We start from the raw sequence: 57671 nt of genomic DNA, 5'->3' as shown, positions 1-57671 counted from the left end.
GCATTCGCTACCGCACTTACAGTCTCTGGGATGCGCAGCAACAGTTTAATGTGCGCGTGGCTGAGCGCTATGACTTACGCGATGCGCTCGCTGAAAGTGTGGCGCGGCATCTGCTGCACCCGCTCTATTTTGCCGTACCTGGATTAGGCGTGCTGATCTGGCTAGCGGTAGGCGCTGGCCTTGCGCCCTTGTCGCGCTTTGCTAACGAGGTCAAACAGCGTCAGCCCGACAAGCTAGATCCGCTTGAGTTAAGCAACACCCCGCGCGAAGTGCTTCCGCTGCAAAATGCACTGAACTCTCTGTTTAAACGCCTGCACGACTCACTCGAATACGAACGCCGTTTTACCGCGGATGCCGCTCATGAACTGCGCACCCCGTTAGCCGCGATTAAAACACAAGCGCAAGTGGCCTGCGCCGCCACTGACGTCGAGCAGCGCCAGCAGTCCCTTAGCAAAGTTATTCTGGGTGCAGACCGAGCGGCGCACCTAATTGATCAGCTGCTCGTCCTCGCCCAGCTTGATCCAGAGCACAGCCTCATCGAACCACAACAGATCCAACTCGCCGCACTCGTCAGTGAAAGCATTGCCCAACATGCCCCAGCAGCCATCCGCAAAGCAGTAGAACTCGGCTTCACCGCTGAGGACGATGGGCTGATCTATGGCGATAGCACGTTATTAGCCATTCTGGTGCGCAACCTTATAGACAACGCCGTGCGCTACACGCCTAGCAAAGGACAGGTGAACATACAGCTTCAGCAACACGGCACTGCGATTGTGTTGCAGATTGCCGATACTGGTCCTGGAATCGCAGTTGCAGAGCTACAACGCATTACCTCACGCTTTTATCGTGTGCTTGGTAGTGGTGAGGACGGTAGCGGCTTGGGCTTATCCATAGTCAAACGCATCGCCAAACTCCATGATGCACAGCTCAGCTTTGACACGCCCGCCAACGGCACAGGGCTGGTGGTCAGAGTTAGTTTTAAAGCGGCTGCTTAACTGCTGCTGGAAAAATATTTCCTTTCTTAAGCATTTTTTAAGGTGGAGCCGGGATACTCACTACTAACCGAATCCACGGTCTCATTAAGAGGAAATACATCATGGCTATCAAATCGAATCTATTCAAGTTCGCTGCTGCTACAGGTCTAGCTTTAAGCCTTGGCAGTGTCTCGGTATTAACCATGGCCGCTGAAGACGAGCATAATCACAGTCAGGCGGTCACCGAGCTGCAGCTTAATAACGGTAGCAAGTGGGGAATTGATGCACCGCTGAGCCAAGCGATGGGCAAAATCAGCCACGCCGTGAGCGCAGAGGTTAAGTCGATTCACGCCGACAAACTGACCCAAGAGAAGTACGTTGCCTTAGCCGGTGTAATCAACAATCAAGTTGCTTACATGATTGAAAACTGTGAGCTTGAACCCGCCGCCGATGCACAATTGCATATTATTATTCACGACCTAATGGACGGTTCAGCGGCCATGGAAAACCAAGTCCAAGCACGCGACGGCGCGGTCAAAGTTATCAACGCACTGGACAACTATGCCAACTACTTTGACGACCCTAAGTTCCAGTCAGTAGCACACTAAACCCTCACATCGAGTAGGAGGCGGGTTCACACCCGCCGTCCCCTGACACCGCATGTACGACTTCGCACACAGCGGCTCATGGCGTACCTTTGTTTGCCGACTATGCTTATTCCTGCGCCAGAACAATGAATGCGTGCTTGGCTCTAACAGCCAAGAGTGGTCTTTAATCAGCACCAAGAGCGAATATAATACCCAATAATGTCTGGACGTTAACGAAAATACACACAAATCCTTTGCCCAGCTATCTCATGCACCTGTATGGGTAACTGATAAATATCACTGAGCACCTCACCGCGAATAATCTGCTCGGGTGTGCCTTGATAAGCCACATGCCCCTCACGCATGGCAATAATCTGGTCTGAATAACAAGAAGCAAAATTGATATCGTGCAGCACCACGACCACGGTTTTGCCTTTTTCATCGGCAGTACGGCGCAATAACTGCATCATGCCCACGGCGTGGTGCATATCAATGTTGTTGAGCGGCTCATCAAGCAGCACGTAATCAGTGTCTTGGCACATCACCATGGCCACGTAAGCCCGCTGCCGTTGCCCGCCTGATAGCTCGTCTAAATGACGCTGCTGGTACTCCTCCAGCGCCAGATAATGGATAGCCTCATCAATGTGCTGCTGATCGGTATCGGTAAGCCGCCCACCCGAATGAGGAAAACGACCGAAAGCCACTAGGTCGCGCACGGTTAAGCGCAGTGCAGACTCATTATGCTGGCGTAAAATTGCCAGACGTTTTGCCAGCTCCGCCCCTGGGGTGCGGGTAATATCCAAGCCATCCACCTGCACACGGCCTGCAGTCATGGGTGTCAGGCGGCTGATCATGGATAACAAGGTGGACTTGCCAGCACCATTGGGGCCAATAATAGAAGTCAGCCCACCTTTACTGATGTTGATACTGACCTCATTGACCACCAGCCTGTCGTGATAAGCCTTACTCACGCCTTGTGTTTCAATCATTGTTTAACTCCACGCAACAACAGCGCAATAAATAACACACCACCGCAAAGTTCGATCACCATGACCAAGGGCAAGCGGGTACTCAGCAGATGTTCAAACAACACTTGCCCACCTAGCAAACACACAATGGCTGCTAAAACACTGGCCGGCAAATTCCAAAGATGCTGATGACTGCCGGTAATCCAATACGCCAAATTCGCCACCAACAAACCGAAAAACAACATGGGCCCCACTAAAGCGGTGCTAATGGACAGCAGCACGCCGACCAACAGCATTAATAGCGTGACGACTTTGCGATAAGGGACACCGAGATTAATCGCTACATCACGACCTAAACTGAGCACATCCAACTGACGACGCAAATGAAACAACAACCCACTGCAGAACACCGCTGCGGCTAAGCCCACCCATAACAACTGCAGATTGACACGATTAAAATTAGCCACGCTGCTGCCCTGCTGAATGGAAAACTCACTGGGATCAAAGACACGCGCCGACAAATCCGCCAGCTCGCGAAACAGCAAGCCACCGACCATGCCCAGCAAGATCAGCATGTGCAGGCCGCGCACTGAGCCGTTAAACAACCAACGAAACAGCAGTAACGCGATGCTCACCATCACTGTGACCTCAAGGATAAACCGCAACTCCAGCGGCCAGCCCTTGCCGAATTCAGTTCCCCAAAGCAGCAAAGCAAGCGTATGCACCAGCACATAGAGCACATCAAAACCCATCAGCGAAGGCGTTAAAATACGGTTGTGGGTAATGGTTTGAAACACCACAGTGGCTAACCCCATGCTCAGCGCCACCAGCAACATAGCCAGCAAGCGGGTGCCGCGGTACTGCACAATAAACGCCCAATCGCTGTGCACATTGAGGGTCATAAAACCCAGCACACTGCCGAGTGCCAGCACAGCGGTAAGACTTAACAACCATCGACCGCGCTTCGTTAAGCCCATTGCCGGCGCCCCCGCACTAATATCACGATAAACACCAGACTACCGGCGATGGCTAATAGCGTTGCCGACGGGATTTCGTAGGGATGAATCAACACCCGACCCAACAAGTCGGCGGCCAACATCAGCGCTGAACCAGCCAGCGCCACCACAGGAATAGCGCGGCGCACATTATCGCCCGTCAATAGACGCACTAAATTCGGTACGATCAGACCTATAAAAGGCAAAGCACCGGCAATAACCACCACACTGGCAATAATCATCGACACCAACAGCACCCCGAGCGCGAGCAGTGCCGGATAATTCACCCCAACATTGGTGGCAAAATCCTTACCCATGCCAAGCACGGTAAAACGATCCGCTAATAACATCGCCAGTACAGTGATGCCAGCCGCCACCCACAGCAATTCATAACGACCACGCAAAATCGCCGAAAAGTCACCACTATTCCAAGAGCGTAATGCCTGTGACAATTCAAACTGATGCGCCAACAAACCACTGGCTGCCGCAATCACCCCGGCTAACACCAGCCCCAACAAAGGCACAATCAACGCCGAACGTAATGGAATGCGCTTTAACACTGACAAAAACAGCACGGTTCCCATGACGGCAAATAGGCTCACCACACTGAATTTCAGCCACAGCGCCATACTTGGCGCAACAATCGCACAGAGCAGTACGCCGAGCGCTGCGGCATCGACCGTACCCACCATCGACGGTTCAACCAAGCGATTACGCGCCATCATTTGCAACAACAAACCCGCCACAGCTAAAGAAGCGCCCGCTAAAATCAGCGCCAAGGTGCGCGGCCAACGGCTGACAAATAACAGCTGCGTAATACGATCATCTGGTTGGGTAAACAAATGCAACAGATTCATGCGGCTGGCACCCACATTCAAACTGACCAGCGCCAACACAAAAACCAACACCACCAAGCCCAGCAACCACAACAAAATACGCGGTTGAGCCTTTGTAGAAGAAGTTACAGCCATATAATTCGCTTACTAGGAAAGAGCCGCCATACGCAGCTAAAGAAACTCTTGCACATACAGGGTTTGCTGGTTGCCAATTCTGTATGTGCTAGGCAGTTCAAAGAGTTACTTAGAAAAAACATCCACTAAGCGATCAACATTACCCTGCATCACGCCTATGCCACTGTTATCCAGCAAATACCAACTGACCGGCTCCAGATACACAATCTGTCCTTTTGCACCTGCAGTGGTGGCATTGACCAGCTCGTTATCCATCATGCGTTGAGCCGCTACGCCTTCACGACCAATAGCCGCATCACGGTCCATCACAAACAACCAGTCCGGATTGGCTTCCAGTAAAAACTCATAGGACACCGCCTGCCCATGGCGACCCACTTTTAAGTCTGCCACCGCTGGCTCTACCCCAAACACATCGTGAATCATGCCAAAACGTGTCCCTATGCCAAAGGCGCTCATTTTTCCACCGGTGGTTAACAAGGTGAGTCCTTTACCCTGCTTAGCACTTAGGTTTTGCAGCTGCTTAACCGAGGCCTGCAACTTAGCAATTTGCTCAGCGGCCTGTTGTTCACGGTCAAATATCTGCCCGATAATTTCTGTGTTGCGCACCACGCTACCGAGCAAGTCGGTAGGATCAGGAGTTAAATCCAGAGTCGGCCCATACTTAGCCACTTCATCGTATTTCCCGCTAGCGCGACGACCTAAAATAATCAAATCCGGCTTTAAGTTTTTCAGCGCTTCATAATCAGGCTCGAACAACGTACCCACTCGCACAAAACGCGCACCAGCATACTGATCCAGCATCGGTGGCACGATGCCAGAGGTCGGAATCCCCTGCGCTTCTATACCCAGCACAGCCATGGTATCCAGTGTGGACCAATCCAGTACCGCCACAGTTTTAGGCAGTTTCTGTACCTGGGTTTGTCCTTTGGCATGCTCAACGGTTAAAACCTCTTGCGCCTGCACAGGAGCAGTTAAGCAGAGCAGTAAACTCAGTAGTGAAAAAGTGCGCAAAGCAGTAAAGTATCTAGCGCGCATAGCGGGCTCCTTAAGATTCTCTGTTGATAATTGGCAGTGTTATTTCTATAAGACGCCGTACACTATATGCGATTGATTCTTATTTGCAAGCATTTATATTGCATAGCCCGTCAGACGCACAGCTGTCGCTGGCATGGCCTACTCCTACCACAAACCGCCGCCTCTACTGCGGGAACGCAATTTTTGCGCGATGTAACTAGCCGGCAGCGCTTGAGCTGGGTTTAGAGTCCGTATCGCGCATAAGATGCGCGAAGCGGACTTGAAATCACGCAAGAGCAACAGGATAAAACCGGTTGTGCCGGGTTCGGCCTACATTCGCGCAAGAGTTGCGCTCCCACAAAAACCCCCACACCAACAGTGCGAACTAAAACACTCTTGTGGGAGCGCATCTTATGCGCGATTAGGTTTGGTGTGGCGGGATGGTTTGTTTCGCGCAAGAGTTGCGCTCCCACAAAAACCCCCACACCAACAGTACGAACTAAAACACTCTTGTGGGAGCGCATCTTATGCGCGATTAAGGCTTGGTGTGGCTGGATGGTTTGTTTCGCGCAAGAGTTGCACCCCTACAAGGGCTGTGCCAAGCAACCGGCTGCGTGCAAACCGCTTTACAGTAGGACTGATAGCCAGGTGCTTGCTGAAGTCAGGAGGGGTTAGAAACCAGCTACACCCTTAAATGCGAAGAGCCATTTTGCCAGCATAAAAAGGAATCAATGCTTTTAAGGCTTCAAGGTTGTCGCCCTGAATCAGCAGATTTTCATTATCTGCCTCGCCATAGGACAACTCAGGCACTTCCTCAAGCAAACGATAGATTGACTTCTGCGCGGCAGTTACCGCTTGGTCTTTATTGAGCCAATGAAGAATAGGCATGGTTTTCCTTAAAAACATCTGCGTCTCGTGACACTACCGCCCGCAGTTCTAATAAATATCGCAGTAAAAACAACACACCATACGCTAGCATATTTTTAACTCCTGAAAATGCTAGGGCATGCTGTGCTTGGATTGTTGTTGTTTTAAACGTAACACCGTTAATGGTTGGCCATTGTACAGCCAATAGTCAGGACCACGCGCGGCTTTACGTGCTATGCCTATTTGCGCGAATGCGGTAATAGCTGCACGTGACAGACTCAGGGTTTGGCCAGCAAAACGCACTTGTTTGTGATTGAGCACGGTACAGGTTAGTCGGCCATCCGCCTTAAAAGTCAACACCGTACCGACCGCTATATCCAGCTCTGTAAAAGTAAAAGGTTTTAACGGCGCTATCTCACTAAGTTCTTCAAGTAGCTCAGTGAATGCAGATGACTGTTCCACAGGAATGTCATCATTTTCTACCGCTTGTTTTTTGCTGTTAGAAAAGTTACTAATCGTTTTGTCTGCAAATTCAATCACATGCGTACCTAGAAAAACCTGAACCACAAACTGTTGTAACTGATGTACAGCCTGTACCAGCGCCATATGCTCTGGGCTGTCTTGCGCTGTTGTTAAAAAATCATTGCGGTACTGATTAAAGTGCATGCCAATATTGGCCAAGGCTTCAGAAACAATAAAATATAAATCTTCGCCCGCACAGTAGTTGGCATCTAGCTCAAAGCATTCGATTAATGCTGCGCCTAAAGCGTTAACCCTATGCCACTGAGGCATAGCGGTGTAATCAGGGTTTTGATTGCTAAAAATCAGACTTATTTTATGGGCTTCTTTGTTTCTGTCCTCAAGAGTCGATTCTTGCCACCATATTTGCGCTAACACTTGAAAGTAAGGCTGAAAAATCGCCAAAACATCGTTTGGATTGCCTAAATAGTTTGGCTGAAACGCCATACTAAAACCGTTTAAATAGTCTTTCCATGACAACGCTCTTTGCAAAACCTCTTTCGCGGTCGCTAGGTAAGCCAACATCTCACGAATCCGCTGAATATCAGCCTCATCATCGGTCTCACCATATTCTTCACGATTACGATTCACCTCGGCATGGGTGGCAATCATTCCACCACCTTCGTAAGGCTCAAAATAAATTTTGTCGATGCAGATGCCTGTCCAGCTACGGTGCTGATACAAAACATTATCAGCAAAGTAACTAAACCACTTGTCATTTTGCTCGTTTGGAATAAAACCCATACGCAATAAAGCAAACTGTTGTGAATCAAATACTAGATTCAGCGGTACCGTGCTGTAACGTCCTCGCAGTGGCTGGTTTTCCCAATCGGCTTGCGTGGCGGGCATCCAACTGTATTCATCAAGGCTTGGCAAAACCGAGGAAGCCTTAGCCTTAAACCAGTTTTGTACATCGCGCAGTATCTGCAGATCACGTTGACGGCCTGAGGAATTGGTCGATTGGCTAATTAATCTTTTAGCTTCGGCAAAATCAACCCAGCGCGTACTTTGTGTTACCCAGCTGTAAGGGTGCTGCTGATTCAGGTGTTTCATAATAAAAATAGCCGTGCTGCTCAAGCTGCTTTTATAGGTATTAGGCAGTGCAGTAATAATCTCTGCGAGGTAGCCAGTTTCTTCATACACCTCTCGCAGTGCCGTCAGTTCGGGCTGTTCACTTTTATCCGATTTACCTTTGGCAAAGGTCCAGTGATATCCATCAAAATGATTGGCTGGCTCACGCAGCAAAACGCGACCACAGCGCGTTAGCAATACCCCACCGTAGGCGTGTGCCTGAGGAATTAACTCTGTTTGTGTTGTTGTCATAAAAGTCCTCACCTATTCATCAGCATTCAGGGTATGCACCCTTTTTCACCGCCCATACATTACAAATAACTATAGCACTCGCTCACTGGATTTAGCGAAACTCAAAGCACTCTTGGTGAAAGCGTAAAGATATAGGTTTTTGCTTAAGCCCATTTCGCAGTGCTGTTGCTAAACCTTGAGGTCCGCAAAACCAGACATCCACTTTAGCCTCTTGGAGTTGCAGCTGCTGCACACTCAAGCGCTGCCCTTGCCCGCTGTCGTATAGATGCAACATTACATTAGCTAGTTGTTGCGTGAGTTGCTGCAATCGCTCTAGCATGGGGTCATCTTTAGCCGCTGCCGTGCAGTAATACAAAGTGACGGCTGGAAAGGCTTGTTCGCTATGGATTAAACGGTTTTCCAGCGCTGCCAAAAATGGAGTAATGCCAATACCACCTGCGACCCAAATTTGTTGAGCGGTTTTTCTGCCGTGATTGGGATTAAAGCGGCCATAAGGTCCTTCTAAAGTTACGGCCTGACCACTGTGCAGTCGCTGCGCTAGTTGACTGGTGTAATCGCCAAGCGCTTTAATTTGAAAGCTTAGTTCACCGCTGCCATTATCAGCACTGGATACAGTAAACGGATGTGCGCCTTCCAGACGGTCAAAGGTCACCAAAGCAAATTGTCCGGCGCGATGCCCAGGCCAGCGTTTACCCATATCACAAATCACTTCGGTAATATTGGCTGGCATCTGCTTAACGGCCTGCACCACTCCTTTGTAACTGCGGCTTTTACCAATTTTACCCGTTAGCGATTGCAGGCTGGCGATAACACCGCCCGCCATCAACAGCGCCATTAACCAGCCTGTGGGTTCCTGCCACCATTTTAACGGCGCCAGCAATAAGGCATGGGAGACCAACGCCAGATAAATCAGCGGCATCGCTCGGTGCAGATAACGCCAAAACACATAAGGCACCCAGCGGCTTAGCGTAAGCACCACTAGAAATAACAGCAGATACAGCCCCGGCTCGCCCAAGTCCTCCGCACCATCCTGCAGACTGTCCAGCCAACCCGAGAACTTGGCTTCATGCAAGCTTTTATCCTTACCCAACAGAGCCTCAAGCGCATCATCGGCCATTTCAATCAGCCAATGCGCCAGTGCTGCTATAACCGCAAAAATACCAGTCCACTTATGTAACTGATACATTTTATCCAAACCGCCTAATGGTGCTTCCAACCAACGCGGGCGAGCGGCCAACAGCATAGTGATGGACATAAAATTAATGGCAAGGTAGCCGCTGGTTGTTAGCAGCTGCTCATAACTAAGGCTTAGACTTAACACGCTAAGCTGAAGCGTCACAAGCATTAAAAGCATGATATGGGTACGTAAACTAGACATAAAACAAACTCCTGTTGGGCTTGTTTACAGTCTGCCGATTGAACCTGACTGCATCCTTAACCGCCCGCCAAGGAGCTAGCTGTCTGTGCGCGTCACAACAATATTAAGCTCAGCCTCAAAGCCATCACGCTGCCCAGAAGCGGGGGAGCGCAGACTCAGCTCAATGCCTGCACCGCTGGCAATCGCATCCACAATCGCCAGACCAATGCCAGAGCCTAAGCTTTTAGTGTCTGAACGCACAAACCGACGCCGCACTAAGGCAAGCTTCTCTGGCGGGACAACCTCACCCGCATTCACCACCCGTAACACCCCCTTATCGGTCAAGCTGATTGTGATAGGCTGCTGACGGGCGCCATGCTTCAAGGCATTGTCAATTAAATTGCGGATCAAAATGGCAAACGCATCAGAATCGAGTAACGACATAACAGGGGTGTCTGGTACGTCTAACTTCAAGTGGCCTGAGGCTTTATGCTGATAATCACTGACGATCATTCGCAGTATAGGTACTAGATCCGTGTCGTTTTCTGCTAGCGCGCTACCACCCTCAGCTTTGGCCAGCTCCAAGAGTTTCTCTGACAGTCTGGCCAACGTACGCAGTGAACCCTCAATTTCTTCGGCTTGCACCCTAACCTGCTCATCCTGGGTTTTCGCCTGCAAGCGCTGCAGTTTTGCCAAGGCGCTCGCCAGTGGTGTGCGTAGCTCATGGGCACTATTGGCGGTAAAACTGCGCTCCGCCTCAAGCGTGCGGCGCAAACGCTCCAATAAGTGGTTAACCGCGTTAACCACAGGCTCAAATTCTTGTGGCAGCCGCGCAACATATACCGAAGACAAATCCCCACCGCCTCGCGCCTCAATCGACTGCTGCAGCATCACAACCCTGCGTAACGAACGCCTTATCAGCCACCAAACACCCAGTAAACTAACCGGTATCAAAAGCAATAATGGGATTAATAATGCCAGGCTCGTCTCTAGCACAGCTGCACGCCTGTGCGCCAATGGCTCGGCCACTTCAATATAAATCGTGCCGCTGACTGCAGATGCGCCATAAAAGCGATGTGTTGCCGTGTCCGAAAAACCCTCACGAGGCAGAGGGCTAAACAGCTCAGGCTCAACGTCGTGAGATTGCAATAAAATCTCACCGGATGGCTTGCGTACTAAGTACGTCAGGTACTCGTCATGCGCTTTCAGCATGGGAGCCCGCTGCGGGCCCGTGTCATTTTCTCGATTCAATATCTCAGTCACCGCCAGCGGCAAAATACGCTGCGCGGTTTCTTCTAGCGCGCTGTCGAACACGTCATTCATTTTATAGCGGGCAACCAATCCCGCGGCTGCAACGCCTAGTAGCCACAGCACAATAATGCCGATCGTCAGGGAGAGGCCAAGTGTTCTCTGCAGGCTGACTTTAGTGCTCATATGCCCCCAACCGGTAACCCATGCCTCTAACGGTCACAATCACATCGCGCCCCAACTTTTTACGCAGACGACTGATATATACCTCGATGGTATTGCTCTCAATTTCTGCACCAAATTGATACAGCCGATCCTCCAACTGAGCCCGCGACAGCAACATGCTAGGACGCTGTAAAAATCCTTCCAACAAAGCCCACTCGCGCGCAGTAAGCTCGATCTGTTGACCGTTACGACTGACGCGGTGATCACCAAGATCCACTTCTAGCTCACCAATCTGCAACACTGGATTGGGATTACCGCGATAACGACGCGCCACCGCCGAGACGCGCGCCGACAACTCCGATAAATCAAAAGGCTTAACCAGATAGTCGTCAGCACCGGCATTCAGCCCTGCAATCCGATCAGATACTTGATCCATAGCCGTCAGAATGATCACAGGCGTTACATCACCTGCTGCACGCAATTTTTTCAAAAAAACCAAACCCTGACCATCCGGCAACATTAGGTCGAGTAGAATTAGATTATAAGTAGTGGATTTTACGCTGGCTTCGGCAAAAGCAAGACTCTGCACCCAATCCACTGCGTGGCCATCATCACTGATTTGATCGCGCACGGCCTCGCCCAAACCCACTGTATCTTCAACTATGAGTACACGCATATGGCTCCCCCTTACTCTACTCATCTGCACAAGAGGCTACCGCCCATACCTGACAACCGCCTGAACGATATGAACCTTGTTTCTCAGCCGATTATTTATCCGCACATTCAGGATAATGTCAGGCGCGCGTCATACAGTGACTGACACTAACCCAATAGGAGACTCACCATGAATATCAAATCTACTGTTATTAGCCTGTCATTACTACTGATAAGCGGCAGCGCCTTGGCTGGCGATGATTGCAAAGACCCAGTTGACCAGTGGCAACCGCAGGACGTTCTGCGCCAGCAGCTAGAAGAACAAGGTTGGACAGTGCAGAGCATCAAAGTGGATGACGGTTGCTACAAGGTTAAAGGACGGGATGCCGATGATCATCGCGTCAAAGCCGAGTTCACCCCAGCCTCTCTAAACTTGATGGAAATTGAAATCAAAATAAACAGAGCAAACGCCAGTGTTAATGACGACTACCGTCACAAAATACAGCGCTACAACAAACCAGCAAACCCAGAGCAAATCCCGCTTAAAGATAACTCAAGAGCCAAACCTAGAGTAAGCATTGAATAACGACGGGGGATTCCCACTGCTAGACGGCCATTGACACTTTTGAGCTTCCGGATACTCTTCAAGATCAGCAAAGAGGCGGGAGGTCACTCTACTAGCGAAGTCAGAAAATCTGCTCTAAGGAGCCAATGGCCTTCCCAGCAAACTGCCCATATGTTAACGAATAACCACTAGCCGCTTATCGACCACCCAGTTAATTTCACCGCGTAACGCTTCTAAATATATGGGTAGCATTTGCGACAGTTCCAGCAGTGACTTACCCACCAAGCTCACCATGAATACTGCCACTGTAACGACAACCAGCACCACACCTACAATGGCCAAAGGCTTGGGTACCTTAAAACTTTCTACTTTTTTTACTAATGGGTAACAGATGATAGCTATAAACGATGACAGCAAAAACGGAACTAAAATATTAGCCGCCACCTTTAGCCCCGCCAACACAACAAATAATGCTGCAACTATCAACAGCGTTTTTAAAATATTATTTTTATTAGTCGATTTTTTTCATAAAAATATACGGGGGCTGCTATGCAGCTAAAAACTACAGAGATAGTATCAGCTTAAGCATGCCTGCTCACTTCGTTTATAGTCGCAAGTGCCACCGGGAAACCCCAATCGCGCAAGGGTGCGCTACCGGTCAACCACGCCACCCTCCCGTGGGAGCGCATCTTATGCGCGATTAAACGCTTCTTAGCAATTCAGCCACCTCGACAACTCATAATCTTAGTTGGTCTGGCTGCTGCGTAAAAATCGACAACACTTGCATAAAACTCGCGTCAGGCTTAGACGTGATACTCAGCTGCTGCCCTGTAACGGGATGCGTTAAGCTCAACTCGGTTGCCGCTAACATCAGGCGACTGCTGCCAAAACGCTGGGCAAAGTATTGATTGTGCTTGGTACGGCCGTAATTGGTATCGCCAATAATCGGATGGCTAATATGCTGCATGTGCCGGCGCAGTTGGTGCTTACGACCCGTCTGCGGATACAGCTCCAACAGGCTATAACGGCTGTGTGGATAGCCTTCCACCTGCACTGGAATTTCTACGCAAGCGAGGCGTTTGAAATGAGTCACGGCTTCACGCACGGGCAACGCCTCATCCTTGAGCCGACGGTCAACCGCGCGTTCGCGTAGTGGATGCTCGATGATGCCCTGCTCTGCCGGCCAGCCTCGTACCAACGCTCTATAGGTGCGCTGCACCTGCCCCATCATCATCGCCTGCCCTACGGCGCCGGCTGTGTCAGGATCGCGGGCAAACAGCAACACGCCGGACGTAGGACGATCGAGTCGATGACAGGGAAACACATGGCGACCACCGTTAAGCTGCCGTGCGTATTGCAAGGCAAACTCGGTGGCGTGACGGTCGATGGGGCTGCGATGCACCAGCAAGCCGGCCGGCTTGTGCACCGCCAACAACCAGTCATCGCGATAGAGCTCAACCAGCGGGTTATCCGTGCGCGTCATAGCGGGGTGACTCGCCGGACAGCTCTAATTGATACCCGCACAACACACGGCTGCCCCTTACTGTTTACCGTCATGAGTAGCCCTCTGCAAAACGCCCAACACAGGTCGTAAAGCGGCACAGGTTAAGGAGTGCTACTCAAGATAGCAACACTGAAAACGCTAAAGCTGCAGTCATCAGCCCGTAACTATTACTCAGGTTTACGCGCCAACAGAGTCGCAAACTGTAATTGCGCACCACTGTGCATCGTCCCGACGTCTTCGTTGTATTTAATCAATTCCCAACCAGCGTAAGTCTCTGGCAACTGCCCTGCTTGGCACGTGTAAGCAAAGCGCACCGGTGATGGACTGCCTGTAGTGCTCATGGCGCAGACAATCAGGTTATAGCCGCCGGGCAAGGTGTGCGCCTGCATATCAGCGATTACCGCCTCAACACGCTCCGGGTCAAGAAACATCAGCGTGACGGTGCAGGCAATAAAGCCGTAATTGTCTGTCAGCGCGGCAGTATTAAGGTCATACACCTGCGCTTTAAGGTTGGTTAACCCTTCTTGGTTGACAATCTGCTGCAGCATATCAATGGCGTTAGGATTGTTATCTACAGCGGTGACGTCAAAGCCTTGCTGGCTCAAATACAGGGCGTTACGTCCATTAGAGCAGCCCATATCTAAGGCTGTACAGGGCTGAATAATTTTGCAGGCATCCACCACTTCACTGTGCGCAGGGTTCAAGCCGTAACGGCTATTGAGGTCAAGAATCATGGCAATCACTTAGGTTAAAAAATAAAGCTCTACTTATAGCCCGTTTGGTGGCGCAATTACATGATGACAAACAAGGCTTTTTAAAGCAGGGGTTTATTTTTTTGTTCTAACCGCACGTTCAGCCACATCGTTTGTGGCTAGTACAACAATGCCCTTTTCTGTCAAGCGAGCCTCGAAAGATGCACCATCAAGCAGTGGGTAATAGTTGCTTTTAATCGATTTAGGTGCCAGCAAAGCTACCGTTTTACGGTTTTGATAAGCCCATAACCACAGGTCAATATCAAACCAGCTTTGCTCAAGCTTAGCTTGCGCATAACGCGCGATGGGCTGCCGTGTATTATCGCTAAAAATAGTTTTGACTCTATCGAGCCGATAACCCGGCTGCAGACCTATAGCCTCAGCCAAGCCTTGCCAACCCAGCTCTCGCACATCCAAGCGCCATAAATCACCTTCAACAACATAGCTTTCCGTGCGTGCCTGGCGGGTTACGCTGAGTTCAAAGCGCTTGTCTACGCTTTTGCTAATGCTGATACGCACGAGCGTTTCTGAAGGTAAATTTTGCTGATAGGTGCTAAGATCATAAGCAACAGCAGCGCCCAATGCTGCAACAAGTACGATGACTATGCCAAGACTGCCTCTAAACCAAGCCAGAAACCAGTTGCCTCGTAATAAAATACGTACACCTAGCGTCAATACCAGTACTGCAATTACAGTGACAAACACTGCGAGCCCAATAAATTGCATCAATGTAATCCCTCAATAGAAAGTTTTTAGTAACTGATACTGATATTGCAGCCGAGTAAGCTGCCCACAAAGCTCATTAGTTAAAGGCTGATAATCTTAACAAATATTATGTGCAATTAAGCACCCTACTACCAACTATTCTACTGTACACCCCAGCACAACCTAGGCTTATTTATGTCGTTTATTCCCGAGTTATCACTCAGCTTCAATATGTTTCTATTGTTAATTGCTGTTGCGTTTACTGCAGGCTTTATTGACGCTATCGCTGGCGGTGGTGGCTTATTGACGATACCTGCCTTACTTACGGCTGGGTTGCCGCCACACTTGGTGCTAGGGACTAACAAGCTATGCGCCACCTTTGGATCAGCCACGGCAAGCTATGCGTTTTACCGCCGCAAACTTTTTTACCCGCGAATGTGGCGCTCTGCACTATTTGCCACGGCGATAGGTGCTGCTGCTGGAGCTTTTTTAGCACAAAATTTGCCGGCACACTGGCTGAATCAAATGCTGCCTGTGGTGGTATTTTTGTGTGGCATTTATATGCTGTTTTATAAGACTCCGTTGCAACAAGACCCAGAAAACAGCCGTATCGGACGCAAACGTCAATGGCCGCAGGGATTAAGCCTGGGCTTTTATGACGGTATTGCTGGGCCTGGCACTGGAGCCTTTTGGACGGTCAGCACCTTGCTGCTATATCCATTGGATTTGCTACGCACCACTGGGGTGGCGCGGACTATGAATTTTATCAGCAACGCTATGGCATTAACGGTGTTTATTATTGCCGAGCAGGTCGCTTGGCTGCTGGGTATTACGATGGGCATTGCCTTGATGACCGGTGCTGCCATCGGCGCGCGGGTCGCTATCGGCGGTGGACATAAACTGATACGACCCATCTTTATTATTATGGTGCTAGCTTTAACTGTGCGACTAGTTTGGCAACACTGGTTCACTGCCGCCTAAACGCTGATACAAGTGCAGCTCTATCAGATAACGTGCAATTGAGCCCGACATCGGCAGTTGCGGCAGCTGATGGATGTTAAACCACTGCGCATCTTCGATTTCATCTAACTCTGGAACGATTTCGCCACTTAAATACTCAGCGTGAAAGCCAAACATCATGGAATGAGGGAACGGCCAGTTTTGGCTGGTGATGTATTTTAGCTGGTGTATTTTAAGACTGGTTTCCTCCATGACTTCCCTGTGTACACATTCCTCTATCGTTTCGCCCGGCTCGGCAAAGCCCGCCAAGGTGCTATACATACCCGGTACAAAGCGAGGCGCACGCGCCAGCAAAATCTCATCGCCGCGACTGACTAACACAATCATGCACGGCGCAAGACGCGGATAGCTCTGCACACCACAGGGTTTGCAGTAACGCATACGATGTGCCAGCGAGCTTTGCATAGACCGACCACAACTGCCGCAATAACGATGCTCGCGTGCCCAGGTTCCAACTTGGCTGGCAAACCCTAACAGTTTAACCAGTGCTGTTTCGCCCTGCAGCATAAAATGGCGGACAGTAATCCAATCAAACTTACTGTCTGGTAGTTCTTCGTTATCAAGCTCTAGCAAGTACACCGGCTTATCATGCCAATAACCGATGGCTTGCTCGTCCAAAATGCGGTCTGCGAAAATGTGCTTAAGCTCTGTACGAGAAAAAATCACCGCTTGCGTGGTTCGGTCATGCACGAAGCCCTGCTTGTAATGGGCTACTGCCAAACCATCAGGTAAGTCTAGTGGCGGCATTGCGGAGCGCCAGTGTTGATAGTGGCTCATTGCTGAACTTGTACACCTAGTGCTTGGATACTTTCTTGTGCCAAATCTAAAACATCGCGTTCTTCTTTTCTATTCAGCAAAGACCCGCCCTCCAAATAGTATTCCAAGCTGGTTAGTGCATCGGCTAGGCTTTCGAGCGCTTGCTCGATCGGCATATCCATAGCATTGATCATATGGTTTTGAATGTAATCAATGCAGGCATTCACTAAGTGAGCAGCGCGCTCTTCATCAATAAACTGCAACCCACCGCGCACATTCGTCAAAACAACAGGTATGTTTTCTAAATGTGCGCTATCACCTGAGGACTCAAAATATGCCGTTATGGCGCGCTTAGTTAGGCTTAAACCGGCTTTGGCCTCTTCAGTTACAACGATGCGTGCCTCCATAAGCTGATGTCTGGCAAACACTTCCGCTTCAGACTCCTCAGCAACTTGCACGTTTTGACCATGCTCTAAACCTAGCACCAGCCCTTCAATATAAATTACCGTATCAGCCAGCTTATACAGTTCTTCGACCTGCACATCCTCTGGGGCTTGCCAGTGGATTACTTTGTCCAGATGATTTTTAAGCGCATTACTGGCGGTCGATAGACCAACCATGGCAAGGATTTTTTCCAACTTAGCTACGGTCACATGCAAAACACTGAACTGCTCAAACGATGCTGTGCCGCGCTCGATTAAATCAACCGCATCTTTTACGCTGCTTAACTCTTCTTGAATCGCCACTGACAAAGAGCGCAATACGTTCGTGCCCGGCCCAGATAAACGCTGGTACTCATCAGCCAACATATGATCCGTAAAGGGTAAGCTGGGCAGGCTTGCGGCAGTGCGCACCTGCGTGGATAGGGGACCTTTTGAGTCGGCTAAGGCAATCAGGTACAACAAATCTTTAAGCAGACCTCTTGGGGAGGTATGCCCACCATTGGCAAGATGTAATTTGATTTCACGGTCAATACGGGAGAACAGCTGCTTGCGGCTTTGCTTTAGCAGCAACTTGCCATCATGCATAGACTCAAACGCTGCTGCGGCCACCCAGAAGAAGTTATTTTGTTCACAATGCTTAATGCCGTCTAAACGATGCAGGGCGCGCTTCATTAGCTCATAACTGGCTGCGACTCTTTCTTCCTTAAGAACCGACAGCAAACCTACTTGATACATCTGGCGCAAACGTCGTGCTAATTGCTGCCAGTCCTCGACTACCACTTGGGCGCTAGGTTCAGGATGTTGAAAATTAAGCTTGGCGGAAAAAAAGAAGCTTTCTGGTAGCTTAGGTTGTCCGCTGGCACAACGTAATTTATTAATAGCGGGAAGCATAAGCTCTGGCATCTCAATCCAGTTAGCTTCCAGTTGTTCCAAGTACCGGCGCAGCACATGCAATGCGTTATTAATCGCAGTGAGCTGCTCATTACGGTCTTGATCAGCACCGGCGGGAATATCCATGGCTAAGGTTTGCATCTCTTGAGCCAACAGTTCAGCACCCGTCAGTTCAATTACCGATAAAATACCTTTGATTTGCTGTAAATTGGTTACCGCTTGCTGCAAAAGAACGCCGCTATCACGCTCTTCCAAAAACTGTTCAAGACACTGTTGAGTATCCGCCATCGTGGCAAACAACTCAGTGCGAACCATACTCAGTGATGTTGCTCCAGTTACCATGCCTAGCATCCTGTCTTTGTACAACGCCAAAATATCTGTAGCCAATCCGCTACATTTACACCGCTCTAGTTAACCTAGAGTTCATATAACTGCCAATACTAGCAAGTCTGTAAGTCATTGAGCGGACTCAGTTCTCAGACTATGCGTTGCTTAACACTCTAAATTTACAACCTTAAATGCAAGCTCACCTGCCTACAAGCTTCACGATTAGTCAGCAAATTTAGGCGCTGTTTTACTCATTTGCGCTGCTATCGCAATACGCAAATCTTCCGACTGCAGCATCGCCGCATTCCAAGTGGCGATATAATTCAAACCGTCTTCAACACTGTGATCACGGGCATAACGCAGCATTTCTTTGGTACCTTGCACGGCTAAAGGAGATTTGCTGGCAATCTGTGCTGCCAGAGCAAAAACCTCACCCAACATGCTGCTGTGATCGGCATAACAGCGATTCACTAAGCCAATTTTCTCTGCTTCTTGAGCATCGAAGATACGCCCAGTATAGGCCAGCTCACGCAGCACGCCATCGCCGATAATGTGCGGCAAACGCTGTAACGTTCCCACATCAGCCGCCATACCCACATCCACTTCTTTAATCGAAAACTGCGCATCTGCGCTGGCATAACGCATATCACAGGCGCTAATCAGATCAATGGCACCGCCTAAGCAATAGCCCTGTATGGCGGCTATAACAGGCTTACTGCATTTATCTACTGCGTTTAAAGCCGTCTGCAGCTCTTTAATCTGTTGGCGCAAAATCAACGCATTACGCCCCACATCCTTACCCAGTTTGCTCGCCACACTCGCCAAATAGTTCAAATCAATTCCTGCGGAAAAATGTTGGCCCGCACCTGACAACACAACCACACGCACTTGTGGGGTGCTGTCTACCCAAGCAAAAATCTCACCGACCTCCTGCCAAAACTCGGCAGCCATGGCGTTAAGCTTTTCTGGACGATTAATTTGTACATGAGCAACACCGTCCTTCAGCTCCACTAAAAAAGCTTTGTAGTTTTCCATTCGTTCGTTAGCCCCTTTTGTCGCAGCCAAGCTTTAATATGTTACAATATTTTACCAAAGCAGCATGTCTTAAATATATATTAAATACGTCGTATGCAACCTATCTGCTGCGTGAGTTGCGCGCATAACAAGCCGCCTAAAACCTAGCCGCAGCATGCCTTTGTTATATTTTGTAGGGCTTATTCGCGATCAATGCTATTCAAAACCCGACAGCTTAGATTGCTCGTTTAAGCCTAATTAGTTAAGCGTACCAGTTAACTTATTTTTGAGGAAACCTTTAATGTCTAAGTCTTTTGCGATGGCCTTCGGGCGAAATTTTCTCGGTCAATCGCCGGCATGGTACAAACAAACAATACTTTTTTTCCTCATTATTAACCCGTTAGTTTTAATCAGCTTCGGACCGGCTATCGCTAGCTGGTTACTGGTTGCCGAGTTTATTTTCACCCTTGCAATGGCGCTAAAGTGCTATCCATTACAACCCGGTGGCATTCTGGTAATCGAAGCCATTGTTATGGGGCTAGCCACGCCTGACTCACTTTACCTTGAGCTGGTGCATAACTTCCCTGTGTTACTGCTACTTATGTTCATGGTAGCCGGTATTTATTTTATGCAGGACTTGCTGCTAACGCTGTTTTCACAGCTGCTGCTGCGCGTAAAGTCCAAGTCTTTATTAAGCCTACTTTTTTGCGGTCTGTCGGCCTTTCTGTCGGCCTTCCTTGATGCGCTCACGGTCACGGCGGTGATCATTACTGTGGCGGTCGGCTTTTACTCGGTGTTCCACCGCGTCGCCTCAGGTAAAAGCCCACGAGACCAAGAAAGCAATTACAACTCCGACGGCGAAGTGATTGAGCTGCACCGCGAGCATCTAGAAGAGTTCCGTGCTTTCTTGCGTAGTTTACTAATGCACGCTGCTGTAGGTACTGCACTGGGCGGTGTGTGCACTATAGTTGGTGAGCCACAAAACCTTTTAATCGGCAAAGTCGCGGGTTGGAACTTTGGTGAGTTTTTCTGGCGTATGGCTCCGGTAACTCTGCCGGTTTTAGGTGCGGGTCTACTGACTTGCTTGTTGTTGGAAAAAACACACTGGTTTGGCTATGGTGCACGCTTGCCACGTCCTGTACGTCTAGTTCTAGCGGACTATGCAGTCGAGGAGCGTGAACGTCGCACCAGCTCACAAACAGCATCTCTAATTATTCAAGCCATTGCTGGGATTGTTTTAATTCTAGGTTTGGCTTTTCATGTGGCCGAGGTAGGCTTGATTGGTCTGCTGGTGATTGTTCTGATCACTTCTCTTAACGGTATTACCGATGAAGGGCAGATTGGTCGCGCTTTCCAAGATGCCATGCCCTTTACTGCGCTATTGGTTGTGTTTTTTGCCGTGGTTGCCGTGATTCAGGAACAAAGCTTGTTTGATCCCGTTATTCAAGCCGTACTCAGCATGCCTACCGACCAGCAGCCCTCAATGCTGTTTATTGCCAACGGCTTGCTGTCTGCCATTAGTGATAACGTTTTTGTCGCCACCATTTACATCGGCGAAGTTAACAAAGCCTTTGAGGCGGGCAAAATTACTCGCGAGCATTTTGATTTGCTTGCTATTGCCATTAACACCGGTACTAACCTGCCAAGTGTTGCGACACCCAACGGTCAGGCAGCTTTCTTGTTTTTACTTACCTCGGCCATTGCACCGCTGGTACGCCTTTCCTATGGTCGCATGGCCTATATGGCCCTGCCTTATGCCATTGTGATGAGCTTGCTGGGTTGGTGGGGCATTACGCACTGGGTTTAATCCGCCGCACTACGCAAAAACGCAGCCTTGGCTGCGTTTTTTATTGCATAGCATGTCAGACCGTTACCAGTTTATTTCCTTGCCACTGGCTTTAGCGATGCGCTGCAAAAACTCCTGATGCGCGCTTAGCTCTCGTTCACTGGCTTGCAGTACAGGCGTCATGCCTCTGGCCGAGGCTAAACGTCGTATGGCGCTTACCTGCTCTCCTGTTGCGTTCACTTCACCATCACCGGCCAAAGACAAATTTCTTTGTCCGCCTGTCATAGCTAGATACACATCAGCCAAAATTTCAGCATCGAGCAAAGCGCCGTGCAACTCACGTCCCGAGTTATCTACATAGTAGCGACCACATAAAGCATCCAGCGTGTTTCTTTGCCCAGGGTGGCGTTCGCGTGCCATCACCAGCGTATCGAGTACCGTGCAATGCTGGGTTATATCCGCCCTATCTTTTTGCCCAGCCAGTGCAAATTCATTATTAATAAAGCCAATATCAAAGGGAGCGTTATGAATGACAAGCTCCGCCCCTGCAATAAATTCAAAAAACTCATCAGCTATATCTTTAAAACGCTGCTTATCTTTAAGAAAGTCAGCGGTGATGCCGTGCACTGCAATGGCACCTTCATCGATGTCGCGATCCGGCTGCAAATACACATGATAATGTCGCCCAGTGAGCTTGCGCTCTATCACTTCCACGCAGCCAATTTCGATAATTCGGTGACCATCAGTAACCGGCATACCTGTGGTTTCAGTATCGAGCACTACGTACCGCATCCTAACACCTCCTCAACCCCTTTATTGGCTAGCTCATCAGCACGCTCATTGCCTGGATGCCCCGTATGCCCTGCAACCCACCGCCATTGAACTTGATGCCGCTGCACTTGCTCATCAAGCAACTGCCACAAATCTTGGTTTTTTACAGGTTGTTTGCTAGCCGTTTTCCAGCCACGTGCTTTCCAATTTTCTAGCCACTGCTGCACGCCCTGCATTACATATTTAGAGTCGGTGGTCAGTTCGACCTGGCATGAACGTTTGAGAGCTGTGAGCGCTTGAATAACCGCCATCAGCTCCATGCGGTTGTTAGTAGTGGCTGGTTCGCCGCCAAATATTTCACGTTCGTTGCCTTGGTAGCGAAGCAAAGCTCCCCAACCTCCAGGACCTGGATTACCCTTGCAGGCACCATCGGTATAAATTTCAACTACATCAGTCATTATGCTTGTTTTTTTCCAACGTGCCGCTACGACTGGCTGAAGCAGCTGGTAACGGCATTAATTTCTCGAAAGTGGCTTTGCGCTTTGGCTGTAAAGAACTGCCTTGCATCATTTTACGGGCGACAAGCATATAACAATTGCCCACAGGCCACTGTTTTTTATGCATAAACCGTTCAATAAAGCTTGTGCTATCAGCGTCACGTAAAAAACGTAAGGGTCGATAGCCGGAAAACTGGCACTCTTCTATATGAAAACCCAACACCGCCAGCCATTCCGACACCCGCCGCGCTGACAAGCAATGACTCTGCCGCCAAGGGCTTTTACTCAACCAATGCCCTAAGGCAAAAGTGCTATAAGGGCTGACACCGGTAATAAGAATATGTCCACCGGGTCGGACGGCTTGCGCCGCTTCGCGCAACACATCATGTGCAGAACGAGCAAACTCTAAACTGTGTTGCAGTACAACAATATCAATCGAGCCCGGCTGGATAGGCCAGTGACGCTCTGTACAGTGCGCATCCGGCGAAAGCCCAGCATGGCCTATTTTTATCTGATGACGAATGTGAGACACATAAGGAGCGTCATCGAGCGCATTATAAAACAAGGCGTAACTGCCAAAACACCGAGCAAACTGTTGTTGCACCATGTGACGCTCACAGCCGAGCAAACGCTGCCCATTCGCCGTGGCAAACCACTGGCGAAGTTGCAACATATTGACCTTTGGTTTAGAGAGTAAAGGCTTGCTAATTAACAACATCAGTGTACCTTTGGGCTATTACAACTTTCCAATTCTGCACTTAAAAGACCTCACTTTATGCTCAATCTAACACCACTTAAAGCCTTTAACGATAACTATATTTGGCTTATTCAAAACCCTCAAAAATTCCACTGCGCAGTTGTTGATCCCGGCGATGCTGAGCCTGTACTGAAGTGGCTGGCTGAAAATCCACAATGGCGCTTAACCGACATTGTAATCACCCACCACCACAGGGATCATACTGGTGGCATTAGCGCATTAAAGCAACACAGCCAGCCAAGAGTGATAGGGCCTGCTCTGGAAAACATCCCCTACTTAGATTTACCAGTACATGACAACCAGACACTAGAGCTGCTTGGCTCTGAATTTAACACTCTACTCGTACCGGGGCATACCAAAGGGCATATTGCTTACTACTGCGCCGCTGAGCAGCCCTTTGTACTCAGTGGTGACACACTATTTGCTGCTGGATGCGGACGAATATTTGAAGGTACCGCGGCGCAAATGTATGACTCATTACAACGCCTAGCCCAACTGCCTGACGCCACCCTGGTGCACTGCGCCCATGAATACACGCTCAGCAATCTGAAATTTGCTGCAACGGTCGAGCCTACCAATGTGCTTATCCAACAGCGCTTACAAAAGGTAATTTCACTGCGCGAGCAAGATATGATCACTCTACCTAGCACTATTGCGCTAGAAAAACAGACCAACCCTTTCTTAAGGTGCACCAGCACGGAGCTAATCCAGCAGGTAAGTCAACATCAGCAACCTTTGCCGCAAGGTGACCCCGCCAGCATTTTTGCCGCTTTGCGTGCTTGGAAAGATACTTTTTAGCGCCTAAAACCTGTGCTGTAAAGTATTGGACCAAACTGTGAGCCAAGTAATATCTAGGCACTGGCTTTGCCTTTCTAGCCGCTCGGATACAATGCTGTGCTTGACCCAGTAATCAGCAGTTCATACAATCCGCTGCATCTTTCAAAATGAACCCTCACAGTATTATGCCTATGTTTAAGCTTTCTTTTTCTGTGGCTCGCCTGCCTGTTGTTGGTAGTCTTGTCCTGTGCGCCGCAGTACTTAGTGGCTGTCAATCACTCGGCAACAACACCGAACAGGCATTTGCGCCTACCAGCGCATCAGCTAAAACAGTACATTACAAACATAGAACTCAGAAAAAACATGCGGTAAGCAAAGAAATACTGCACCTACCAGAGCCTGAATACAGCCAAGCACAAATCCTAGAGATGCAGGATATATGGTCACGTATTCGCCAAGGCTACCAGTTAGTTGACCTGGTCAACGAGCACCCGCGCATAGAGAAAGAACGCCAATGGTTTGGCAAGCGTACGCGCTCTTTAGAAATCATTGCAGAACGCAGCAACCCTTATATTCACTACATTGTTGAGCAGCTCGAAGAAAACGCCATGCCGCTAGAGCTGGCTCTTTTACCCGCTATCGAAAGCGCCTACAACCCACTAGCCCTGTCTTCTCAGCGTGCCTCAGGTTTATGGCAGTTTATGCCGGCCACGGGGCGTAACTTTAAGCTAGAGCAAACCCATTGGTACGACGCTCGCCGCGACATTACCCGCTCCACCAAAGCTGCTATTGCCTACCTCAAATATCTCAACAACATGTTTGACGGTGACTGGCTGTTGACCTTGGCTGCTTATAACGCTGGTGAAGGCACGGTAATGAATGCCATAAAACGCAACCGCGCCCAGGGTTTAGCTACCGATTATTGGAGCTTAAAACTGCCTCCGCAAACACTCGCTTACGTGCCCAAACTGCTGGCTTTAGCACAAATTTTTGCCGAGCCCGATACTTACAGCATGCAACTGCCTGACATTGCTAACGAACCTTTCTTTGCTAAAGTAAAATTCAAGCATGAGCTGGAATTAAAAAGCATTGCCAAAATGGCAAAAATTGACTATGAACAGCTGTATCAACTTAACCCAGCATTCAAACAAAAAGTCACTCTAGGCGGACCAGGTTATTTGCTGGTCCCAACACAGAATGTTGACTTATTACACCAGCGTTTAAGCACACTCAAAGCGCCAGAACTGTATCAATGGCCCACCTATACGGTGCGCTCTGGCGACACCCTGTCGCGCATCGCCCAAAAAAACAGTACCAGCGTGACCATGCTGCGCGACCTCAACCGACTGTCTAATAACAACCTTAAAATTGGACAAGTATTGAAGATACCTACTACAAAAGGTCCTGTTGCAGCGGTCAGCTCGGGCAGCAAAGAGCGTTATAAGGTAAAGGCAGGCGATACGCTGTCCACCATTGCAGAGCAACATAAAGTGAGCGTGAAAGAAATCAAACAATGGAACTCACTTAAAGGCGACAATATCCGCATCGGACAAGCACTGTTGCTACAATCACCGGCAACCTTTTATACGGTGCGCTCTGGTGACTCTCTAGCGAGCATCGCCTCGCGTCACAACATATCTATAACCCAACTCAAAAAATGGAACATGCTCAATAGCAACCTGTTGAAACCAGGGCAAAAATTAGCGCTATACCTGTGAGCAGTCCAGTAAGTACTGTTGTCTCTAGGAGCTGATTCTTAATGCGTGCATGGTTGTTTTATTTCTTGACTGCTGTTGTGGCTTTGCAGATGCCTGCAGCCTTTTCTGCAGTCAACCTTAGCCATGGCTACGCCCACTTTTCGCAATTAAAATACTCGCCCAGCTTTACCCATTTCGACTGGGTTAACCCACAAGCGCCCAAGGGTGGTACGCTTAAAATAATGGCTTTAGGCGGTTTTGACAGCTTAAACCCTTATGTTCTTAAGGGCACCAGCCCAATTAACACCTCTGATTTCTATCAATACGGCATATCCGAGCTCAATGCTCCCTTAATGGTGGGACAAGGCGTGTTCGACCCCTCAGGCGACGAGCCAGCCAGCAGCTACGGCTTGGTGGCTGAAAGCATTCAGTACAGTGATGATTTGAGCTGGGTGGTATTTAACCTTAGAAAAAAAGCAACTTTCCATGATGGACAACCTATTACTGCAGCTGATGTGGAGTTCTCCTACCGCAGCTTGTTGGAGCACGGGCATCCACAATACCGTAACTACTTAAGCGAAGTTGAACGCGTAGAAATTCTAGGTAAACATAAAGTACGGTTTATTTTCAAACGTGCCAACAACTCACAATTATTATTAAACTTGGGCGATTTGCCGGTTTTACCAAAACATTACTGGCAAAACCGCACCTTTGCACAAACCAGCCTTGAACCCCCTCTTGGCAGCGGTCCATACCGTATTAGTCAGGTGAAGCCCGGACATAGCCTTACCTTTACGCGGGTAAAAAACTGGTGGGGTAAGAACCTGCCCGTCAATCGTGGCAAATACAACTTTGACCAAGTGCAGGTTGAGTTTTATCGCGACCGTCACGTCGCCTTTGAAGCCTTTAAAGCCGGTCATTTCGACATATACATCGACCATCAAGCTAAAAACTGGGCCAATAATTACCGTTTTCCTAGCATCGATAACGGCGACATTATCCGCGCCGAAGTACCTCATCAGCTGCCTATTCCCACCCAAGCTATTTTTATCAATACGCGCCGCCCACCCTTTGATAATGCACAGGTGCGCGAAGCCTTATCACTGTTATTTGATTTTGAATGGGCCAATAAAGCATTGTTTTACGGGGCTTATCAGCGTACAGAGAGTTACTTCCCCAACAGCCCCTATGCTGCCAAGGGTATCCCCGAAGGCGCTGAGTGGTTATTACTGGCCAAATGGCGCGAACACTTGCCGCAAGAGTTATTCAGCCAGCCTTTTCTTGCTCCACGCACCGATGGCCGTGGCTTGCCCAGAGAAAACATCAGCAAAGCGCTCAAGCTATTACAGAAAGCCGGCTGGAAGCTGACGGCACAGGGCCTGCGCAATAAAAACGGGCAAAAAATGCAGCTGGAAATTTTACTGGTTAACCCCAGTCTTGAGCGTATCTTTCAAGCCTATGTACAAAACTTGCAAAACTTTGGTATCGACGCACGCATGCGTACCGTTGACCGAGCCCAGTACAAGCAGCGCATCGATAATTTTGATTTTGATTTAACCCTGCTAGTCCTGTCACAAAGCTTAATCCCAGGGCAAGAGCAGTGGTATTACTTCCACTCTTCCCAAGCTTATTTAAAAGGCAGCAAGAACTATGCTGGGATTAACAATCCAATAGTGGATGATTTGCTCGATGCTGTGCTCAGCGCACCCAACCAGCATGAACTGACTACCGCCATGCAAGCGTTAGACCGTGTATTACTTTGGCAGCACTATATAATCCCGAACTGGTACATTAGTCATCATCGTATTGCATTTCGTAATAAATTTAATTTTGTACGTACCCCACCCTACACTCTAGGCATTCGTTCGTGGTGGTATAAACCAGCGGAGGCTCCTTAATGCGCGCATTTAAGCTTTTCCTTATTGCAACCTTGCTTAGCTGTTGGGCAGCTTTTGCACAGGCTCAGCATGCGCTAACGCTCTATGACGAGCCGCCTAAATATCCAGCTGATTTCCAGCACTTTGATTATGTGAACCCCGATGCACCCAAAGGCGGCACACTACGCTTGGCAGGACTGAACGGTTTCGACAGCCTCAACCCTTTTATTCCAAAAGGCAATGCCGCAGATTTTATTAACCTGGTGTATGACAGTCTGACTTTTCATTCAGATGATGAGCCTTTTACCGAATACGGCTTGTTGGCTGAACGCATAGAAAAAGCCGCTGACCACAGTTATGTGCGTTTTTATCTGCGTCCCGAAGCAAGTTTCCATGATGGAAAACCGGTTACTGCCGAAGACGTAGCCTATACCTTCGAGCTACTCACCACTCAGGGGCACCCGCTGTATCGTCATTACTATGCCGATGTGGAACAGGTCGTGGTGGAGTCTGAGCGCAGTGTGCGCTTTGACTTTAAACACAACAACAACCGCGAACTTCCGCTAATTATTGGCCAAATTAAGGTATTACCTAAGCACTGGTGGCAGGAGCGTGATTTTAGTAAAACCTCACTGCTGGTCGCTCCATTATCTACACACGCGTGGCTGACTGGTGGGCTAAGGATTTAGCTGTCAGCAAAGGACTGTACAATTTTGACCGCATCCAGCTGGACTATTATCTTGACATGTCTGTCGCCCTTGAAGCCTTTAAAGCTGGGCAGTTTGACTTTAACCTTGAATACTCCGCCAAAGATTGGGCCACCGGCTACAACTCGCCCGCTTTGCGCAAGGGCGATATTATTCAGGAAGAAATCAAAAACCATAATCCCGTAGGCATGCAGGCTTATACTTTCAACCTGCGCCGCCCGATGTTTCAAGATGTTCGCGTGCGTCAAGCCATTGGCTTGCTGTTTGATTTTGAGTGGACCAATCGGCAAATTTTTCACAGCGCTTATCAGCGCACTCAGAGCTTTTTTGCCAACTCCGAACTGGCTGCACAAGGCCTACCCAGCGAGGCCGAGCTAGCTATTTTAGAACCCTTACGCGGTCAAATCCCTGAACAGGTATTTACTGATACGTTTAAACTGCCGACCACCGATGGCACCGGCAATATTCACAATCAGCGCCGCCAAGCTTGGAAGTTGCTGCAAGAAGCCGGTTACCGTATAGAAAATGATCGCATGGTCAACGCAGACGGCCAGCCACTGGCGTTTGAGTTTTTAATTGCACAAACCAACCTTGAGCGCGTATTGCTGCCATTCAAACGCAATCTCGCTGAGCTTGGCATCGAAATGACCATCCGGCGTGCCGATGTATCGCAATACATTAACCGCCTGCGCAGCCGGGATTTTGATATGACTTCCAGTATTTGGTCGCAATCAAATTCACCAGGTAATGAGCAAATCGACTACTGGCATTCAGCCAGCTACGACAATCCTGGCAGCCGCAATTTTATTGGCCTACAGGATCCCGCTATCGATCTGCTGGTTGAGGGGCTTATCAATGCCGATAGCCGTCAAGCGCTGATCAATCACGCACGTGCTTTAGACCGAGTTTTGCTATGGGGTCACTATGTAATTCCAAACTATTACATCGACCGCTGGCGTATCGCGTATCGCAAACATTTGCAGCGCCCTGACATAGCACCGCTTTATGATTATGGCTTAATGACGTGGTGGCTCGAGCCACTAGACAAACAGGTCGATTAGCCCATGTTTGCTTATATTATTAGACGTCTGTTGCTGATTATCCCTACCCTGTTTGGTATTTTGCTGCTTAACTTTATTATTATCCAAGCAGCACCCGGCGGCCCTGTAGAGCAGATGATCGCTAAACTAGAAGGCTTTGATAGCGCGACCGGCGGTGCCACAGGGCGTATTTCCGGTGGCGGTGCTGAAACCAGCAGCAGTAACAGCCATTACCGTGGCGCACAAGGCTTAGACCCTGAACTGATTGCCGAAATCGAGCGTATGTACGGTTTCGACAAACCACCGGTTGAGCGCTTTTGGATTATGTTGAAAAATTACGCCCAGTTTGATTTTGGCAATAGCTTCTTTCGTGACACCAGCGTGATTGACCTGATCGCCGAGAAAATGCCGGTATCCGTATCTCTAGGCTTCTGGAGTACGCTGCTGATGTATTTGGTGTCGATCCCGCTTGGCATCCGCAAAGCGGTACGCCATGGCAGCAGTTTTGATGTTTGGACCAGCTCGGCGATTATTTTGGGCTACGCCATTCCTGCATTCCTGTTCGCTATTTTATTAATCGTGGTATTTGCTGGCGGCAGTTATTTATCTTGGTTTCCGCTGCGCGGACTGACCTCCAATAATTTTGATGAACTGAGTTTGCTGGGGCAAATCGGTGACTATTTTTGGCACTTGGCCTTGCCGGTGACAGCCTTGGTGATTGGCAACTTTGCGACGCTGACCTTACTGACTAAAAACAGTTTTTTAGATGAAATCAACAAACAATATGTCACCACCGCGCGCGCCAAAGGCCTGAGCGAAAACAAAGTGCTGTACGGCCATGTGTTTCGCAATGCAATGTTAATTATTATTGCCGGCTTTCCAGCAGCCTTTATCGGCATGTTTTTTACCGGCTCATTGCTGATTGAAGTAATTTTCTCGCTCGACGGTTTAGGCTTGCTCAGTTTCGAGGCGGCGATTAACCGCGATTATCCCGTAGTATTCGGCACCTTATTCTTGTTTACTCTGCTTGGGCTAGTGGTAAAACTGATTGGCGACATCACCTACACCCTAGTTGACCCACGCATTGACTTTAGCAGCCGGGGGAACTGATGGCCTTATCCCCGATTAATCAGCGCCGTTTCGCGCAATTTAAAGCTCACAAGCGCGGTTGGTACTCACTGTGGATTTTTCTGGTGCTGTTTGCGCTAAGCCTAGGTGCAGAAATCATTGCTAACGATAAACCCATAGTGGTGAGCTACGACAATAACTGGTACTTCCCGATTGTTAAACGTTATTCAGAAACCACCTTTGGTGGGGAATTCCCGCTACAAGCCAACTATAAAAGCCCTTACATTCAGGATTTGATTGCTGAAAAAGGCGGTTGGATGCTGTGGCCGCCCATTCCTTTTAGCTATTCAAGCATTAATTACGATCTGCAAGTACCAGCTCCTGCTCCACCCTCAAAACAAAACTGGCTGGGTACTGATGATCAGGGGCGCGATGTGTTGGCGCGCGTGATTTACGGCTTTCGCATTTCGATACTCTTTGCGCTGACGCTAACCCTGATTAGCTCGGTTATCGGCATTATCACCGGCGCGCTGCAAGGTTTTTATGGCGGTTGGGTTGACTTGGTCGGTCAGCGGTTTCTGGAAATCTGGTCAGGACTGCCGGTGCTGTACTTACTGATTATCATGGCCAGCTTTATTCAGCCTAACTTTTGGTGGCTACTAGGTATCATGCTATTGTTTTCTTGGATGAGCTTAGTGGACTTAGTGCGTGCCGAGTTTTTACGTGGTCGCAACCTTGAATATGCCCGTGCCGCTCGTGCGTTAGGAATGCGTGACAGTCAAATTATGTTCCGCCATATTCTGCCCAACGCCATGGTATCCACCCTGACCTTCCTGCCGTTTATTGTCACCGGCGCTATCGGCACGCTAACAGCCCTCGATTTTTTAGGCTTTGGTTTACCACCGGGCTCTCCCTCACTGGGTGAGCTAGTTGCGCAAGGCAAAGCCAATCTACAAGCTCCATGGTTAGGGATAAGTGCCTTTGCGGTATTGGCGTTGATGCTAAGTTTATTGGTTTTTATTGGTGAGGCGGCACGCGATGCATTTGACCCAAGGAAATAAGCCGCTGCTGAGCGTGAAAGACCTTGCTGTTGACTTTGACACTGCCGGGCAAATCACCCATGCAGTCAAGTCAGTCAGCTTTGATATCTATCCAGGCCAAACTCTGGCATTGGTCGGTGAAAGTGGCTCTGGCAAATCCGTCACCTCACATGCAATTTTACGCCTGCTACCTCAGTCGATTGCCCGGCACCCCCACGGACAGATCCTCTATGAATCACAAGAATTACTGCAAGCCAGCGAGCAACAAATGCGTGCGTTGCGTGGTAATAAAATCTCGATGATTTTCCAAGAGCCCATGAGCTCACTTAACCCCCTGCACAGCATTGAAAAGCAAATCAATGAGGTGTTGTTAGTGCATAAAGGCTTGGATGAAAAAGCCGCTACTGCCCGTACACTTGAGCTGCTTGAGTTGGTACAAATTCCCGAACCGCAGAAGCGACTGGTCTCCTATCCACATGAGCTCTCTGGCGGGCAACGCCAACGTGTGATGATCGCCATGGCGCTGGCTAATGAACCCGAGTTATTAATAGCAGATGAACCCACCACAGCGCTGGATGTAACGGTACAACAGGCTGTGTTAGAGCTGCTCAAAGATTTACAACATAAAATGGGCATGGCTATTTTACTGATCAGCCATGATTTAAATCTGGTGCGCCGCACGGCGGATCAGGTCTGCGTGCTTAAAGATGGCTACTCGGTTGAATACAACGATTGCCAAACGCTGTTTGAGAAGCCACAGCACCCCTACACCCAAGAATTACTGGCTGCCGAACCCAGTGGCCATCCTGCAGCCACTGCCATCGGTGACAGCCTATTAACCGTTAACGATTTAAAAGTTTGGTTTCCGATTAAACAGGGTCTATTGCAGCGCACCCGCGATTACGTAAAGGCCGTTAACGGTATCAATATTGATTTAAAAGAGGGTCAAACCCTAGGTATCGTTGGCGAAAGCGGCTCCGGCAAATCAACCCTAGGGCTGGCTATTTTGCGCCTGATTAGCAGCCAAGGCAGCATTTGTTTCGCCGGTCATGCGCTGGACAAAATGAATCAAAGCGCTCTGCGGCCTTTAAGGCGCGAAATTCAAGTGGTTTTTCAAGACCCTTTTGGTAGCCTGAGTCCAAGAATGAGCGTCTCAGAAATTATTGGTGAAGGTTTACGTATACACAAGATAGGCACTGCAGCGGAACAAGAGCAAATAATTATCAACGCCCTTACCGATGTAGGACTGGACCCCGAAGCAAGACATCGCTATCCCCATGAGTTTTCTGGCGGACAGCGACAGCGCATTGCCATTGCGCGCGCTTTGGTGCTTAAACCTAAGCTTATTTTATTGGATGAGCCCACTTCTGCCCTAGATCGAACAGTCCAGCGTCAGGTGGTAGATTTGCTCCGAGAGCTACAACTCAAATACAATCTAAGCTACTTATTTATTAGCCATGACTTAGCCGTAGTAAAAGCAATCAGCCACAAGTTGATTGTGATGCATCGCGGCGTGGTCGTTGAACAGGGTGACGCCGAAACGATTTTTCGTGCACCTCAACATGACTATACACGGCAGTTGTTAGCAGCAGCCTTTATGTCACAAACAGGCAATGAATTGCCAAATTGATTTACACAGGGGAAACACTATGGGTTTTATGAAAGGTAAACGCGTTCTTATCGTTGGAGTAGCCAGCAAGCTGTCTATCGCCTCGGGTATTGCTGAAGCTATGCACCGTGAAGGCGCAGAGTTAGCTTTCACCTACCAAAACGACAAACTAAAAGGTCGCGTTGAAGGTTTTGCCGAACAATGGGGCTCCAACGCTGATTTATGCTTCCCATGCGATGTTGCAAACGACGAGGACATTGCCAATGTTTTTACTGAACTAAGCAAAAAATGGGACGGCTTGGATTGTATTGTCCACTCAGTAGGCTTTGCTCCAAGTGATCAGCTTGATGGTGACTTCACATCTGCTACCACCCGTGAAGGCTTTAAAATTGCCCACGACATTAGTTCCTACAGCTTTATCGCGCTAGCCAAAGCAGGTCGTGAGATGATGCAGGGCCGCAACGGTAGCTTGCTGACGCTCACCTATTTGGGCTCCGTACGCACCATGCCTAACTACAACGTCATGGGCGTTGCCAAAGCCAGCCTAGAGGCCAGTGTACGCTATTTAGCCAGCAGTCTTGGACCTGAGGGTATTCGCGTCAATGCTGTTTCAGCCGGCCCTATTCGTACCCTTGCGGCATCAGGCATTAAGAACTTCCGTAAAATGCTCAGCGCTAACGAAGCTCAGACGCCACTGCGTCGTAACGTAACTATTGAAGAGGTCGGTAATGCTGGTACTTTCCTCTGCTCAGATCTAGCCTCCGGTATCAGCGGTGAAATCCTCTACGTAGACGGCGGTTTCAACACCACGGCGATGGGTGCGCTCGAGGAGTAGTTTTAGTTAACTCATAAAAAACCGCGCTTAGTATGGCGCGGTTTTTTTATTGCTCAAAACTCGAACTCAGTTAAAAACGTTCAATTTTGGCTTCCTGCTCAAGTTGTTGAGTCATTGCTGCAAAATCAGCCTGACCTTGTCGTGATGCCAGCACTTCCTTATAAGACTTAAGCTCTTCAGCAGTTAACGCATTGTCTGGCGTATTCACACCAGTTAAGCGCACGATCACATAGCGACCGTCCTGCATGCTGAAGCCAGCATAGGTAGCTGTATCTTTATCGGGTTTAGGCATCCGAAACACTTCTTGCAGAATTTGCGGTTCAACGTCCTCATGCATCCGACTAACTGCCTCAAAGGATGTCCAGTCTTGCTGCACACTCTCTTTAGTAGCACGCAGATCAGCTAATAAGGCTTCGCCCTGTTCCTGCGTATACTCTTTAGCTTTCTGCATAGTCAACACGTCTTTGATTGAAGCAGCCACTTCAGCCAACTCAATTTGCTCAGGCTTAAAGTGCTCTTTAGCACGCAGAACAATAATGGTTTCATCATCCAGCTCAAGCAACAAGCTATTTGCGCCTTCTTCCAGCACTAACGGACTGAACGCTGCTTCAATCACCGAACGATTGGCCAGAATGCCTTCACCGCCTTCACGTGTGAAGGCAGAACTGTGCTTAATCTCCAACCCAAGCTCTTGGGCTGGCTGTTGCAAATCAGCGGCTTCATAAGCAAGGTTTTCTAAATCCTGGACCAACTCAACAAAAAGCTGCTCTACTTTGTCCATACGCAAGTCGCGCAGTAAACCTTCTTTCATTTCGGCAAAAGTAAGAGCATCTGCCGCCTGCACACCCGTTAGCTTGATAAGGTGCCAACCATACTCTGTGCGCACTGGCTCAGATACCTCATCCGTGCTCAAAGCGAACAGCGCTTCCTCAAAAGGTGACTCATAGATGCCCAAACCAGCAAAGCCCAAGTCTCCGCCCTGCTCTGCTGAGCCGATATCCGCAGATAGCTCTTTAGCCAACACTGCAAAAGACTCACCTTGCGCTAGGCGCTGTGCCGCTTCTTTTGCTTTCTCTAAGGCTTGCAGCTCATCCTGCTCTGCAGAAACCTCAAAGAGTATGTGTGCGGCTCTGCGCTGTTCACTCAGATTAGCGACTGCTTGCTGGTAACTTTCTTGCAGTTCTTCATCGCTAACTTCGACTCGGTCAGCCAGCTGATTTTTGCTTAGCTCAACGTACTCGATAGCCACCTTTTCTGGGGTCATAAAGCTAAGTAAGTTAGCCTGATAAAAATCAGCTACTTCTTCGTCAGTAACTGAAATTTGACCGAAATCTGGCTGTAACTCCAACGTAGCAAAGTCACGCGTCTGCGACTCTAGTTGCGCAAAAGCCTTAACGCCTTTATCAGTGACAAAGGCTGAGGCGGTGATACCCAGCTGCAACTGCTCCAGCAGCATATCCTGCTCAAGCATTTGACGAAACTGCAAACGTCCATATCCCATTTGCGCCAGCATTTGATCGTAGCGAGCGGCACTAAACTGGCCGTTCTCTTGGAATTCAGGCGCATTCAGCAAAAACGCATCTATCGATGCCTGTGACGCTGCAAAGCCACTGTTTTGCGCTCCCTGCAGTAGCAGTTTGCGACTAATAAGGTTCTTCAACGCCATCTCAGTCAACAGCTTGTCGTCAAACAAGCTGGTATCAAAGTCTTGTCCAAACTGTTGAGTTAAACGGCGGTTTTGCAGGTTTTTCGCCTGTGCCAATTCAGGCAAAGTGATTTCTTCACCGTTGACCTTGGCAGCATTATTACTGTTGCTGGCTGAACGAATAATAGCTTCGAAGCCAGTGAAGGATAAAAGTACAGCAATTAAGCCGATAATTGCCTTAGAGATCCAACCTGTCGAGCGGTCTCGAATATTTTGCAGCATGCATCCCCCAGGGTTTTACTTGCCTGTGCTGACCTTGAGATAGAGTCAGCCTAACCAATGCTTGAAATTCTAAAGTTTAAAAAATAAAGGCGCACCAAACGATGCGCCTTTATTTAAATCATTTCGTTCTAGACAACTCTTAACAAAGCTATTTCTAGAGCTTCAAAGATTAACCGTTAACGGCATCCTTCAGCGCTTTACCAGCTTTAAAACCTGGTACTTTAGCAGCTGCAATTTGGATGGTTTTGCCAGTCTGTGGGTTACGACCAGTACGTGCAGCGCGATCTTTAACTGCGAAAGTACCAAATCCAACTAATACAACAGAGTCACCCTCTTGAAGAGCTTGAGTTATTGTTGTAATTACTGCATCTAAAGCACGACCCGCTACTGCCTTAGGAATATCTGCAGAAGCTGCTACTTTTTCGATTAATTCTGACTTATTCACTCGGAAGTCCCCTTAAGTTTCTATTTTTAACAGTCATGTCAAAGTTGATGGTGTTGCAAGATAGTCTGTTGTTAAACGTTCGTCAACAAAAAACCTGTTCTTTTTAGTGATATAGCGCAAATCACCAAAACTTAGTCCTCTTAATGCGTCTGAGGCTGGCTATCGATGTATTTCTGTTTTTTTTCGTCCTGAACGAGCAGCTTTAAATCTTCGTCCGCTAACGGTTCAGGCATGTATTGCAGCGCAATCTCTAGCACTTCGTCAATCCATTTAACTAATTTTATTTCCAGGTCCGCTTTAATGTTATCAGGAATCTCTTTGAGATCACCCTTGTTTTCCTCAGGAATAATAACTGTTTTAATCCCACCGCGATGCGCAGCAAGCAGCTTCTCCTTGAGGCCGCCAATAGCCAAAACCTGACCACGCAAGGTGATTTCACCCGTCATAGCAACATCGGCGCGTACCGGTATTTTGGTGAGCGTTGATACTAAAGCAGTACACATTCCAATTCCCGCACTGGGTCCATCTTTTGGTGTAGCACCCTCTGGCATATGGATATGTAGGTCTTGCTTTTCATAAAAATCAGGTATTAAGCCCAGAGCTTGAGCGCGGCTACGTACTACTGTTAGCGCAGCCGTCATGGATTCTTCCATAACATCCCCCAAAGATCCAGTCTTAATTAGCTGCCCTTTACCGGGCATAACCGCCGTCTCAATCGTTAATAACTCACCACCTACTTGCGTCCAGGCTAAACCTGTTACTTGTCCAATTTGGTTTTCTGTATCGGCCAGCCCATAACGGAATTTACGTACACCTAAATACTCTTCAAGATCTTCAGCCAACACCTTGACGGTAATAGCTTTTTTGCCTTGAGCTTGTTTGACCACCTTACGACAAATTTTTGCAATTTGACGTTCCAGTCCACGCACACCGGCTTCTCGGGTGTAATAACGAATCACATCAAGCAGCGCTTCATCGGTCAACTCTAACTCTTTGTCTTTTAAGCCATTAGCTTTACGCTGTTTAGTGATGAGGTACTTTTGTGCAATATTAAGCTTTTCATCTTCGGTATAACCCGGCAAACGAATCACTTCCATACGGTCCAATAACGGTGCTGGAATATTCATTGAGTTAGCCGTACAGACAAACATAATATCTGATAGGTCGTAATCCACTTCAAGATAATGATCATTGAAGCTGTGGTTTTGCTCAGGATCCAACACCTCCAGCAAAGCTGATGCCGGATCGCCACGCATGTCGCTGCCCATCTTGTCGATCTCATCAAGCAAGAATAACGGGTTGCGCACACCTACTTTAGACAATCGTTGAATCAAACGTCCTGGCATAGAGCCGATATAGGTACGGCGATGCCCACGTATCTCGGCCTCATCGCGCACACCACCTAACGCCATTCGCACATACTTGCGGTTGGTTGAGCGGGCTATAGATTCAGCCAGCGAAGTCTTACCTACCCCTGGAGGCCCTACCAGACACAGAATCGGGCCCTTGAGCTTACGCACACGCTTTTGTACGGCGAGGTACTCTAAGATACGCTCTTTAACCTCTGCCAAGCCATAGTGGTCGGCGTCCAATACTTCCTCAGCCTTATCCAAGTCTAAACGCACCTTGGTTTGTTTATGCCACGGCACATTCAGCATCCAATCGATGTAAGTACGTACTACTGTTGCCTCAGCCGACATGGGCGACATCATTTGTAATTTTTTTAGCTCAGCTTGGGCCTTCTCCAGTGCGGCCTTAGGCATTTTAGCTTCATCAATACGCTTTCTCAGCGACTCAATCTCGTTGTGACCGTGCTCGTCCTCGCCAAGCTCCTTTTGAATCGCTTTCATCTGTTCATTCAGATAGTAATCGCGCTGGCTGCGTTCCATTTGTTTTTTAACGCGACCACGTATACGTTTTTCAATTTTCAGCAGCTCAAGTTCAGCGTCAACAAAACTAAGCAGTTTCTCAGCTCGATCTGTCACATTCACAATCGCTAATATTTCTTGTTTTTGCTTCAACTTAATTGGCATCTGCGCTGCAATGGCATCGATTAGACGCTCGATAGAGTCTATTTCCTCCATACTCTGCAAGAATTCGCTAGGAATTTTTTTGCTGTGCTGCGCTAATACTTTAAAGGTTTCAAACACGACTCGGCGTAGTACCTGACTTTCCGGCTCGGCCATCTCTTCATCTGTATCAGACACTCTGGCCGTGACTTGCCAATATCCGTCCTGCTCCTGTCCTTTGTCGATGACAGCACGCTGCTTACCCTCGACCAACACTTTTATGGTGCCATCGGGCAATTTGAGCATTTGCAAAATTGTCGCTAGCGTACCTACCTCATAAACGCCAGCCAGATCCGGATCATCGTCACTTGGTTTTTTTTGCGCTACTAAAATAATACGCTTATCGGCCTGCATAGCGGCTTCGATGGCGTGAATGGATTTTTCGCGCCCCACAAACAAGGGCATGACCACTTGGGGGTATACCACAACATCACGCAATGGCAATAAGGGCAACTCTAAAACTGTCTTCATGATATTCACTCACACTAGGCTTTTAGCCACACAACTTAACTGTTTATTAGGTGGGGGCGGTTTACCTAAAAACAAGCCGACAATAAAAAAGGGCTTTAATAGCCCTTTTTTATTCTGCGTTTGAAACTTTATGCTTCAGGCGATGTTTTGGCTAAATTATCCGCAGCATAAACCAGCATAGGCTTGGATTCGCCCGAAATTACACCAGCATCGATAACCACCTTAACAATATCTTTACTCGATGGCACTTCAAACATGGTGTCCAGCAATACATCTTCCATGATAGAACGCAAACCTCGTGCACCTGTCTTACGCTCCAAAGCTTTCTTAGCCACCGCAGTTAATGCGTCTGGTCTAAACTCCAGCTCTACGTCTTCCATTTCAAACAGTTTTGCGTACTGCTTGGTTAAGGCGTTTTTCGGCTCGGTCAAAATCTGCATTAGCGCGGACTCATCCAGCTCATCCAACGTTGCGATAACCGGCAAACGGCCAACAAATTCAGGAATCAAACCGTATTTAACCAAGTCATCCGGTTCTACCTCTCGCAAGGTCTCGCCTACTTTTTTATCCAAATCTTTACTGCGCACTTCTGCACTAAAGCCAATACCGCCCTTGGTTGAGCGCGCTTGGATAATTTTTTCTAGCCCAGCAAATGCACCACCACAGATAAAGAGGATATTGCGCGTATCCACCTGTAAAAATTCTTGCTGTGGATGCTTGCGTCCACCCTGAGGCGGAACTGATGCCACTGTGCCTTCAATCAGCTTGAGCAGTGCTTGCTGCACACCCTCACCCGACACATCGCGCGTGATGGATGGGTTTTCTGATTTACGAGTTATCTTGTCAATCTCATCAATGTAGATAATGCCCATTTCGGCTTTTTCTACATCATAATCACATTTCTGCAGCAGCTTTTGTACGATGTTTTCAACATCTTCACCCACATAACCTGCCTCAGTCAGTGTAGTGGCATCGGCAATGGTAAAAGGCACGTTGAGCGTGCGCGCCAAGGTTTCTGCCAGCAGCGTTTTGCCTGACCCAGTTGGACCAACGAGTAAAATATTACTTTTACCTAGCTCAATATCGTCTTTCTTCTTATCAACATTGTGCAAGCGCTTGTAATGGTTATATACCGCCACTGCCAGCACTTTTTTTGCGCGCTCCTGACCAATTACGTACTGATCAAGGATTTCGCTAATTTCTTTAGGCGCCGGTAGTTTACTACCTTTGGCTTCTTCAATTTGTGCTTCATCTGAGTCTTCGCGAATAATCTCGTTACAGAGATCTACACATTCCTCACAAATAAACACCGAAGGTCCGGCAATTAATTTACGTACTTCGTGCTGACTCTTGCCACAAAAAGAGCAATACAACAATTTTCCGCTATCTTCAGTACTATGCATGGGGTTCTACACCGTTTTATAACTATTTACGCCCATCTTGTGCGCACTCTTATTTTGGTTGCGCCACCTAAAAGCTACGCGCTGAGGGTCGTTAGGCTACTTAGCGCTTGCGGGTAACCTGGTCAATCAAGCCGTATGCGACCGCTTCATCACCACTCATGAAATTATCACGATCGGTATCGCGCGCAATTACGTCTAAAGGCTGCCCTGTATGTTCCGCTAAAACCTTATTCAGTCGTTCACGAATAGTCAAAATTTCGCGCGCATGGATTTCGATATCCGACGCTTGACCACGGAAACCACCTAAAGGCTGATGAATCATAACGCGTGAGTGCGGCAAACAGAAACGCTTGCCTGCTGCACCACCCGCCAACAGTAACGCACCCATGCTGGCCGCTTGACCAATACAGGTGGTAGACACATCGGGTTTAATAAACTGCATGGTGTCGTAAATTGACATGCCTGCAGTTACCGAACCACCTGGCGAGTTAATATACAGATGAATGTCTTTATCTGGATTTTCCGCTTCCAAAAACAACATCTGTGCCACCACTAGGTTAGCCATATGGTCTTCGACCGGACCAACCAGAAAAATAATACGCTCTTTTAAAAGACGCGAATAAATATCATACGCACGTTCACCACGGGAGGTTTGCTCAACGACCATGGGCACCAAAGCGGCCAATGTGTCATCTGCGTGCTGTGAAAGAATGTTATTGAACATCTATACCTCCTAAATATTCATTCTGTTGTTACACATAAGCCAGCGCATGGCTGGCTTATGATTAGCTTAAGAGCGTTTGCGCTTGATTAGTCTTTAGCGGCTTGGGGGGCTGCTGTGTTGACTGCTTCTTCATAAGAGACTTTTTTGTCGGTCACTTTTGCTTTAGCTAAGACTGTTTCAACCACTTGATCTTCCAATACAGAAGCACGCACTTCTTCAAGCTGCTCTTCGTTCTGGTTATACCAGTCAATGACTTGCTGTGGATCTTGGTAAGCAGAAGCCATGTCTTCGATGGTGCTGCGTACCACATCTTCTTCGGCTTTAATATCAAACTGCTTAATCATTTGCGCCACAATTAAACCCAGTGCCACACGACGTTCGGCTTGTGCTGCAAACATGTCTGCAGGCAACTGCTCAGGTTTTACGTTACCACCAAACTGCTGTACAGCTTGGGTACGTAAGCGGTTAATCTCATTTTCGATCTGTGCTTTAGGCACTTCAATCTTATTGGTTTCTAGTAGCGCATCAAAGACTTGTGTCTTAACCTTTCCTTTTAGCGCTGCTTTTAACTCACGACCCATGTTCTTAGCTACTTCAGCACGGAAACCTTCCAGCCCGCCCTCTGTATGACCAAACAGCGTGAAGAACTCATCATCCAGCTCTGGCAGCTCGGGGGCTTGCACTGCATTGATTTTTACGCTGAATTCAGCTTGCTTACCTGCCAGATCAAGGTTCTGATAGTTCTCTGGGAAGGTTGGGGTAATGATTTTCTCATCACCGGCCTTGCAGCCAATTAAGGGTTCTTCAAAGCCTGGGATCATATTGCCAGAGCCTAGCACCAAAGGAACGCCCTGGGCTGAACCACCCGCAAAAACCTCACCGTCAATTTTACCGACAAAGTCGATATTAATTTGGTCGCCATTTTCAGCGGCGCGATCAACATCAGTAAAACGGGTATTTTGTTTGCGCAAAATATCCAGCATGTTGTCTACATCAGAATCAGCAACCTCGGCTTGTAGACGCTCAACTTCGATAGTCTCCAAACCCGCTACTTCAAACTCTGGATACACTTCAAAGGTGGCAACGTATTCAAAATCTTTATCTTTCTCGAAGGTTTTTGCCTCAATGGAAGGCGCACCGGCAGGATTAATTTTCTCTGCTGTCAAAGCTTCGTAGAAAGTTGAGTTAATCAAATCACCCATTACATCTTGACGCACGCCCTCTTCATAACGCTGGCGTATGATACTCATAGGAGCTTTGCCAGGACGGAATCCCGGAATCTTGGCTTGTTTAGCCGTGCGCTGTAAACGCTTATTGACTTCTGACTCGAAACGCTCGGCAGGAACGCCAATAGTCATTCGACGCTCAATAGCAGAGGTGCTTTCTACTGAAACTTGCATGAATAATCCTCATTGAATAGACGTGGCCAGTCTTACCGACCTTAGAATCAAGGGCATGCATTCTATTAGGCTCGGCAAAAAAATTCCAATGTTATCTGCTGTTGTTGTAAATTCTTACAACAAACTATCGATAGGCAACCATGACAACAGATACGCCGACACGCGCTTACTAAGCTTTGCAGTGGGTTCTTTAGTATGAATAATAACCTGCTCCCCTTGTCGCTCCTGCCAGTATAACTGTCCTTTTTTATCAAGCTTAACCTGATACGCCTGCTGCGGGATCTCTTCACGAAAGGAGCGACTAATTCTTTCCGCTAGCTCTGGGCTTTCAATCACAAAGCCCAGCTCCGTGTTAAGCAAAGCTGAGCGCGGATCAAAGTTAAACGAACCAACAAAGACGTGCTTAGCATCTATCGCAAAGGTTTTTGCGTGCAGGCTTGAGCCTGAACTACCTAACAAACGTCCTTTTCTGGCTTTCTTTTCCGCCTTTTTCTCTCTTTTGGTTTTAGGCTGCACATGGCGCAACTCATATAACTCAACCCCAGCCTCCAACAAGGCCTTGCGTCGTTTACCATAGCCTGAGTGCACTGCGGCCACATCTGTCGCTGCCAGCGAGTTGGTTAACACCTTAACCTTCACCCCTTTGCGCGATAACCAAGCAAAAGCTGCCACTCCGGTTTGTGTTGGCACAAAATAGGGGGATACCAGCTCAACCTCGTGGCGGGGGTTGCCTATTATTTCTTGTAGCTGGCTAAGCAGCATTTTTTCTTTATTTTCTGTGCCTAAAACCTTATCAGGCTCATCACTGACTATACGCACCTTGGCCCATTTGAATTCTATGCGCTGATGAAACAAGTCAGCTATCAGATCGGATTCACGCAACGACTCTAAATAAATCTGCGCTGCAGGATTTCGGGCAATATTTTCCGCTCTTTGCGCCAAACGCGGCAAAGACACATCGCCATTAGCCTTAACAATTGCAGACAAGCCATAGGCAGACGAGCTGTTCCAGTATCGGTCAAAGTCAGCAGAAACCTCTGGCACCACAGCACCAACGGTTAATACATCAAGATCGGCAAACAGCTCATCATCTGCCGCACCAAAGTACGCATCACCTATATTGCGACCACCGACAATAGTGACCGCTGAATCTGCGGTAAAACTTTTATTGTGCATGCGTCTATTCACACGCTTGAAGTCAGTAACAAAGCCAAGCCAGCGTGGTTTGCGTACAACAAAGGGGTTAAATAAACGAACTTCTATATTGGGGTGCGCATCCATGGCCAATAAAAAAGGCTCAAGCCCAGCACTGTTATTATCATCAAGCAATAAACGCACGCGCACGCCACGGTCAGCCGCCTCATGCACGGCCTCAAGCAGCATTAAGCCCGTCATATCCGCTCGCCAGATATAGTACTGAATATCCAAGCTGCGCTCGGCATGACGCGCCATCAGCATGCGTGCTGCGAACGCCTCATCAGCTTCTACCAAGGGATAAATACCACTTAAATGCCGAGGCTGGCGCTCTAGCTGCCGCTCAAGTGCCCGCGCGATAGAAGTACTGGCTGCTAGGTTAGCAGGTAACGCATTAGACGCCGTTAAATCCTGCTTTGGCAAAGCCATACAGCCGGAAAATAAACACGTCAGCATTAGCATCCACCATCTAAGAGAATGTTTCATAAACCTGTTCGATATGTATTTCGTGCAGACTAACGCACGTTAGAAAAGATCTTGTGCTATATCAATCTATGAGCGTTATTTTAGCGTTTGATAGCCAATTTAGGGTAACCTAAGGGGAATTTATTTACAGTTATTCGTTTTCGAGGAAACCATTAATGGAGCAAATGCCAAGCTTTAACCGCGCGCTAGTGGAAAAATACGACCGTCCAGGCCCAAGATATACATCCTACCCGACTGCTCCACAGTTCCACACACACTTTGTAGTAGACAATTACAAAGCCGCCGCTGAGCGCAGCAATCAAGCGCCAGCCAAGGATTTGTCTCTTTATATTCATATCCCGTTCTGTAAAAGCCTGTGCTACTACTGCGCGTGTAACAAAATCATTACCCAAAAAACCAGTCGCGCTGTTGAATACTTAGACTACTTAAAAAAAGAAATCAAGCTTCAAGCTGAGCTGTTTGATAAATCACGCAAAGTCACTCAGCTGCACTTTGGTGGCGGTACTCCCACCTATTTAACCAGCGAACAACTGACCGACCTAATGAACTGCTTGCGCGAGTCCTTCAACTTTGATGAGACCGACAACCACCAGTTTTCCATGGAAGTAGACCCTCGGACTATCTCTGCCGAACAACTCAAGCACTTACGTGAACTTGGTTTTAACCGCCTCAGTTTTGGTGTGCAAGACTTTGATCCCAAGGTGCAGGAAGCCGTCAACCGCGTACAAAGTGATGAGCAGGTTTCCAGCTTAATTTATGCCGCTCGCGAATACGGTTTCCGCGCCACCAGTGTTGATCTCATTTATGGTCTGCCGCTACAAACAGTAGAAAGCTTTGACACCACACTGGATAAAATTATTGCTTTGCGCCCAGATCGCATCTCTGCCTACAGCTACGCCCACCTACCACACTTGGTCCGTGCACAGCGCTTGATTCGCCCAGAAGATATGCCACCGCCTGAGCGCAAATTAGAGTTACTGGAACTCACCATCCGCCGCCTCTGCGATGCAGGCTATGTGTACATAGGCATGGACCACTTCGCCCTACCTGATGATGAGCTGGTACTGGCCCGAACTAACGGAACCTTACAGCGCAACTTCCAAGGCTATTCCACGCACGCTGATAGCGATATTATTGGTTTAGGCTCTTCGTCGATTGGCAAAATTGCTGATACCTACAGCCAAAACGTTAAAGAGCTGTCTCAGTACTATGCCGCTCTGAATCAAAACCAATTGCCGCTGCATCGCGGTTACGAGCTCAACGATGACGACAAATTGCGCCGCGATGTGATTAGCTCACTGATGTGTCACAACCACATCAATATCCCTGCCATTGAACAGGCTCACGGTATCGTGTTTAAAGAGTATTTTGCTGATGCCTTGGAAAAAGTCCAAGAGCAGGTAGCCGATGGTTTGGTTATTATTTCTGAGGACAAAATCACCCTACTTCCTCAAGGCAATCTCATGATGCGCAGCGTAGCCATGTGCTTCGATGCGTATCTAGGCGGCGATAACCAGCAGGGCCGATTCTCACGCACCGTGTAAATAGCTCAAGCAGATGCTTGCCCTAATCGGGCGAGCATCTTGTAGCAGCGCTGTATTTTTCATAATGAATAAACAACAAAAAACCCGCACATGGCGGGTTTTTTGTTTCTAATGGTGCGGACAGAGAGACTCGAACTCTCACACCTCGCGGCGCCAGAACCTAAATCTGGTGTGTCTACCAATTCCACCACGTCCGCATTTAGTCGTGTCAATTACTGCAGGGCAATAATTGGGAATTTGGGGTGGACGATGGGTCTCGAACCCACGACAACAGGAATCACAATCCTGTGCTCTACCAACTGAGCTACGCCCACCATAGCAATCATGCTAGGTTACTTGCTTAGACGCCTAATGGCGCGCCCGGCAGGATTCGAACCTGCGACCACCCGCTTAGAAGGCGGGTGCTCTATCCAGCTGAGCTACGGGCGCCTGGCTGTTAGTTAACTAACGTAGGCTCGATCGTTTACAAGTAAACTCTCGTATCCAGCTTCAGGCTGTTCTAAGTAAGCGGGGCGCATGTTAACCATATACTTTAAGCACGTCAACCCTTAGCCCAAAAGAAAGAGTAATTTACCCAGTCGCTAAAATAGCTATTCATACGCCTTCATTGCTAAAATGGCATAACCATCTATGCCCAAGGCTGGATGCATGCGAGAATACCCCACCTTTTTTATTGTTATGGTTCTACCCAATGACTGCACAACTTATTGACGGCAAAAAAATTGCTGCAACCATTCGTCAAGCTATTCACCAAAAAGTCGAAAGCCACCTAAAGCAAGGTAAGCGCGCGCCGGGTTTAGCGGTGATTTTAGTGGGTAACGACCCAGCTTCAGAAGTGTATGTAGCCCACAAACGCACAGACTGTGAAGAAGTTGGCTTCAACTCTATCGCCTACGATTTGCCTGCCGACACCGCGCAAAACGAACTAGCCGAACTCATCGACCAACTGAACAATGACAGCACAGTCGATGGTATTTTACTGCAATTACCCCTACCCAAACACCTAGACGCATCATTACTACTCGAACGCATACGTCCCGATAAAGACGTTGACGGCTTCCACCCTTTTAACATTGGCCGGCTAGCACAGCGTATGCCGCTGTTACGCCCTTGCACACCTAAAGGCATCATCACCCTGCTCAACAGTACCGGTGTCGACTTACACGGCCTTGATGCGGTGGTTGTGGGCGCTTCTAATATTGTTGGCCGCCCCATGGCGTTGGAGCTATTACTCGCTGGCTGCACAACAACCATTACCCACAGATTTACCAAGAATCTAGAAGAGCACGTACGTCGCGCTGATTTAGTCGTGGTGGCCGTAGGTATTCCTGATCTGGTCAAAGGCGAATGGATCAAACCCGGCGCTATCGTGATTGATGTGGGCATTAACCGTTTACCCACTGGACGCTTAGTAGGTGATGTTGAATTTGCTCCAGCGGCTGAGCGTGCTGCATGGATAACACCGGTTCCAGGTGGCGTCGGTCCTATGACACGCGCTGAGCTACTAGAGAACACCCTGCAAGCCTATGAGTTAAGCACTTCTCTTTAGCACTGTCCTGCACACACCCGTGACGGGGCATGGCAGCTTAAGTCTGCATCTTACTGCTATGCGCTATTGCGACTGACCTTTGGGCGAGTTTTTTAAACAAACCAAGCAGCAACCTTGGTACAACGACACGTTATTTGTGGTGCTGGGTGATCATGGCTTTGCCGCGCCCGAGCAAATGACAGAAATGACGGAAATGGTTCTATACTGCTTCCATGTACCTATGCTGCTGATTGCTCCGGGCATTCAAGACAAAATAACTACCTACGCTAAAGACATTGCTTAATCTGCTTATTAAGCCATTGCGCACGCGGGTCGATGAGCACATAGAGATCTAGGCTGTTGGTGACAAACGCCATGCTAAGTTCTAATTCAGGAGCAGCGCAGCCCAGACTGCCGCCTGCACCTGGGTGGCCGAAGGCTTGCACGCCCAAGGCATAGCTGGCTGACGCATTATCAGCTTGCTCCAGCATGCAGCCCAAACCAAAACGGGTCGTAGTCAGCAAGGTTTTATCCGCGCCATAAGCATGCTCTTGCTGCATTTGCGCTAATAGCTCGGCATCCAATAAACGACCTTGTAACAAAGCCATATAAAACCCAGCCAGTGCACGAGCATCGCAATGTCCTGTTGCTGCCGGCTGCTCCAGCGTACGCCATTGCTGCTTATTACTACTGGTTAACATCGAGGGTGGATTAGCAAATGCGCGCGAGGCCATGCTTTGTGGCTGCATAATCGCTTGCAGTAGTCTTTGCGCCTGTGCATCACCTTGCGCCCCCTTGATGCGTGACGTATCACTAATACGCGCCAAGTCGCTATCGTGCACACCTACATAAAAATCCAACCCTAGCGGCTCGCTGATACGCTGCGCAATAGCTTTGCCTGCGCTGCGCCCACCAACCCGCTGTATCAGCTCACCCAGCAACCAGCCATAAGTCATGGGCGCGTAGCCATGGGCTGTGCCAGGCGGCCACCAAGGCTGCTGCTGTTCTAGCGCCTCTGTCATTGCATACCAGTCATACAAGGCTTCTGCAGGCAGCTGCTGTTCGATTGCAGGCAAGCCTGCTTGGTGGCTCAGCAGTTGGCGCACGGTTATTGTCTCTTTACCCAGCACAGCAAATTCTGGCCAGTAGTCTGCCGCTGGTGCCTCCAGTTGCAGTTTACCTTCCTGTACCAACTGCAAGGTCACTACTGCCAGCAGCGGCTTACCGCAAGAAAACACATTGACCAGCGTGTCACGTTGCCAAGGCTGCTGTCCTACGCGATCCTGTATACCACCCCAAATATCAATCACTGTATCGCCAGCTATCTGTACACACAAAGCCGCACCACGCTGCTCTGGTTGCTGCAGTATCTGCGCAAACGCTTCAGCAACTGGGGTAAACTCTGGCGCAAAATAACCTTCAATATTCATCCATACCACCTATCACGTCAGCTGCTGCGTAAAAGCCGGCAAAGAGTTCAAAATTGCCTTGCCGTAACGCTGAGTCACTAAACGGCGATCCAAAATAGTAATCTGACCTGTATCTGTTTCACTACGTAGCAAACGCCCACAGGCCTGCACCAGCTTTAATGAAGCATCAGGTACCGTAATTTCCATAAACGGATTACCTCCACGGGCCTCAATCCACTCAGCCAAAGCCGCCTCTACGGGTTCGTCCGGTACGGCAAAAGGAATTTTGGCAATGACCACATGCTCACAATAGGATCCCGGCAAATCAATTCCTTCGGCAAAGCTCGCTAAACCAAATAGCACGCTATGATGACCTTCATCCACATTGGTTTTATGCTTGGCAATTGTTTCCTGCCGTGACAAGCGCCCCTGCATTAAAACCCGCTTGCGCCATTCTCTATCTAATGATTCAAAAACGTCCTGCATTTGTTTGCGCGAAGAAAACAACACCAGAGCACCCCGGGCGCTTTCTAATAACTTGGGCAGCTCACGCACAATTGCCATGCTATGCGCCTGCACATCTCTGACATCAACCCCAAGATCTGGTACGCGTAATAATCCGGCCTTGGCAAAATTAAACGGACTGGGAACCGCCACCGTCTTAGCACTCTGCAGCAAACCCGCGCGCATACGAAAACGTTCAAAGCTTCCCAGTGCGGTTAATGTCGCCGAGGTTAAAACTACGCCACTGGCGCGATACCACAGATTAGCGCGCAATGTATCAGCCGCCAAAATCGGACTGGCACAGACCTCAATATCGACTCCGGCCCCCGAATCAGCCAACGCCATCCAACGTGCGGTAGGCGGTGCGCCTGATTTATCCTCAGCAGTAAAGACAGCCCACAGATTAAAGTTACCCTCAGCACGCGCAAACAGACTACCAAAATAGGGCAGCCACTGCTCAGCCGTATTACGGTCAATACCTAAGCCCAGCTCATCCTCAAGCACTTTTTTCAACAGCTCATTAATGCGCGCCAGTTTGTCAGTTAATTGCTCAAACCCCTTTTTCAGCTCAATACCCTGTTCACGCAACCCCTCAGGCACTATCCCGTCAACGAAGCGATAACGTGGTCTTTCATAGCCTTCATATTCAGTGCTGGGTTTAAAATCAGCCAACTGCTCACAAGTAATAAAAATCAGTTGTTGTTGCTCATGCAGCTGTTTAGCCAGCTCTGGAACCTGCTCCATCAACCGCCCTAGCTCACCCATCAAAACATACTGCTTAATGCTTTTGGTTGCGCTCTTGCTGACCTGAGTTAGCCAATCACGCGTGGCTTTTAAGCGAGTAAAATGTGCAAAGTGGCTAATGGCCTTATCTGGCAGATGGTGCGCTTCATCAAAAATGTACAGTGTTTTGCTCGGTTCTGGCAGCACCTTGCCACCACCCAGCGCCAAATCCGCCAACACCATATCGTGGTTAGTTACGATAACATCAGTTTTATCCAAGCCATCACGTGCCTTATAAAAAGCGCAGTTTTGGTAGTGACTGCAACGTCGCCCAGCACACTGGATATGGTCGGTAGTCAGCAAGCTCCAAGTTGGTTCTTCTAAGACCTGCGCCCAATTATCACGGTCGCCATCCCAGTGTCCAGCTGCTAGTTTTTCCATCATGTCTTGAAACAGCTGATGCTGCTCAGCATTGACGTCTATGGCATATCCATCCTCGGCGAAAAAATCAGACATTGCGCTTTGTTTGCCCTGGCTTTCTAAATGCCTATCGAGCTTATGCAAACACAGGTATCTGCCCCGCCCCTTAGCTAAAGCAAAACTAAACTGCAGGCCGCTATTAGCAATCAGATCGGGTAAATCTTTATTTACAATCTGCTCCTGCAGGGCCACGGTAGCCGTAGAAATAACCAGCTGTTTTTCCGCATGCTGGGCTAAGGGTATCGCAGCAATGCTATAGGCAACGGTTTTCCCCGTTCCGGTACCAGCCTCAATAGCGGCTACAACTGCTTCGGCGGGCTGCTCTTGCTCGTCAGTACTAATGTCAGCAAAATTTCTCGCCACCTCAGCGATCATCATTTTTTGTCCGTAACGTGCTGTTAAGGATTTCTTCTCAAGAAAGGTTGTATAAGCCTTTTGAATTACGTTTTTTAGCTCTGCGCTTAGCATTAAAAATCCTTGACCATAGACAAAAAACCACCACCAATAAGATATTAATATCCTAGCCCACAAACCATCTGTTACCGGAAAACTGCTATGTGCTGCCCAACACGCTCGTTAAGCATTTAAATCATTAATAATCTGCTAAACAGGTAAAAATAAAGTTTCGGCCAAACCATCCGATACAAAAACATAGCTCGTTCGCAAAAAGGTGAGACATGTTAGCTCTAACCAGCATTAAAGGAAAAATGACCGCCGCCATTATAGTGACAATTGCGCTCATTGGTGCAGCACTTGGTTTTACATTAAGTGGCGTGCAGCAAATCAGTGATGACTTTACGCACTATATTAATTTTAACCAAGCACGATTAGAAAGCTTGCACACCATGTACGGTTACGGTGCTCTGGCTGGCCTCTCTATTCGCAACAAAGTTTTTAATCCTGAACTAAAAACGCCTGCAAAAATGCTCGAAGAGTCGAACAACAAGTTTTCTAACGCTTTTGAGCTGTACCGCAAAACATCAGACAACACCGATGAAAAACTCGCTCAACAACTCAAACAAATCGAACAAAACTGGCAAAGCTCTTTGGCGGTACGTAGAGAAGTGCATGATCTGGCTGAACAAAACCAAGTTGCCCTGGCCTCGCAACTGCTCGCCAGCCAAGAACAGCCCACTTGGCGTGTGATACGCGTAACGCTAGATGAATTGATTGAACAAGAGCGCGAACAAACAACACTGGCCCACAACCACGTCCAAGAACAGGTTACCTCAACCTTTATTAGCGGCTTGGTGATTGGCGGTTTAGCTGTAGTAATTATTTTATTACTCAATGCCACTATTATTCGAATGGTTCTGCAGCGAATTTTTGTTACCCATAAAATGGTGGATAACCTGTCACAGGGTGATGGTGACTTGACGCAACGCCTGACGTTACACGGTAATGACGAAATCGCACAAATGACCCACAGCATTAATACCTTTATCGAAAAAGTACATTTATTAGTCAAAGATGTATCGCAGTCTACCCAGCAAGTAGCGCATGCGGCTGAGCAATTGGCACAAGTCACCGCACAATCCAACCAACTAGTACACAACCAACGTCAAGAAACTGAGCAAGTAGCAACAGCCATGCATGAAATGACAGCCACTGTGCAAGATGTTGCACAAAATGCCTTACTGGCATCTGCAGCAGCGCAAGAGGCCGATGCCGAAACCCTGCTAGGTAGAACCGTGGTCGGCAACACTGGCTCAAGTATTGATATGCTCGCCAACCTAGTTACTGCGGCGGCAAATCTAATGGAGCAAGTACGCAGCGACAGTGAACAAATTGATAGCATTTTGGATGTTATTGGTGGCATTGCCGAGCAAACCAATCTATTAGCCCTCAACGCTGCCATTGAAGCGGCTCGTGCGGGCGAACAGGGACGTGGCTTTGCCGTGGTTGCTGATGAAGTGCGCAACCTTGCCCAGCGCACCCAAGGTTCTACACAAGAAATTCATGACATGATCGTAAAGCTGCAGCAAGGGGTTAGCCAAGCAACCACCAGCATGCAGCAAGGGCGCAACCAAACCACTGAAAGCGTAACCCATGTGCATGAGGCGCAAGCGGCATTAGCGAAAATATCGACTGCTGTAACGCGCATTACGGATATGAACGCCAATATTGCTAGCGCTGCCGAACAGCAATCCGCCGTTGCCGAAGAAATCGATCGTAACATCAATAATATTAACGACATCACCCAAAAGGTAAGCCAAAATGCTGGCCTTACCAACAGTGCCAGCCAAGAACTGGCACAACTGGCGGAGCAGCTACAGGCTCAAGTGGGTAGCTTCAAAACTTAATAGTTTGGGCGACAGGCTCTAGTCAGCCAGTTTGATATGGGAAATATCAGGCACCAAAACATCCTGCGGCGCTGGTTGATGCCCCATATCGCTGCCCACTGGCGCTAAGCTCATCGCAGAAATATCAACATCAAATTCTGGCTGCTCTTGATACTCGACTAGGTCAGACCCCACGGGTGCTATAGCAAAGTCTGGTGCTTGCACATGAGTAAACGCCGCCATATATGCATCACGCGGCACAACCTCTGCACCGCTGCGCGTACTCGGCTTACTTGCCGCTGGCACAGCAGCAGATTCTACACTGTCTGATTCAATTTTTCGTACTTCGAGTATTGCACCAGCGGCAGCAAAGGCTTTTTGGTATTTAAGCGCTGTTGCTTGATCCACCTTTTGCTTAATCACCACACGGCGACCTGAAAAAAGCTGCTCCATAAGCTGCTCATTCGCATTAAACAGGCGCTGCACTCCCTGCTTGGTTTGCTCAAGTTCGGCTCCCAGAACAATTTGTCCTGCAAAAGCTATCTCAAAATACTCCATGTGACACTCCCTCATTCAACCACAGCGATGGTTTAACAAACCATTTGCAGAACCAACTTAAACTGTATCTCAATAGCCCGTACCATACGGCAAAGCAAAACTGTGAGCCGCCAAGCATGTCTCATGCTGTAAAATACAACCAATGTTGCATGTTTTCAATTATGCTCGTATTTTACCCAAGCCTAACAAGCGCCGCTGACAGCATTTAATCACAGAAGGTTTTAAAAATGGTGACCACTAACATCCTGGGCAAATGGAAAACTGCATTTTTGTTTGTGCTTGTAGCGAATCTGACTAGCGGTTGCAGCACTTGGTTTAGCACTAATTTTGAAGAACCAAGCGTACAGTTGGTTGATGTTGAAGTGATTCAGGCACGCTTGCTGGAGCAGCATTTCAAACTGTATTTTCGTATCGACAACCCCAACAGCAGTAACCTGCCCGTTCGCGGCATTGAGTACGAAATTCATTTAAACGACGTCCCCTTAGGCAAAGGCAAAAATAATAAATGGATAACCGTACCAGCCCACGGTCATGCTTATTTCGATGTGCCTGTGCAAACAAACATATGGCGACATATACGCACCCTCGTTCGCCTACTTGAAAAGCCCGACCAAAAAATTAACTATTCACTACAAGCGCAAGTAAAGACCGGCTTACTGTTTAAGAAAAAAGTTAAAGTGACTCGCAACGGCAACATTATTCCCGGTGAGTTTCTTAAGGACTAGCACAGTCTCCGCTCTGCTGACATAGCCCTGATCGGGTCTGCCGCAACTTATTGCGCCGTGCTTGTGCGACAAACTCTGCCATCCACCCAGCGACAACTCTGCCGTCGTGCTGCTGCTCTAAGCTAGCCAAGCATTGTGCATAAAACTCTGGCGAATAGATTGAGCGGCGCAAATTCAATAATGCACGGGAAAAGTCGTGAGTAAACTCAGGATGCCCCTGAAAACAAAGCACCTGCTCACCCACCACATAAGCTGCATTAGGGCAAAATTCGCTGCTAGCAATGCGTACAGCCTGCTCTGGCAAGCGAGTCACCTGATCTCTATGACTGATAAGTAGCTGTAACTGCTGCGGGACGTCCAAACCTGCCACAGGTGCATTAAGCACCTGATAACAATGCACACCAACACCCCAGCCTTGACTTGCTCGTTCAGTCAAGCCGCCCAAAACTAGAGCTAATATTTGGTGACCAAAGCACACGCCAAGCAACACATCACCCTGCTGATAACGTTGCTGCAAGTATTCACGCAAACGCACAATCCAAGCATCCATAGCAAAAGAATCTGCTTTGCTGCCCGTAACCAAAAATGCATCGTACTGACTGCTATCATCAGGATACTGTTGCGCTACCACATTATAAACCTCGCAGCGCACCGGAAGTGCCTGCTGAGCTAACAGACGTTCAAACATCTGACCAAAACTATGGTATTGGCTTTCTAAATCTGGATGTAAATCATCAGCTTGAAGGATACAAATACGTAGCGGCATGATTCTCTCTCAAAAAAAACGAGCAGTTTTTAGGCTGCTCGTTACTTTAACATTTACACCCACTAAGCAAATAGTGGTTTGTAAAAAGTAGTATTACTCATGATAACGACGTAACTTAAGCGCCTTACCCGCTACACGCGTGTCTTTAAGCTTACCCAAGATACGTTCTAAACCTTCTTCCGGCAGCTCTACTAAGCTAAAGTTGTCTCTAATCTGAATACGACCAATCGCTTCTTTAGCTAAGCCGCCTTCATTAAGAATAGCACCTAACAAATTGCGTGCTGCAATACCGTCACGTGTACCTAAGGCTGTACGACAACGTACGCGCGCCTGATCCAACATAGGCGAGCTACGACGCTCACGGCGGTGCTCACCTCCAGCTGATTGACCGCGACGTTCTTGCGTGCGCTCACCACGTGCAGCCACCTGATTAACTGGATATTCACGCTCAATACCCTGCACATCAAAGGCCTGACCTTCAGTTAACTTGGACAGCAACGCCAAAGCAATATCCTGAACTTCACAACCCAGTTTATTGACCAGTGTATCGAGCAATGACTGATGCTGTTGCGCGCGCTCAAAACGTGGCTGTAAATCAGCCTGTAGATTATTAATCCGCGCGGTCAACAAGGTTTGTGCATCGGGCAGCTTCATTTCAACAATTTTTTGCTTAATGACGCGTTCAACCACTTGCAGCATACGACGCTCACGCGGCGTTACCAACAAAAGCGCACGGCCCGTGCGGCCTGCACGACCTGTACGACCAATACGGTGCACATAGGACTCTGGGTCATAAGGCATGTCTACGTTAAGCACGTGCGTAATACGCGGCACATCAAGACCACGCGCCGCTACGTCGGTAGCCACAACGATATCTAAACGTCCATCCTTTAATGAATCAACCACCTGCTCACGATGGTTTTGCGCGATATCACCATTAAGTGCAGCAACCTTGTAGCCTTTATCCTGCAGTTGCGAGGCAAGGTCGAGGGTTTGTTGTTTAGTACGTACAAAAGCGATAACCGCATCAAAATCTTCAACTTCCAGCAAACGCAAAATGGCGTTCGTTTTCTGGTCGTTATGCACCATGATGTGTGCCTGTTCAATACTTTCAACCGTTTGCGTTTTGCTGGCAATTTGCACCTGCTTAGGTTCACGCAAATGTTTTTGTGCAATAGCACGAATGGAATTAGGTACAGTCGCAGAGAACAATACCGTCTGACGCTTTTCTGGTATGGCTTTGAAAATAAGTTCTAAGTCATCCATAAAGCCGAGCTTGAGCATCTCATCCGCCTCATCCAGTACCAAGTATTGAATGCTGGACAGTAAACCACCATTGCGTGACAGGTGATCCACCAAGCGGCCCGGTGTTGCAACAATCACCTGTGCACCTTGGCGTAGAGCGCGCAACTGTAAGCCCATTGGCGCACCGCCGTACACAGCAACTACGCTAACACCCGGCATATTGGCTGAAAAGGTTTCAAACGCTTCAGAGACTTGCAAAGCCAGCTCACGAGTAGGAGCCAATACCAACACCTGCGGCTCTTTACGCTGCGGATCAATTTTTGACAAAATAGGTAACGCAAACGCGGCAGTCTTACCCGTACCTGTTTGCGCCTGACCGATCATATCGTGACCTGCCATAATAATTGGGATGGCTTGGCTCTGAATAGGAGAAGGCTCTTCGTAGCCTGCTTTTTCAATAGCGGTGAGAATAGGCATAGCAATGCCTAGGGCAGCAAAGCTGCTAATTTCTTGGGTCATATTTGCCTCATATGCACGCGCAAAAACCCAAGAAAATTGCATACCCATGAAAGATCACTAAGATCGACCCGGCAACTATGTAGGGTGTTTGCGTAAATGCGATAAATAAAAAGAGAGTGAAACGTCTAGGGAGCAGTCGTAGCCAAGTATTTCTTTGTGACTACGCAAGAATGCAGTATCCTGAACGGGACTGGTATCCAGTCGGCGCGTAGTATAGCAATTTTTTTAGCCAACTGCAGTAAGATTCATAAATATTATTTTAAGAACCCTATGTTAATGCTTTTTAGTGCCATTGCTTGCAGCGTGGCCGTCTCTGTATTACTTAAGTTGGCACGCTCTCACAACCTGCAAATTGCCCAAAGTATTTTGGTAAATTATGCCGTTGCCAGCGCCCTCACTTTGCTGCTACTTAAACCCAACCTCGCCGTATTGGCAGAGCCTTCTATACACTGGCTATTGCTGATCAGCCTTGGCATTTTACTGCCCAGTGTTTTTTTAATTATGGCTAAAGCGGTAGCCCACGCAGGCATAGCATTAAGCGATGCGGCCCAGCGTTTGTCTTTATTTATCCCACTGTTAATGGCTTTTTTGATTTTTGCTGAGCCACTCAACATGAGCAAATTTGCTGGCATAGCTCTGGCGCTGGCAGCATTAATGGGTTTGATTTATCGACCCACCAAGAGCGCTCGTAAAAACACCAAACAAGCCGCATGGGTTTTAATTGGAGTCTGGCTGGGTTATGGCGTTATTGATGTAACCTTTAAACAGCTGGCAAAAACAGGCGCTGCATTTTCCGCCAGTCTATTGGCTAGCTTTGTCTTGTCGGGCTGCCTGCTTTTGCTGTGGCTGCTGGTGCGCAAAACCAAGTGGCATCCAGCAAGTCTGGCTGCGGGCATAATTTTAGGACTGCTTAATTTTGGCAATATCTATGCCTATATTCGTGCCCACCAAACTTTTCCCGAAAACCCCACGCTTGTCTTTACCGCTATGAATATAGGCGTCATCTGTATGGGTGCTTTAATAGGTGTTGCCCTATTCAAAGAAAAACTACATCGAGTAAACGTGCTCGGCATTGCTTTGGCTGTAGCGGCAATTGTTTTACTTATCCCTTATTGACATCCTCCCCGCCCTAAAGGACGGGGATTCCCTCTACAGGACGGCCATGCCCGACCGCAAGAATGTTCTTGGC

At 48.5% G+C, this 57671-nt stretch carries 48 protein-coding genes, 3 tRNA genes and 2 pseudogenes (1 of these 53 running past the window's edge); 19 read left to right on the top strand and 34 right to left on the bottom strand.

Annotation, left to right across the window (positions count from 1 at the left end; translation table 11 throughout):
- Together QEZ41_RS10785 and QEZ41_RS10780 are read left to right on the top strand one after the other, a co-directional pair.
- Nucleotides 1-995, top strand: partial view of an ATP-binding protein gene (locus tag QEZ41_RS10785; protein ID WP_289411574.1) — the 3' portion only. 331 nt of this gene lie to the left of the window's left edge; only the last 995 of its 1326 coding nucleotides appear in the window; its start codon lies off the left edge, out of view; the stop codon is at nt 993-995.
- 101 nt (nt 996-1096) lie between these two features.
- Nucleotides 1097-1582, top strand: a complete 486-nt coding sequence (locus QEZ41_RS10780; RefSeq protein WP_289411572.1) for a hypothetical protein — start codon at nt 1097-1099, stop codon at nt 1580-1582.
- A 209-nt stretch (nt 1583-1791) separates the two neighbouring features.
- On the opposite strand, the gene QEZ41_RS10775 is transcribed toward QEZ41_RS10780, so the two are convergent.
- The 9 genes from QEZ41_RS10775 to QEZ41_RS10735 form a co-directional block, all read right to left on the bottom strand.
- The gene (locus QEZ41_RS10775) at nt 1792-2550 is read right to left on the bottom strand and encodes an iron ABC transporter ATP-binding protein (RefSeq protein ID WP_289411571.1); all 759 of its coding nucleotides are present in this window, start codon (nt 2548-2550) and stop codon (nt 1792-1794) included.
- Nucleotides 2547-3506 carry an iron chelate uptake ABC transporter family permease subunit gene (locus QEZ41_RS10770; RefSeq protein WP_289411570.1) on the bottom strand — a complete coding sequence of 320 codons (960 nt, stop codon included), beginning with the start codon at nt 3504-3506 and terminating at the stop codon, nt 2547-2549. The genes QEZ41_RS10775 and QEZ41_RS10770 overlap by 4 nt, the downstream gene beginning before the upstream one ends.
- Complete coding sequence (locus tag QEZ41_RS10765; RefSeq protein ID WP_289411568.1) at nt 3497-4495, bottom strand: ABC transporter permease; 999 nt, start codon at nt 4493-4495, stop codon at nt 3497-3499. The genes QEZ41_RS10770 and QEZ41_RS10765 overlap by 10 nt, the downstream gene beginning before the upstream one ends.
- Before the next feature lie 105 nt (nt 4496-4600).
- Nucleotides 4601-5530 carry a siderophore ABC transporter substrate-binding protein gene (locus QEZ41_RS10760; protein ID WP_289411566.1) on the bottom strand — a complete coding sequence of 310 codons (930 nt, stop codon included), beginning with the start codon at nt 5528-5530 and terminating at the stop codon, nt 4601-4603.
- A 669-nt stretch (nt 5531-6199) separates the two neighbouring features.
- Nucleotides 6200-6397 carry a hypothetical protein gene (locus QEZ41_RS10755; protein WP_289411565.1) on the bottom strand — a complete coding sequence of 66 codons (198 nt, stop codon included), beginning with the start codon at nt 6395-6397 and terminating at the stop codon, nt 6200-6202.
- A 111-nt stretch (nt 6398-6508) separates the two neighbouring features.
- On the bottom strand, nt 6509-8218 hold the full coding sequence (locus tag QEZ41_RS10750) for an NUDIX domain-containing protein (RefSeq protein ID WP_289411562.1): 1710 nt from the start codon (nt 8216-8218) through the stop codon (nt 6509-6511).
- Between the two features lie 91 nt (nt 8219-8309).
- Nucleotides 8310-9596 (bottom strand): ferredoxin reductase family protein, encoded by a 1287-nt coding sequence (locus tag QEZ41_RS10745; protein ID WP_289411560.1) that lies wholly within the window; start codon nt 9594-9596, stop codon nt 8310-8312.
- A 75-nt stretch (nt 9597-9671) separates the two neighbouring features.
- Entirely contained in the window at nt 9672-11009 is a 1338-nt protein-coding gene (locus tag QEZ41_RS10740) for a sensor histidine kinase (protein ID WP_289411558.1), read from the bottom strand.
- A complete protein-coding gene (locus QEZ41_RS10735; RefSeq protein ID WP_289411557.1) occupies nt 10999-11664 on the bottom strand; it encodes a response regulator in 666 nt (221 codons plus the stop codon). Before QEZ41_RS10735 ends, QEZ41_RS10740 begins: the two co-directional genes overlap by 11 nt.
- A 168-nt stretch (nt 11665-11832) precedes the next feature.
- Here QEZ41_RS10735 and QEZ41_RS10730 point away from each other — a divergent pair, with 168 nt between their 5' ends.
- On the top strand, nt 11833-12228 hold the full coding sequence (locus QEZ41_RS10730; protein WP_289411556.1) for a PepSY domain-containing protein: 396 nt from the start codon (nt 11833-11835) through the stop codon (nt 12226-12228).
- Nucleotides 12229-12381: 153 nt separating this feature from the next.
- On the opposite strand, the gene QEZ41_RS10725 is transcribed toward QEZ41_RS10730, so the two are convergent.
- From QEZ41_RS10725 to QEZ41_RS10710, 4 genes are all read right to left on the bottom strand, one after another.
- Nucleotides 12382-12669, bottom strand: coding sequence for an AI-2E family transporter (locus QEZ41_RS10725; protein WP_491737300.1), 288 nt, complete (start codon nt 12667-12669; stop codon nt 12382-12384).
- A 274-nt stretch (nt 12670-12943) separates the two neighbouring features.
- On the bottom strand, nt 12944-13690 hold the full coding sequence (locus tag QEZ41_RS10720) for a pseudouridine synthase (RefSeq protein WP_289411553.1): 747 nt from the start codon (nt 13688-13690) through the stop codon (nt 12944-12946).
- A 188-nt stretch (nt 13691-13878) separates the two neighbouring features.
- Complete coding sequence (gene tehB, locus QEZ41_RS10715; RefSeq protein WP_289411551.1) at nt 13879-14445, bottom strand: tellurite resistance methyltransferase TehB; 567 nt, start codon at nt 14443-14445, stop codon at nt 13879-13881.
- Nucleotides 14446-14538: 93 nt separating this feature from the next.
- On the bottom strand, nt 14539-15189 hold the full coding sequence (locus QEZ41_RS10710; RefSeq protein ID WP_289411549.1) for a hypothetical protein: 651 nt from the start codon (nt 15187-15189) through the stop codon (nt 14539-14541).
- A gap of 174 nt (nt 15190-15363) precedes the next feature.
- Here QEZ41_RS10710 and QEZ41_RS10705 point away from each other — a divergent pair, with 174 nt between their 5' ends.
- Nucleotides 15364-16149 carry a TSUP family transporter gene (locus QEZ41_RS10705; RefSeq protein ID WP_289411546.1) on the top strand — a complete coding sequence of 262 codons (786 nt, stop codon included), beginning with the start codon at nt 15364-15366 and terminating at the stop codon, nt 16147-16149.
- Here QEZ41_RS10705 and nudC read toward each other — a convergent pair.
- The 3 genes from nudC to QEZ41_RS10690 all read right to left on the bottom strand — a co-directional run bounded on the left by nudC (nt 16117) and on the right by QEZ41_RS10690 (nt 19640).
- Nucleotides 16117-16965: an NAD(+) diphosphatase gene (gene nudC / locus QEZ41_RS10700; protein ID WP_289411545.1), complete on the bottom strand. Its 849-nt coding sequence runs from the start codon at nt 16963-16965 to the stop codon at nt 16117-16119. The two genes, QEZ41_RS10705 and nudC, sit on opposite strands and share 33 nt — an antisense overlap.
- Nucleotides 16962-18620 carry a FimL-related protein gene (locus tag QEZ41_RS10695; protein ID WP_289411543.1) on the bottom strand — a complete coding sequence of 553 codons (1659 nt, stop codon included), beginning with the start codon at nt 18618-18620 and terminating at the stop codon, nt 16962-16964. The genes nudC and QEZ41_RS10695 overlap by 4 nt, the downstream gene beginning before the upstream one ends.
- A gap of 207 nt (nt 18621-18827) precedes the next feature.
- Nucleotides 18828-19640, bottom strand: a complete 813-nt coding sequence (locus QEZ41_RS10690) for a crotonase/enoyl-CoA hydratase family protein (RefSeq protein ID WP_289411542.1) — start codon at nt 19638-19640, stop codon at nt 18828-18830.
- A gap of 280 nt (nt 19641-19920) precedes the next feature.
- On the opposite strand from QEZ41_RS10690, the gene nhaB reads away from it, so the two are divergent.
- Nucleotides 19921-21426, top strand: a complete 1506-nt coding sequence (gene nhaB / locus QEZ41_RS10685) for a sodium/proton antiporter NhaB (RefSeq protein ID WP_289411541.1) — start codon at nt 19921-19923, stop codon at nt 21424-21426.
- A gap of 63 nt (nt 21427-21489) precedes the next feature.
- On the opposite strand, the gene dnaQ is transcribed toward nhaB, so the two are convergent.
- Genes dnaQ through QEZ41_RS10670 form a run of 3 tightly spaced genes read right to left on the bottom strand, consistent with a single transcriptional unit; the run spans nt 21490 to nt 23391 of the window.
- The gene (dnaQ, locus tag QEZ41_RS10680; RefSeq protein ID WP_289411540.1) at nt 21490-22197 is read right to left on the bottom strand and encodes a DNA polymerase III subunit epsilon; all 708 of its coding nucleotides are present in this window, start codon (nt 22195-22197) and stop codon (nt 21490-21492) included.
- On the bottom strand, nt 22185-22634 hold the full coding sequence (gene rnhA / locus QEZ41_RS10675) for a ribonuclease HI (protein WP_289411539.1): 450 nt from the start codon (nt 22632-22634) through the stop codon (nt 22185-22187). Before rnhA ends, dnaQ begins: the two co-directional genes overlap by 13 nt.
- Nucleotides 22627-23391, bottom strand: coding sequence for a class I SAM-dependent methyltransferase (locus tag QEZ41_RS10670; protein WP_289411538.1), 765 nt, complete (start codon nt 23389-23391; stop codon nt 22627-22629). The genes rnhA and QEZ41_RS10670 overlap by 8 nt, the downstream gene beginning before the upstream one ends.
- A 57-nt stretch (nt 23392-23448) precedes the next feature.
- Here QEZ41_RS10670 and gloB point away from each other — a divergent pair, with 57 nt between their 5' ends.
- The 8 genes and pseudogenes from gloB (at nt 23449) to fabI (ending at nt 34080) form a co-directional block, all read left to right on the top strand.
- Nucleotides 23449-24228, top strand: a complete 780-nt coding sequence (gene gloB, locus QEZ41_RS10665) for a hydroxyacylglutathione hydrolase (protein ID WP_289411536.1) — start codon at nt 23449-23451, stop codon at nt 24226-24228.
- A gap of 170 nt (nt 24229-24398) precedes the next feature.
- Nucleotides 24399-25925, top strand: coding sequence for a LysM peptidoglycan-binding domain-containing protein (locus QEZ41_RS10660; protein WP_289411535.1), 1527 nt, complete (start codon nt 24399-24401; stop codon nt 25923-25925).
- Between the two features lie 41 nt (nt 25926-25966).
- Nucleotides 25967-27802 (top strand): extracellular solute-binding protein, encoded by a 1836-nt coding sequence (locus tag QEZ41_RS10655; RefSeq protein ID WP_289411534.1) that lies wholly within the window; start codon nt 25967-25969, stop codon nt 27800-27802.
- Nucleotides 27802-29549, top strand: a pseudogene (locus tag QEZ41_RS10650) (extracellular solute-binding protein). Before QEZ41_RS10655 ends, QEZ41_RS10650 begins: the two are co-directional and overlap by 1 nt.
- 3 nt (nt 29550-29552) lie before the next feature.
- Complete coding sequence (locus QEZ41_RS10645) at nt 29553-30638, top strand: microcin C ABC transporter permease YejB (RefSeq protein ID WP_289411533.1); 1086 nt, start codon at nt 29553-29555, stop codon at nt 30636-30638.
- The gene (locus QEZ41_RS10640) at nt 30638-31657 is read left to right on the top strand and encodes an ABC transporter permease (protein WP_289411532.1); all 1020 of its coding nucleotides are present in this window, start codon (nt 30638-30640) and stop codon (nt 31655-31657) included. Before QEZ41_RS10645 ends, QEZ41_RS10640 begins: the two co-directional genes overlap by 1 nt.
- The gene (locus QEZ41_RS10635; RefSeq protein ID WP_289411530.1) at nt 31635-33266 is read left to right on the top strand and encodes an ABC transporter ATP-binding protein; all 1632 of its coding nucleotides are present in this window, start codon (nt 31635-31637) and stop codon (nt 33264-33266) included. The genes QEZ41_RS10640 and QEZ41_RS10635 overlap by 23 nt, the downstream gene beginning before the upstream one ends.
- Nucleotides 33267-33285: 19 nt before the next feature.
- Nucleotides 33286-34080 (top strand): enoyl-ACP reductase FabI, encoded by a 795-nt coding sequence (fabI, locus tag QEZ41_RS10630; protein WP_289411529.1) that lies wholly within the window; start codon nt 33286-33288, stop codon nt 34078-34080.
- Nucleotides 34081-34150: 70 nt separating this feature from the next.
- Here fabI and QEZ41_RS10625 read toward each other — a convergent pair whose 3' ends face one another.
- The 7 genes from QEZ41_RS10625 to QEZ41_RS10595 form a co-directional block, all read right to left on the bottom strand.
- On the bottom strand, nt 34151-36007 hold the full coding sequence (locus QEZ41_RS10625) for a SurA N-terminal domain-containing protein (RefSeq protein WP_289411528.1): 1857 nt from the start codon (nt 36005-36007) through the stop codon (nt 34151-34153).
- A 169-nt stretch (nt 36008-36176) separates the two neighbouring features.
- A complete protein-coding gene (gene hupB, locus QEZ41_RS10620; RefSeq protein ID WP_289411527.1) occupies nt 36177-36452 on the bottom strand; it encodes a nucleoid-associated protein HU-beta in 276 nt (91 codons plus the stop codon).
- 140 nt (nt 36453-36592) lie between these two features.
- Entirely contained in the window at nt 36593-38992 is a 2400-nt protein-coding gene (lon, locus tag QEZ41_RS10615) for an endopeptidase La (RefSeq protein WP_289411526.1), read from the bottom strand.
- A 128-nt stretch (nt 38993-39120) separates the two neighbouring features.
- On the bottom strand, nt 39121-40395 hold the full coding sequence (gene clpX / locus QEZ41_RS10610; protein WP_289411525.1) for an ATP-dependent Clp protease ATP-binding subunit ClpX: 1275 nt from the start codon (nt 40393-40395) through the stop codon (nt 39121-39123).
- Between the two features lie 100 nt (nt 40396-40495).
- Complete coding sequence (clpP, locus tag QEZ41_RS10605; RefSeq protein WP_289411523.1) at nt 40496-41119, bottom strand: ATP-dependent Clp endopeptidase proteolytic subunit ClpP; 624 nt, start codon at nt 41117-41119, stop codon at nt 40496-40498.
- Between the two features lie 86 nt (nt 41120-41205).
- A complete protein-coding gene (tig, locus tag QEZ41_RS10600; protein WP_289411521.1) occupies nt 41206-42519 on the bottom strand; it encodes a trigger factor in 1314 nt (437 codons plus the stop codon).
- Nucleotides 42520-42633: 114 nt separating this feature from the next.
- On the bottom strand, nt 42634-44169 hold the full coding sequence (locus QEZ41_RS10595; RefSeq protein ID WP_289411519.1) for a phospholipase D family protein: 1536 nt from the start codon (nt 44167-44169) through the stop codon (nt 42634-42636).
- Nucleotides 44170-44354: 185 nt separating this feature from the next.
- Here QEZ41_RS10595 and hemN point away from each other — a divergent pair, with 185 nt between their 5' ends.
- Complete coding sequence (hemN, locus tag QEZ41_RS10590) at nt 44355-45743, top strand: oxygen-independent coproporphyrinogen III oxidase (RefSeq protein WP_289411518.1); 1389 nt, start codon at nt 44355-44357, stop codon at nt 45741-45743.
- A 112-nt stretch (nt 45744-45855) separates the two neighbouring features.
- Here the strand turns inward: hemN and QEZ41_RS10585 are convergent.
- From QEZ41_RS10585 to QEZ41_RS10575, 3 genes are all read right to left on the bottom strand, one after another.
- Nucleotides 45856-45940: transfer RNA gene (locus QEZ41_RS10585), tRNA-Leu, on the bottom strand.
- 41 nt (nt 45941-45981) lie between these two features.
- Nucleotides 45982-46057 (bottom strand) — tRNA-His (locus QEZ41_RS10580).
- Between the two features lie 38 nt (nt 46058-46095).
- Nucleotides 46096-46172, bottom strand: a tRNA-Arg gene (locus QEZ41_RS10575).
- A gap of 262 nt (nt 46173-46434) precedes the next feature.
- On the opposite strand from QEZ41_RS10575, the gene folD reads away from it, so the two are divergent.
- Nucleotides 46435-47292 carry a bifunctional methylenetetrahydrofolate dehydrogenase/methenyltetrahydrofolate cyclohydrolase FolD gene (gene folD, locus QEZ41_RS10570; protein WP_289411517.1) on the top strand — a complete coding sequence of 286 codons (858 nt, stop codon included), beginning with the start codon at nt 46435-46437 and terminating at the stop codon, nt 47290-47292.
- Nucleotides 47279-47545 (top strand): annotated as a pseudogene (locus QEZ41_RS10565) (sulfatase-like hydrolase/transferase); the annotation flags it as partial. The gene folD and the pseudogene QEZ41_RS10565, both read left to right, overlap by 14 nt.
- 13 nt (nt 47546-47558) lie before the next feature.
- On the opposite strand, the gene QEZ41_RS10560 reads toward QEZ41_RS10565, so the two are convergent.
- Nucleotides 47559-48701 (bottom strand): serine hydrolase domain-containing protein, encoded by a 1143-nt coding sequence (locus QEZ41_RS10560; protein WP_289411516.1) that lies wholly within the window; start codon nt 48699-48701, stop codon nt 47559-47561.
- Nucleotides 48702-48713: 12 nt separating this feature from the next.
- Nucleotides 48714-50855 (bottom strand): ATP-dependent DNA helicase DinG, encoded by a 2142-nt coding sequence (gene dinG / locus QEZ41_RS10555; RefSeq protein ID WP_289411515.1) that lies wholly within the window; start codon nt 50853-50855, stop codon nt 48714-48716.
- A gap of 209 nt (nt 50856-51064) precedes the next feature.
- Between dinG and QEZ41_RS10550 the strand changes: the two genes are divergently transcribed.
- The gene (locus QEZ41_RS10550) at nt 51065-52690 is read left to right on the top strand and encodes a methyl-accepting chemotaxis protein (protein ID WP_289411513.1); all 1626 of its coding nucleotides are present in this window, start codon (nt 51065-51067) and stop codon (nt 52688-52690) included.
- A gap of 18 nt (nt 52691-52708) precedes the next feature.
- Here QEZ41_RS10550 and QEZ41_RS10545 read toward each other — a convergent pair whose 3' ends face one another.
- Nucleotides 52709-53227, bottom strand: a complete 519-nt coding sequence (locus tag QEZ41_RS10545) for a hypothetical protein (RefSeq protein WP_289411511.1) — start codon at nt 53225-53227, stop codon at nt 52709-52711.
- A gap of 227 nt (nt 53228-53454) precedes the next feature.
- Here QEZ41_RS10545 and QEZ41_RS10540 point away from each other — a divergent pair, with 227 nt between their 5' ends.
- Entirely contained in the window at nt 53455-53952 is a 498-nt protein-coding gene (locus QEZ41_RS10540; protein ID WP_289411509.1) for an LEA/WHy family protein, read from the top strand.
- Here QEZ41_RS10540 and QEZ41_RS10535 read toward each other — a convergent pair.
- Nucleotides 53942-54718, bottom strand: a complete 777-nt coding sequence (locus QEZ41_RS10535; protein WP_289411507.1) for an amidotransferase — start codon at nt 54716-54718, stop codon at nt 53942-53944. The genes QEZ41_RS10540 and QEZ41_RS10535 overlap by 11 nt on opposite strands.
- Before the next feature lie 93 nt (nt 54719-54811).
- Nucleotides 54812-56482 carry a DEAD/DEAH box helicase gene (locus tag QEZ41_RS10530; RefSeq protein ID WP_289411506.1) on the bottom strand — a complete coding sequence of 557 codons (1671 nt, stop codon included), beginning with the start codon at nt 56480-56482 and terminating at the stop codon, nt 54812-54814.
- A 270-nt stretch (nt 56483-56752) separates the two neighbouring features.
- On the opposite strand from QEZ41_RS10530, the gene QEZ41_RS10525 reads away from it, so the two are divergent.
- Nucleotides 56753-57598 (top strand): hypothetical protein, encoded by an 846-nt coding sequence (locus tag QEZ41_RS10525; protein WP_289411505.1) that lies wholly within the window; start codon nt 56753-56755, stop codon nt 57596-57598.
- Nucleotides 57599-57671 lie beyond the last annotated feature (73 nt).

The organism is Thiopseudomonas acetoxidans (assembly GCF_030362935.1).
Taxonomy (GTDB): domain Bacteria; phylum Pseudomonadota; class Gammaproteobacteria; order Pseudomonadales; family Pseudomonadaceae; genus Thiopseudomonas; species Thiopseudomonas acetoxidans.
Note: the sequence above shows the minus strand (reverse complement) of the source record. Positions and strands in the feature narration are given on the sequence as shown.

Excerpts from the sequence above, each read along its gene's own strand:
- QEZ41_RS10780 (WP_289411572.1), top strand. The coding sequence starts at position 1,097 with ATGGCTATCAAATCGAATCTATTCAAGTTCGCTGCTGCTACAGGTCTA.
- QEZ41_RS10775 (WP_289411571.1), bottom strand. The coding sequence starts at position 2,550 with ATGATTGAAACACAAGGCGTGAGTAAGGCTTATCACGACAGGCTGGTG.
- QEZ41_RS10770 (WP_289411570.1), bottom strand. The coding sequence starts at position 3,506 with ATGGGCTTAACGAAGCGCGGTCGATGGTTGTTAAGTCTTACCGCTGTG.
- QEZ41_RS10765 (WP_289411568.1), bottom strand. The coding sequence starts at position 4,495 with ATGGCTGTAACTTCTTCTACAAAGGCTCAACCGCGTATTTTGTTGTGG.
- QEZ41_RS10760 (WP_289411566.1), bottom strand. The coding sequence starts at position 5,530 with ATGCGCGCTAGATACTTTACTGCTTTGCGCACTTTTTCACTACTGAGT.
- QEZ41_RS10755 (WP_289411565.1), bottom strand. The coding sequence starts at position 6,397 with ATGCCTATTCTTCATTGGCTCAATAAAGACCAAGCGGTAACTGCCGCG.
- QEZ41_RS10750 (WP_289411562.1), bottom strand. The coding sequence starts at position 8,218 with ATGACAACAACACAAACAGAGTTAATTCCTCAGGCACACGCCTACGGT.
- QEZ41_RS10745 (WP_289411560.1), bottom strand. The coding sequence starts at position 9,596 with ATGTCTAGTTTACGTACCCATATCATGCTTTTAATGCTTGTGACGCTT.
- QEZ41_RS10740 (WP_289411558.1), bottom strand. The coding sequence starts at position 11,009 with ATGAGCACTAAAGTCAGCCTGCAGAGAACACTTGGCCTCTCCCTGACG.
- QEZ41_RS10735 (WP_289411557.1), bottom strand. The coding sequence starts at position 11,664 with ATGCGTGTACTCATAGTTGAAGATACAGTGGGTTTGGGCGAGGCCGTG.
- QEZ41_RS10730 (WP_289411556.1), top strand. The coding sequence starts at position 11,833 with ATGAATATCAAATCTACTGTTATTAGCCTGTCATTACTACTGATAAGC.
- QEZ41_RS10720 (WP_289411553.1), bottom strand. The coding sequence starts at position 13,690 with ATGACGCGCACGGATAACCCGCTGGTTGAGCTCTATCGCGATGACTGG.
- tehB (WP_289411551.1), bottom strand. The coding sequence starts at position 14,445 with ATGATTCTTGACCTCAATAGCCGTTACGGCTTGAACCCTGCGCACAGT.
- QEZ41_RS10710 (WP_289411549.1), bottom strand. The coding sequence starts at position 15,189 with ATGCAATTTATTGGGCTCGCAGTGTTTGTCACTGTAATTGCAGTACTG.
- QEZ41_RS10705 (WP_289411546.1), top strand. The coding sequence starts at position 15,364 with ATGTCGTTTATTCCCGAGTTATCACTCAGCTTCAATATGTTTCTATTG.
- nudC (WP_289411545.1), bottom strand. The coding sequence starts at position 16,965 with ATGAGCCACTATCAACACTGGCGCTCCGCAATGCCGCCACTAGACTTA.
- QEZ41_RS10695 (WP_289411543.1), bottom strand. The coding sequence starts at position 18,620 with ATGGTAACTGGAGCAACATCACTGAGTATGGTTCGCACTGAGTTGTTT.
- QEZ41_RS10690 (WP_289411542.1), bottom strand. The coding sequence starts at position 19,640 with ATGGAAAACTACAAAGCTTTTTTAGTGGAGCTGAAGGACGGTGTTGCT.
- nhaB (WP_289411541.1), top strand. The coding sequence starts at position 19,921 with ATGTCTAAGTCTTTTGCGATGGCCTTCGGGCGAAATTTTCTCGGTCAA.
- dnaQ (WP_289411540.1), bottom strand. The coding sequence starts at position 22,197 with ATGCGGTACGTAGTGCTCGATACTGAAACCACAGGTATGCCGGTTACT.
- rnhA (WP_289411539.1), bottom strand. The coding sequence starts at position 22,634 with ATGACTGATGTAGTTGAAATTTATACCGATGGTGCCTGCAAGGGTAAT.
- QEZ41_RS10670 (WP_289411538.1), bottom strand. The coding sequence starts at position 23,391 with ATGTTGTTAATTAGCAAGCCTTTACTCTCTAAACCAAAGGTCAATATG.
- gloB (WP_289411536.1), top strand. The coding sequence starts at position 23,449 with ATGCTCAATCTAACACCACTTAAAGCCTTTAACGATAACTATATTTGG.
- QEZ41_RS10660 (WP_289411535.1), top strand. The coding sequence starts at position 24,399 with ATGTTTAAGCTTTCTTTTTCTGTGGCTCGCCTGCCTGTTGTTGGTAGT.
- QEZ41_RS10655 (WP_289411534.1), top strand. The coding sequence starts at position 25,967 with ATGCGTGCATGGTTGTTTTATTTCTTGACTGCTGTTGTGGCTTTGCAG.
- QEZ41_RS10645 (WP_289411533.1), top strand. The coding sequence starts at position 29,553 with ATGTTTGCTTATATTATTAGACGTCTGTTGCTGATTATCCCTACCCTG.
- QEZ41_RS10640 (WP_289411532.1), top strand. The coding sequence starts at position 30,638 with ATGGCCTTATCCCCGATTAATCAGCGCCGTTTCGCGCAATTTAAAGCT.
- QEZ41_RS10635 (WP_289411530.1), top strand. The coding sequence starts at position 31,635 with ATGCATTTGACCCAAGGAAATAAGCCGCTGCTGAGCGTGAAAGACCTT.
- fabI (WP_289411529.1), top strand. The coding sequence starts at position 33,286 with ATGGGTTTTATGAAAGGTAAACGCGTTCTTATCGTTGGAGTAGCCAGC.
- QEZ41_RS10625 (WP_289411528.1), bottom strand. The coding sequence starts at position 36,007 with ATGCTGCAAAATATTCGAGACCGCTCGACAGGTTGGATCTCTAAGGCA.
- lon (WP_289411526.1), bottom strand. The coding sequence starts at position 38,992 with ATGAAGACAGTTTTAGAGTTGCCCTTATTGCCATTGCGTGATGTTGTG.
- clpX (WP_289411525.1), bottom strand. The coding sequence starts at position 40,395 with ATGCATAGTACTGAAGATAGCGGAAAATTGTTGTATTGCTCTTTTTGT.
- clpP (WP_289411523.1), bottom strand. The coding sequence starts at position 41,119 with ATGTTCAATAACATTCTTTCACAGCACGCAGATGACACATTGGCCGCT.
- tig (WP_289411521.1), bottom strand. The coding sequence starts at position 42,519 with ATGCAAGTTTCAGTAGAAAGCACCTCTGCTATTGAGCGTCGAATGACT.
- QEZ41_RS10595 (WP_289411519.1), bottom strand. The coding sequence starts at position 44,169 with ATGCTGACGTGTTTATTTTCCGGCTGTATGGCTTTGCCAAAGCAGGAT.
- hemN (WP_289411518.1), top strand. The coding sequence starts at position 44,355 with ATGGAGCAAATGCCAAGCTTTAACCGCGCGCTAGTGGAAAAATACGAC.
- folD (WP_289411517.1), top strand. The coding sequence starts at position 46,435 with ATGACTGCACAACTTATTGACGGCAAAAAAATTGCTGCAACCATTCGT.
- QEZ41_RS10560 (WP_289411516.1), bottom strand. The coding sequence starts at position 48,701 with ATGAATATTGAAGGTTATTTTGCGCCAGAGTTTACCCCAGTTGCTGAA.
- dinG (WP_289411515.1), bottom strand. The coding sequence starts at position 50,855 with ATGCTAAGCGCAGAGCTAAAAAACGTAATTCAAAAGGCTTATACAACC.
- QEZ41_RS10550 (WP_289411513.1), top strand. The coding sequence starts at position 51,065 with ATGTTAGCTCTAACCAGCATTAAAGGAAAAATGACCGCCGCCATTATA.
- QEZ41_RS10545 (WP_289411511.1), bottom strand. The coding sequence starts at position 53,227 with ATGGAGTATTTTGAGATAGCTTTTGCAGGACAAATTGTTCTGGGAGCC.
- QEZ41_RS10540 (WP_289411509.1), top strand. The coding sequence starts at position 53,455 with ATGGTGACCACTAACATCCTGGGCAAATGGAAAACTGCATTTTTGTTT.
- QEZ41_RS10535 (WP_289411507.1), bottom strand. The coding sequence starts at position 54,718 with ATGCCGCTACGTATTTGTATCCTTCAAGCTGATGATTTACATCCAGAT.
- QEZ41_RS10530 (WP_289411506.1), bottom strand. The coding sequence starts at position 56,482 with ATGACCCAAGAAATTAGCAGCTTTGCTGCCCTAGGCATTGCTATGCCT.
- QEZ41_RS10525 (WP_289411505.1), top strand. The coding sequence starts at position 56,753 with ATGTTAATGCTTTTTAGTGCCATTGCTTGCAGCGTGGCCGTCTCTGTA.